Origin of the sequence: Streptosporangium sp. NPDC002544, from assembly GCF_040295965.1 — a bacterium.
GTDB lineage: Bacteria > Actinomycetota > Actinomycetes > Streptosporangiales > Streptosporangiaceae > Streptosporangium.
This window is the reverse complement of the sequence record NZ_JBEOWJ010000021.1, coordinates 63,293-120,963: the sequence shown is the minus strand read 5'-3', so window position 1 is coordinate 120,963 and position 57,671 is coordinate 63,293. Positions and strand designations below refer to the sequence as shown.

Sequence of the window (57,671 nt, the reverse complement as noted above, 5' to 3'; positions counted from 1 at the left end):
TGAGGCGGGCGCGCTCGGTGGCGGGGCGCAGCCGGCGGAGCACCTGCCATCCCCCGGTGCGGGTGCGGATCACTTGCCTTACTCCAGCTCGGCCGGGGATCGCTCGTCGTCCTTCGGCGCGGCCGGGGTGAGAGCGATGCGGTAACCGGCGCCGGGGACGGTCTCCACGACCGGCGGGTCGCCGAGTTTGGCCCGCAGCCGGCTGAGTGCGACCCGTACCGGATTGGTGTTGTAGCCCGCATGCTCCTCCCACACCTGCTCGATGAGGTCCTCGCCGCTGACCACCGCGCCATCGGCCCGCATCAGGGTCTCCAGGACGGCGAACTCGAGGTGCCGTTAACCAACGTGTCATAGGCCGCCAAACCTCGAAGATCCCTAGCCTGACCTTCTGTAATGCCGAAGGGCCCGGCGCGGATCTATGGGCATGGAACGTCCGCCCCTTGGCATGGATGAGCTCATCGAGCACTGGACGGCGCTGAGCGATGAGGTCGGCCTGGTCAGTGCTAAGCAGGAAGGCACTCGTCTGGCCTTTGCGTTGTTGCTGAAGTACTTCACGCAGCACGGGCGCTTCCCGCGCGGGCGGGCGGAGTTTCCTAACGAGGTGGTCGACTACGTCGCGAAGCAGACCAAGACGTCGGCCAGCAGCTTGGGCCTGTACGGCTGGACAGGCCGGACGATCGAGCGTCATCGCGGCGAGATTCGCGACCATCTCGGCTTCTGAGATTGCTCGGTTGCCGACGCCGACAAGCTGACCGACTGGCTGGCTGTGAACGTCGCGCACGCCGAACGGGTTCCCGAGCGGGTGCGGGAGGAGCTGCTGAAGCAGTGCCGCCAGGAGCGGATCGAGCCGCCCTCGCCGGGGCGGATCACTCGGATCGTCCGGTCGGCACTGCATAACGCGGAGCAAACCTGGTTTCACCGGATCGCGGCGCGGCTGGATGCGGTGACGGTGGCCCGGGTGCTCGCCCTGGTGACCGCCGACAACACCGTGGTGGAGACAGAGGAGAGCGATGGCGACCTGGATGAGGATGAGGGCTCGGTCCTGTCGCTGATCAAGGCGATGCCGGGCAACGTGAGCCTGGATTCGATGCTGACGGAGATCCGCAAGCTGAACGCGATCCGGGCTATCGAACTGCCGGCCGGCTTGTTCGCCGACGTGGCGCCGAAGGTGCTGGGCGGGTGGCGCTTCCGCGCCGCGGTGGAATCTCCCTCGCACCTGCGCCGGCGGGCCGGTAATGCGCCGGAGGCGACGGTCACCTTGCTGGCCGCGTTGCTGGTGGAGCGGGAGGTCACTGACGCCCTGGTTGACCTGCTGATCGCCACGGTGCACCGGGTGGGCGCTCGCGCCGAACGCAAGGTCACCGAGGAACTCATCAACGCCTTCAAGCGGGTCTCGGGCAAGAAGAACCTCCTGTTCACCATCGCCGACGCCTCGCTGGGCACGCCGGACGGCACGGTGCGCGAGGTGGTCTTCCCTGCGGTGCGGGGCGGCGAGCAGACGCTGCGCGAGCTGGTGCACGAGTTCAAGACCAAAGGGCCGGTCTACCGGCGCACCGTGCAGACCACGTTGAAGGCCTCCTACACCAACCACTACCGGCGCGGCTTGATCGAGCTGCTGGAGGTGTTGGAGTTCCGTTCCAACAACACCGCGCACCGGCCCGTCATCGACGCGCTCACCCTGGTCAAGCGCTACGCCAAGGCGGGCAACACCACCTACTACCCGCTCGGCGAGACCACGCCCGAGCACAAGGGCACGCTCAAGGACTGGGCCGACCTGGTCTACCGCACCGACACCCGCGGACGGCGCCGCGTGGCGCGCATGGTGTACGAGGTGGCCACCTTCCAGACGCTGCGTGAGCAGCTGCGCTGCAAGGAGATCTGGGTGGTCGGCGCCGACCGGTGGCGCAACCCGGACGAGGACCTGCCGGCCGATTTCGAGTCACGGCGTGCCGAGCACTACCGCGAGCTGCGCAAGCCCTTGGACCCGACAGAGTTCTGCGACAGCCTGCGCGAGGAGATGACCAGCGCCCTGGCGAAGCTGAACGACGCTCTGCCGGACCTGGACTGGGTGGAGATCAGCGACCGCAAGGCCGGGGCGATCAAGCTGACGCCGATCGAGGCCGCCCCCGAGCCGCGCAACCTGCGCCGGATCAAGAACGAGGTGGCCCGCCGCTGGAGCGCCGTCCCGCTGATCGACATCCTCAAGGAAGCGATCCTGCGCACCGGCTGCCTGGCCAAGGTGACCGCGGCTACCGGCACCGGCCACATGAGCCCCGAGGTGCTCGCCGAACGGCTCATGCTGGTCATCTACGCCTACGGCACTAATTGCGGCATCCGGCAGATGATCTCCGGCGCGCACGCCCACAGCGAGGAAGACCTGCGCTACGTCCGCCGCCGCTACCTGACCCCGGAGGTGGCCCGTACCATCGCGGTCGAAATCGCCAACGCCACCTTCGCCGCCCGCGACACCGGGCTGTGGGGGCAAGGTTCCACCGCTGTCGCCTCCGACTCCACCCACTTCCGGGCGTGGGATCAGAACCTGTTCACCGAGTGGCACTCCCGCTACGGCGGCCGCGGCGTGCTGGTGTACTGGCATGTCGAACGCGGGTCGGTGGTCGTGCACTCCCAGGCGCTGAAGGCCTCAGCTTCCGAGGTGGCCGCCATGGTGGAGGGCGCCATCCGGCACGGCACCACCATGAAGGTCGAAGGTAACTACGTGGACTCCCACGGGGAGTCGGAACCTGGCTTCGGCATCACCCGGTTGCTGAACGTGGACCTGCTGCCGAGCATCAAGCAGATCAACCGGGTCAAGCTCCACCAGGCCGATCACGGAGACCTGGCCCGGTACGCGAACCTGGCGCCGGCGATGACCCGGCCGATCCGCTGGGACATCATCGCCGCCAACTACGACCAGGTCGTCAAGTACGCCACCGCGATCCGCACCCGCACCGCCTCCACCGAGGCCATTCTGTCGCGCTTCACCCGCACCGCCTCGCACCCGGCCTACCAGGCGATGCTGGAGATCGGCCATGCGGCGCGCACCACGTTCGCCGCCCGCTACCTATATGACCGCGACCTGCAGCGGGAGATCGAGGAAGGGCTGAACGTGGTCGAGGCGTGGAACCGCGCCAACGCGGTGATCTGCTACGGCCGCGGGGGCGAGATCTCCACCAACCGGCGCGATGAGGTGGAGATGACCGCCCTGTGTCTTCGGATCTTGCAGGCCTCGCTCGTCATGGTGAACGTCCTGATGCTTCAAGACGTCCTTGCCGATCCCGAGTGGTCCGCCCTGCTCACCCCGGTCGACCGGCGCGGCCTGACCCCGCTGTTCTGGCTGCACGTCCGCCCCTACGGCGAGGTGCGCCTTGATCTGAGCGCCCGGTTGAGCATCGGTGCTCTCGGCTCGCTCAGCGGCGCATGAGCATCGCCGCCGGGGCGGCTGATCCCCGCAGAAAGAGCCCTCCAGAGGTGCGGCCTGCGGCCCGCACCGGCGATCCTGGGGCCACCGCCCGTGCCGGCGATCAGTGCAGGCAGTGGCGGACCCAGATGTTGGGTTCGGTGTAGGTGGCGTGGTCGTGGGCCAGGGAGCAGTGCACGGGCACCAGCGCGCCGGGCACGGTCACCGGGCCGTCGGTGTCGAAGGGCAGCCCGGTCCAGGTGCGCCATTGGGCCAGCGAGCCGGTGACGGTCATGGAGGCGGGGGCGATGCCGGTGATGCGGCCGCCGGCGCGGACGTGGGTGCGTAGCCACGGGTCGGCGGGTAGTCCGTCGGCGCGGATGCGGCGGGCGTAGGCGGCCATCGGGGTGGCCGGTTCGTGGTGTTTGCGGGTGGGCCGGACCGGGGCGGCCACCTGGTCCAGGCCGGCGGTGCGTGCGGTGCTCTTCATGGCGGCCAGCAGCCGGTCGGCCAGCCCTGTGCCCCGCTGACCGGGGGCGACCCAGATGCCCAGAGCAGCGAGAGCGTCCGGCGGGGTGCCCACCTGGAGGTCGGCGTAGGCCCAGGTGAGCAGTTCATCCCAGCCGCTGTCGGGCAGGTGGCCGCGTTCGGGGGTGTGCAGGGCGAAGGGGACGGCCTGGCCGCTGCCCACGACGGCTCCGTCGGGGTCGGTGGCGATGAGGGTGAACTGGGGGAAGCGTTGCTGCAGGCCGGTCAGGGCGGCCCAGCGGCCGGCCATGTTTCCCTTGAGGAAGGGCAGTTCCGGCTCCTGCTTGGGTGGGCGGAGCCCGGCCAGGTCCGGGCGTTCGGCGTGGGTGGCCACCGTCGCTTGCGGCGGCACGGTGTGGGACGCCACGGTGGGCTGGGGTGGGCTGACCGGCGCGATTGTGGGCGGGTGTGCCTGAAGCCGTGCCCTGGGCTGGAGTTGGGGCGGCTGGGGTGCGGGCTCATGTCGGAGGGGCGGTAGGCCGGGGAAGAGGTGAGCGGTGGCGGCGGGCAGGTCGAGGTAGCCGTTCAGGCAGCGTTCGATCCGGCCGTGTGCCTGGGCCGGGGTGCAGGGGCGGGCGGTGGTCAGCAGCGCGTCGCGGATCGCCGGCGGGTTAGGGGGGTGGCCGAGCCGGCGCTGCAGGGCCAGCAGCAGGGCGGCGGCGCCGGTGATGAGGGCGACGGCCACGCACGTGCCCTTCTGGGCGTTGATGCCTCCTTCGGGGTGGGCGCCATAGACGGCTTCGCCGAGCGTGCTCAGGCCGTGCCCGGCGTAGGCGGGGCCGTGGTTGCTGAAAGAGAACATATGCCCGTCGGCGCGGTGCGCGCCCACGGCGAGCACGCCAGGCAGGTTGGCCACGGCGATGCTGCATGTGCCGTAGTCGTTGCCGGCCGGTGCGGTGATGACGATGCCGGCCTCGATGGCCCGGGCGACGGAGCGTTTGAGGAAGTCGTCGGCGTCGTCGGAGGCGGTGTGGAAGGCAGGGGTGACCTGGATGAGGTCGGCTCCGGCCTCGGCCAGCTCATCGATGGCGCGGGCGATGGAGATCGGGTCGTTGGAATGCTCTGCGTCGGCATGCGTGCCCACCACCAGGGTGCGGCAGCGAGGAGCCAGTCCGGGCAGGATGCTGCCGGGCCGGCCGGCCAGCACACTGGCGGTCCAGGTGCCGTGCTCGACCCCACCCGCGTCCGGTTCGGCCGACGCCTGCCACCAGGCGGGCAGCAGACGCAGATCGGCGCCGACCAGGCTGGGATGAGACAGCCGGGGCAGGCCGTCGATGACGCCGATGGTGATACCCGGATCCCCTCCCTGGGTGCAGCCCCACAGCTCGGCCAGCCCGGCCACGGCCTGGGCCGGGTAGCGCGGCGGCGGCACGGGCTTGGCCGCAGCCCGCTCCAGCCCTGACTCCGGCTGGGGTAGCCGGCCGGTCGCGGGCTGGTCCGGCGGCGGGAACCGGTCGGGCCGCGCCGCCGGCGGCGCGGTAGCGGCCCCGGACGACGGCCCGGACGAGGGCAGGGGTGCCGGTTCGGGGATGGTGCGGGCATCAGCCATCGGCGGCGTCTCCAACGCTTCGATCAGGGACGGACTCAGGTGGCCGACAGCTTGGCCTGCTCATAGGAGGGCAGCAGGTAGGCGGCCGGGTCACCGGTGTTGGCCGAGAACAGCAGGTGGGCACGGATGCGTTCACGCTGGGCGGCAGTCGCGGCGGCCAGATCGACGGTGGAGTACGGGTCGTATGGCTCGGCGCGGCACACCGGAGGCACCTGCGGGAGTCGGGTTGGAGGGCTCACCGGGACATCACCGTGTCACTGCCTTTCCAGATGGTCGGGTCCGCGGAGGACGGTCAGGCTTCGGGCCAGGAGCGGACGGAGCCGATGGTGACCGGCAGCACGTCCTTGACGTCGATGGTGAAGCGGTAGACCCGCTTGGCCCGCTTGCCGTTCTCAGGATCGAAGAAGCGCAGCTTGACATCCCAGCAGTCGCTGTCGGAGCGGCCGTAGGGGCTCTTTTCCACGTCGATGTTCTGCAGCGCCATCCCTCTGCCGAGGGCCTCGGCGAGCGTCTGGCGGGCTTGGACGGCGTTGGTGGCGGCGTAGTTGAGCGCCCGGTCGCGGCTGGTGCCTCTCCCTCGACGTCGCCGATCTCGACCTGGAGTACCGGCGCGCCCGGGTCGTGTCCAAAGGCGGCGCCGTGGAGTACGTGCACTGGGCCACCGGCACCGCGCGCCTGCTGCCCCGCCTGCTCAAAGGCCGCCAGGCCGGCCCGGTGTTCCTGGCCGACCGGCGCGCCCCCACCTCCGGCCGCCGCGCGCCCGCAGCCACCGACGTCTGCCCGACCACCGGCCGTGGCCGCCTGTCCTACCCGCGCGCCGAGTATCTGTTCAAGACCGCCTCCGCCGAGCTCGACCCGCACAGTGACGGCTGGACCCTGCACCAGCTGCGCCACAGCGCGCTGACCCATCTGGCCGCCGCCGGCCGTAGCGCCCCCGAACTGCAGGCCAAGTCCCGCCACCAACACCTGTCCAGCCTCGGCCACTACGTCCGCCTCGGCGAGGAGACCTCCGCCCGGATCACCGCCGAGCACGACCCAGCGGCGCGCCGACGCAAGCGCTGACGGCGACGCGCAGCACCGCCGCGCGGTCTGGCGTACTGCCAGTGCGCCAGACCCGGCGAACAGCCAAACGGCGTGAGCCGAGCTGGAGACCGGAAGCTAATTCCCCAGTTCAGCGCCTACTTGGCGGCCCATGGCACGTTGGTTAACGGCACCCCAACTCCTTGCGGGTGAGCGTGAGCCTGCGGCCGTGCCGTTCGGCCTGGCGGCGTGCGCTGGCCGAGTTCGAGCGCGAGCTTATCGCCGAGCGGGCGGCGGTCGGGCGACAGGCCGCACGGGTGCGCGGTCGCGTGGGCGGCAGGCCCGCCAAGCTGTCAGCCGAGCAGGTCCGCCTGGCCCGGGCCCAGTACGCGACCCAGGGCGTCACCGTGGCTGAGATCGCCCGGGCGCTGGGAGTCGGCCGCGACACCATTTACCGGGCGCTGCAGCAGAGCTCTTCCTGACCGGGGGTGTGGCTCTACCAAGAATCGAGTCGGGTAGCCCAGGGGTGAAATCCCCCTGGGCTACCCGACTGAACCTCACTACCGCTTCAAGATCGGCTCATGGTCGGTTTTGCCGGCATCTCAGCTGGACGCTGACACCGTCGCGGGCCGCCGCGGCCGTCCCAGCGCCGTGGCCGCCGCCAGCAGAGGCGGGACCGCTGCGATGACGAAACACAAAGCCAGAGGCAAGCTGCCCACCAGCAGCCCGATGGTCGCCGTCCCGCTGGAAGCGCCGGTGTTGAAGGCGGTGTTGACCCACGCGCCGGCCCGGGTCCGGTTGTGCGGCGCGGCGGACTCGTCGGCGAGCAGGTAGGCGGTGGTCAGCGCGGGGGCGACGAACAGGCCCGCGACACCCACCACCGCGACCAGGACGTACAGGTTGGGCGACAGTCCGGCCGCGGCGAGTGTGAGACCCAGCGCGGCGGCCAGCACCGGCAGCCGCACTTGTCCGGGGACGCGCCAGGAGAAGGCACCATAGGCCAGACCGCCGACCGCGCTGCCGGCCGACAGCGCAGCCTCGACCCAGGCCACCGCGGCGGCCTGGTGATACCGCTCGGCGAAGACCACCATGAGCAGGCTCAGTGCTCCCAGGCACAGGCCCACTGCGGCCGACACCGCGACCGGACGGCCCAGCCCGGCCGTGCCGCGCATCCACCCCCATCGGGACGTGGACGGGGCCGGGTCGGTGCGGGGCCCATCGTGCGGCGTGTCGGCATGGAGGGCCTGCGCGGTACGCACCGCCGGGGACGACACGAGCGCAAAGGTTCCAGTTAGCACCAGCGCGGCGCTGAGGGCCACGCCGACGGCGGGTGTGGCGAATGCGGCCAGCAGGCCGGCCAGCAGGGGCCCGGTGACGAAGAGCAGCTCCTCGGCGACGGTGTCCAGGCTGTAGGCGCGCTGCAGCAGTTGCCGATCGGGCAGCAGATCGCTCCACAGGGCGCGCATCACCGCGCCGAGCGGAGGTGTGCAAGCGCCGGCCGCAACGGCCAGAGCCGCCAGCAGCGCCCCGGAGGTTCCCGGCTGCCAGGTGGCGGCGGCCAGGCAGGTCAGCAGCAGCGCGTAGAGGACGACCATGGGAGGCAGGGCTCGGCGCGACCCGTAGCGGTCGATCAGCCCGGCCCGCAGCGGCGACAGCAGGGAGCTGGTGAGCCCGAACAGGGCCATGACCCCACCGGCCACGGCGTAGGAGCCGGTGGCGGCGGTCAGCGCCAGCACCAGGGACAGAAAGACCGTCCCGTAGGACAACCGGCCCAGCAGCGCGGCGCCGAAGGCGCGGCAGGCCTGGGGGGTGCGAAGGACAGCGAGGTACGCCGGAGGCCGCGAAGGCAAAGACATGGAGGTGTTCCTTGGGAAGGCAGCGCGCATCTGGGGCGCTGTGAACGTGCGGGGACGCCGAAGTGCCGCATCCGATGGATGCGGTCAGTGCGAGGTCCTAGGCACGGGGGAGGAACATGCCCGCCACCCTAACAGGGGTCGTCCTCGTCGAAGTCTTCGGCGTCGTCATCGCGGGCGTCGGGGTCGCGCAACTGCCGGGTGGCGGTGGCGCCTCCAGCGGGATCGGCCGGCTCCGGGACCGCGAACGAATATTTCCCGTGGACGTTGACGTGCTTGCGCATGAAGGGGCTGAGGCGGGCGATCCTCGTCCCTAACGCCATAGCCTTGGGCGTGAAGCCGGTTCAGCGCCGCATCGATATAGACCGTGTTCCACAGAACGACGCAGTTCAAAACGATGCCCAGGGCGCCGAGCTGGTCCTCCATTCCTTCTCGGTACCGCTGGAACACCTCGCGGCGGCGGCCGTGGAATATCTTCTCGGCGAGCGCGTGGCGTCCTTCCTGAAGGTTACGCATTCCCTTGATGCCGCGCCGGTAGGGTTCGCTGTCGACGACCGACAGGATGTGGAGTGTTTTGAAGATGCGGCCGTAGGTGGCGATCGCCTCGCCCAGGGCGGTGGGACGACCGCCCCGCTGCAACGCCACGACCACGTCGGATGCGCTGACCTTGCTGGTGTAGATGGTGGCGATCAGCCGCAGGATCTCTCCCCAGTGCCGCCGGACCTTGCCCAGGTCGAGTTTTCCCCGGGCGAAGGTGTTCAAAGAACCGTAGTCGGCTCCGTTGTCCGTCCTCCACCCTTTCTGGTCGGGCAGATCGGCCAGCGCCGGCCGATATTCCACGCCCAGCAAACTCGCGAGCCCGAACGCCAGGTCCGAATAGGACCCGGTGTCGGTAACGAGGACCTCGGGCAGGTTCGCCGTGCCGGAGCTGAAGAACAGGTCGATCGCGTGCAGGCAGTCCCGGTCGGTTCCCGCGACGATTTTATGCCCGGTCCCGAACGCCTGGTCGCTGATCTGATTGAGCCAGGTGATCCCACGTTTGGGGCCGAAGTATTTCCGATTGGGTTTAGCCATCAAGGACGGGACGGGAACGACGAAGCGCATGCCGTCGATCGCGGCGACCATCCCGCCGCCCAGCGCCTGGGCGAAGGCGATGCCGGTCTGCTGGGCGATCAGGTGTGGGTTGGCGGCGGTGTAGCCGGCGGCGCGCAGATAGGTGCGGCCCGCATGCCCGATGCGGCGGCGGTCCAGCGCGGGAACGCCTGGGCTGGAGACCGGCCCGTACCCGACGTTGAGTGCCTGAAACCCCGAGCCGATGATCTCCGCAACTCGGTTCAGCGCCTTGACCATCTGCGGGCCCGACGCCCGCGCCGGCCCCATCCGCCACCGCTCCAGCTCCGAGACCCGGCTGCCCGGCGGCACCACCAGCAACGCGTCCAGCGCGAGGCGCTGCTGGCCGCTCAGCGCCCCATACAGCGTCTGCCACAGCCGCTGCGTCGCCGCCTCCCGTTCCCGCACCACCAGCCTGGCCAGCCGCGAGGCCCCCGGCAACAGCACATCGTGTTCACGCAACCAGTGCAGCGCGTCAACAAAGATCGCCTTCGGCCCGTCTCCCGTGACCCACGCCCGCCTGCCCACAGACACCGCCAGCTCCGCCTCGACCTCGGCGAAATCCTTCAGCCCCAGCGCCTTCTGAATCTTCCCGGCGTGCTCACGATGCGTCGGCTCGCGCTGGGAGTACCGCTTCACACACGACGGATCAGCGATTCCCAGCTGTCCGGCCAGGAAATCGATAACCTCGGTCGGCACTCCTCCAGCGGATCCGTCAGGAATCTGCCGACATAGCGCACGGTGGCGAGCTGGACGCTGAACCCGAGACGGTTGTGGTCCCCGCGTTGGTCGGCCACCAACTCGCGGTCACGGTCGTCCAGATAGAAGCACAGCTCGAGATCCACCTGCGGCACCGAGTCGCCGTAACGGCCGTAGGCCGCCATTTCCCGATCACTGAGAAACTCCACCGGCACGGCCCACACCGTAGGAGCGAACCACCACAAGACAAGCGGTAAGCGATCGGATCGTTACATAGCGTTCACGGACTCGTACTGATGACCCACGATCAGACCTTGTCCGTTACTGAGGACTTCCGGACACGAAGATCGCTGTCACCAGGCGTCACCCACCAGCCGATCCACCCCGAAACCATGATCACAGCCGAGCTGCGCCGGAACGGGAACGTACGCTAACGACCCCATACAGGCCCCGTCCGGCACCCACCCTGGCCTGCGGGGAGGCGCTTACCGTACGAAACGGTTCCGTTGCAGGTCCACCCCCGAATGACGCGATCGTCTCGGCGCCATCCCCTGCCGCGATACGTCTGTGCCACCGCGTAACAGCCGGCCCGCTCATGGGCGGCTCCGATGACCCGTGAACCACACAGCGGGAGGGAGCTGAGCGTTGTTGGTGAGTTCACCGGCAACGGATCCGAATGCGGGCACGTGTCCGTGCCGTACAGCCGCCCTGCCGTGACGAACCGATCATGACGCTGCCTCTCGGTTCAGCGGGCGGCACGGCGGTAGACCCCCGGAGTGATGCCGTACCAGCGGACGAACCAGCGGGTCAAGTGGCTCTGGTCGGCGAAACCGGTCTCCGCGGCGACGGCCGCGATCGGCGTGCCCCGCGACAGCAGCCCGCGAGCCACGCGCAGGCGGACCTGCCGCTGGTACTCGCTCGGCGCCATCCCGTACACCGCCTGGAAGGCCCGGTAGACGGTGAACCTGCTGGATCCGGACACGGCGGCCAGGGAGTCGGCGGTGTGGTCGGTCCGGTAGTCGTCCTCGAGCAGTTCCGCCACGCGCTCGGCGACGCCCGCCGCGCCCCGGCTCCCCGCCCGGAACCGCGGGCCCCTCGCGGCGGGGCCGCTGAGGGCCGCGCGGCGGACCAGGGCGGGGATGACCGCGTCCAGCAGCTCGTCGGCGACCAGGGCGGGGGCTCCGCCGAGGAGTGCTGCGTGCAGGCGGCCCAGCCCTCCGGCGAGCACCGGGTCGTGGACGATCGGCTCGGCGAACAGCGGCAGCCCGGCCGCGCGGCCCGCGAACCCGGCCAGCGCACCGGAGACGAGCTCGGGGCCGATGTGCACGATCCGGTAGGTGAAACCGAGCTCGTCGGCCGCCCGGCCGTCGTGCGGGTCGTCCGGGTTGAACGCCAGCACCATCCCCGCCGTGCTCGTGTGGCCCGATCCCCGGCAGGTGAACGCCTGCCGGCCGTCGTCGGTGATCCCGAAGGAGTAGGTCTCGTGGCTGTGCCGGTGGTAGGTGTGCCGCTCGAAGTGGGCGTGCATCGCCTCCAGCCCCGGCAGGGGCGAGCGCCAGTAGCGCGACCAGTCACCCGACATGAATCCATTCTGGTGCCGCACGAGCGTTCAAGACCCGGCGAGGCGGGTCCGACGATGCTGCGGGACATGCGTTTCGACACGAAGATCGGCATTGTGGTGCGCGCGGACCTCGCCGTCTGGCAGAAGCTCAACGTCACCGCGTTCCTGGCGAGCGGCGTGGCCGGTGGCGGGCCCGAGGTGATGGGCGAGCCGTACGCCGACGGGTCCGGCAACCACTACCTGGCGATGTTCCGCCAGCCCGTCCTGGTCTACGCCGCGGACGGCCCCGGCCTCGCCGCGGCACACGCCCGCGCGCTGGCACGCGGGCTGGAGGTGGCCCTGTACACGGAGGAGCTGTTCAAGACCGACAACGACGAGGACAACCGGGCCGCGGTGCGCGCCGTGCCCTCCGATGAGCTCCGCCTGGTCGGGCTCGCGGTGCACGGGCCGCGCAACGGGGTCGACAAGGTGCTCAAGGGGCTCGCCCTCCACTCCTGAACCGGACGTTCCCATCGCCCGAGTGAGGGCGGGACCGCTCGACGGCGCGCTCTGGCGCCGTGACCGGAAGGCTTCGCCGGGCCGGCGGCCGTCCAGGCCGCCGGGCGAGTCCGGTGAGCCCTCGCGGTCCCAGTACCAGGGGCGTGTTTCGTGAGCGGTCCTTGGTACGCCAGGATCTGTAGGTGTCCGATGCTCGCCGGTTTTCGAAGGGGGCACGCGTGTCGGCGCCGTCAGCCATGAGCGGCCCGGGCTCTTCCGGCCGAGCACGTCAAGGATGTCGGGGGGGTGGCTGCGCCATGCCCCCGGCTGTTCCTGTACGCGGTCACCATTACCACACCGCGGGGTGAGTACGGCTAGCGCGGCCAGTTGGCGACGGTCTCGGCGCGGATGACGTCGACGTGGCAGTGCGAGGTTCTGCGCTTCCCACGGTCCAGCACGCAGACCCTGACGTCCACCCGGGTGATCTGCCCGTCCGAGGACAGCCTGAACAGGTCGTTCGCGTGGCAGGTCGAGCGCGGCCGGGCCCAGCCCGTACCACCTCCGGTGTAGTGGAACCTGGCGCGGATGTAGGCGCAGTGGCCGCGGTGTCCGTCGCGGTCGTGGAGCGTCCCGGACACGGTGAACGTCTCGGCGCCGAAGTCCGTGATCCACACGTTGGCCCTGGCGTACCCGCCGTGCCCGCCCGCCGACCGGACCGGCCCCCAGTGGAGCAGGTCCCCGCTCGCCGCTCCCGCGGTCGCCTTCCCCGTCGCGGCCTCCGCCGCCACGGCCGGCCCCCCGGCGAGCAGCGCCGTCGACATCACACCGATCATCAATCCCTTACGCATGGCTAAAGGGATATCCCCGTCGACTTGGAAGCCTCTTGCGTCCGGCTTGTCCTGGAGCGAGCCCCGGGACGAGAAGAGCTCAGCCCGGCCCCGTCGACGGTGGAGGCCGGCCGCGGCTACCCGGACGGCCGCGCCGGGTGGCCGCCCGGCGCACCGCGGGAACCCCCGCGGTGCGCTTTTCCCAGTGTGGACGGCACGACCGCGCGCACCCGGTCCACGGTGTCACGGCTCCGCCGGTCAGGGCTTGGTGATCTGGGCGGGAGGTGTCCCCTCGGGCTTGGGAACCCGGATGGTGTCGGAGGGCTTCTCTCCCTTGCTGCGCGCGGTCAGGGTCGGATAGCAGTCGTAGTAGCAGTAGTAACGGTCGCAGTACCGCAGGTAGCAGATCCAGCCGGCCGCGGTCGTGTGCGAGCAGACGACCGCCGGTGCGGCCTGGGACGACGCGGCGTGGGCGCCGGTCGCGGGAAGCACGCCGAGCAGGCCGGCACCGGCCAGAACCGCCCCTGCCAGGCCGATGCGGGCACTGCGGATGAAGGTGTTCATGATCCTCCTCGGGTTACCTACGGAACACGACAACACCAAAGGTAATCATGTGAACACATGGAGTCACGTAGCCGATCGCTCCGTGTCGGGACGTTCGGCGCCACCCTCCGGAATGCCGGTTACGGCTCGGCCCCCTGGGGGACCCCCGCCGAGCGCCGGGCGATGGAGCGCACGATCTCTCCGGTGCGGACAGCCGTCATGGACAGCAGCGAGGAGGCGATCCCGTGGGTGTCCTCGGTGGCCCCCTGGAGGTAGACGCCCCAGGTCCGGCCGGGGGCGGTGGCGACCCGGTAGTCGCGCTCCACCAGCAGCTCGCCCGTCTCACCCGTGAGGCAGTGCTCGCCCGCCTCGCCGAGCAGGTCTCGCGGGTCGCGCTCGCGGTAGCCGGTCGCGCAGACGACCGCGTCGGCCTCGATCGTGCTCACCTCGCCCGTGGGCAGGAAGCACATCCTGACCCGGGCGCTGTCGCCGTCGTCGTCCACGCCGAGCAGACGGGAGGCGTTCAGCATGCGCAGCCGCTCGACGCCGGCGACCTTCTCCGCGTAGGAACGCCGGTAGAGCTCGTCGATGAGGTCGAGGTCCACCACCGAGTAGTTGGTGTTTCTGGAGTAGGCGAGCAGCATGCGCTTCACCTCCTCGGGGGCGGAGAAGAAGTGGTCGACGGCTTGGGGGTCGAAGATGCGGTTGGCGAAGGGGCTGTCGTCGGCCGGCGAGTAACCGTACCTGGTGAAGACGGCGCAGACCTCCGCGGACGGGTAGGTGCGGTGCAGGTGCTCGGCGGCCTCGGCCGCGCTCTGCCCGGCGCCGACCACGACGAACCGTCCCGGGACGCGCTCGCCGAGGGATTCGAGCCGGGCCAGCAGTTCCTCGGTGTGCCAGATCCGCTCCCCCTGCCGCACGCCGTCGGGCAGCACGGGTTCCAGCCCGGCCGCGATCACGAGGTTGCGCGTCAGGCAGGTGTGCAGCTCGTCACCGCGCTCCACGACGACCTCGAGGGTGTCGTCGTCGTACGGGCGCACCGCGACGACCTCGGAGTCGTAGCGCACCAGACCGGCGAAGGAGGCGGCGACCCATTCCAGGTAGTCGTGGAACTCCAGCCGGGTGGGAAACATGGTCTTGTGGTTGATGAAGTCGATCAGCCTCCCCCTGTCCTGGAGGTAGGACAGAAAGGAGTAGGGGCTTGTGGGATTGCGCAGGGTGACCAGGTCCTTGAGGAAGTGCACCTGCATCGTGGCGCCCTCGATGAGCATGTTGCGGTGCCAGCCGAACCTGGGTTGCCTCTCGAAGAAGACCGCGTTCACGCCGGAGCCGTGCTCCTCTTCCAGTGCCACCGCGAGCGCGAGGTTGGAAGGACCGAAACCGATGCCCACGACGTCATAGACCGGGCTCGACATGTTCGCCTCTCACATATTGAGGAGATGGTCCCCCGCCACCGAGGCGGCGGGGGAAGGGGTGGGCGGGGTGTGTCAGGACGCGCCGACGGCCTTGGCCGCCTCGGCGACCCGTGGCACGACCTGGTCGATCACGTGGGGGACCGCCAGCGGCGTCGGCGTGCGCAGCGGCCAGAACGCGGTGAGGTCCAGTGGCACGTAGGAGCCCCGCCTGACCACGTCGAGGCCGGCGAAGAGCTTGTTGGCCTCGATCTTCTTCTGCGTGGCGGCGTCGTCGTTGTAGTGGCTGAGCAGCAGGTCGACGTCGAGGACCTTGACCTTCTCCATGCTCAGCTCGGCCGCGAAGCCGTCGCCGGGAAGCGTCCTGATCTCCTCGGGCAGTACCAGCCCGAACTGCTCGAAGAGCTGGACGCTGATGTCGGTGTCGGACTTCAGCACGCCGATGTTCCCCGAGGGGAAGACGCTGGTCAGCGCGAATTTCTTGCCGGCCAGCTCGGGATAGGTGGTCTTGACCGAGTCGATTCTCGCTTCGACGTCGGTGACGAGCTTCTCGCCCTCGTCGGCCTTGCCGACCGCCTTGGCGACCTGGCGGGCCACCGTCTGCCAGGAGTCCTCGGCGGGGCCGGTCTCGTAGGCGGTGGTCGGCGCGAGCTGGGAGAGGTTGGCGTACTCCTTGTCGATGTAGTAGTCGCCGCCCGCGAGGATCAGGTCGGGCTTGAGCGCGGCGATCTGCTCCAGCGAGAAACCCGACTCACCGGCCTTCAGCAGCGTCGGCTTGGCCCCGGAGATCCTGGGCGCGGTCCAGGGGGCGAGCCCGTCGGCCTGGATGCCGGTCAGTTCGGCCATGGCGATCGGCTGCACGCCCAGGGCGAGCAGGGTGTCCTGGTCGACCTCGCCGAGGGCGACGATGCGCTGGGGGGCGGATTCGATCGTGGTGGTGCCGAGCTTGTGCGTGATGGTGACCGGGAATCCGGAGGCGGCCTGGGTCGCGGGGGCGCTCGCGGCGGGCTGTTCGCCGCCGTCACCGGCGCACGCGCCCACCAGGCCGAGGCCCAGCAGCAGCGTTCCTGTCGCGGCCAGGCGGCGCATCGTGTCGCGCATGGGTATGGGTGTCCTTCCAGAGCCGGCAAGGGCTCTAAAGCTTAGGTAAGGCTAACCTAACTTAGCAATCTTTGAAGGCCGTGTGAAGCGCCTTATTCCAGCCGGTTCACGAGTTCGGCGACGGTCTGGGCGGTCATGAGCGTCGCGATCTTCATTCCGGCGCAGCCCGGCTCCCTGCGGATCCGGCGCACCAGTTCCATGGCGAGCAGCGAGTGACCGCCCAGTTCGAAGAAGTTGTCGTGCGGCCCGACCGCGTCCACCTCCAGGACCTCGGCGAACGCCCGGCACAGCAGCGCCTCGCGGTCGTCGTCGCGCCGGACGGCGTGCCCGGCGCCGGCCTGGGTGACCGTACGGGCCTCGAGTGCCACCGGCAGGTCGCTCAGCCGCGTCTCCGGGTCGTCCGCGACGGTCTCCAGCACGTCGAGGAGCGCGCGGAGCATCGTGTCGATCGTGGCCGGTTCGAACAGGTCGGCCGAGTAGTCGACGACGAGATGGAGCTCCTCGGCCCGCTCCCTGAAGATGAAGTCCAGGTCGAACTTGGCCGCGGGCGGGCTGAAGAGCGCCTCCCGCTGCCGCAGCCCGGGGAAGCGCACCTCGCCCATGGCCTGGTTCTCGTAGCCGACCATCACCTGGAAGAGCGGGTTGCGGCCGGGCACCCGGGGTGGCCGCAGTGCCTCGACGAGCGCCTCGAACGGCAGGTCCTGGTTGGCCAGACCGGCCAGGTCGGTGTCGCGGACGCGGGCGAGCAGTTCGGCGAAGGAGGGGTCGCCCGAGGCGTCGGCGCGGAGCACGAGCGTGTTGACGAAGAAGCCGACCAGGTCACCGGCCGCCTCGTCGGTGCGGCCCGCGACGGGACTGCCCAGCGGGATGTCATCCCCCGCGCCCGCGCGGTGCAGCAGCGCGGCGACCGCGCTCTGGCAGACCATGAACATGCTCCCCTGGGCCCCGCGCGCGAGCCCGCGGAGCCGCTCGACCAGCGCCTGGGGCAGTCGCCTGGTCACGGTCGCGCCGCGCTGGCCGACGGTGGCCGGCCTGGGCCGGTCCACCGGCAGCGGGATCTCCGCCGGCATGCCCGACAGCGCCTTCGCCCAGTAGGCGAGCTGGCGGGCGTGCGGGCTGCCCGGGTCGACCGGATCGCCGAGCAGCTCACGCTGCCAGAGCGTGTAGTCGGCGTACTGCACCGCGGGGGGCTCCCCCGCGGGCGCCGCTCCGTCCAGCCGCGCGGCGTAGGCCCACGCCACGTCCCTGGCGAACGGCCCGAAGGACCACTCGTCGAACGCGATGTGGTGGAAGACCGCGAGCAGTAGGTGCTCGTTCTCCCCCTCCGGGATGAGCGCGACCCGCAGCGGGATCTGGGTGGCCAGATCGAACGGGCGCGCGATCACCTCCTCCGGCGGGCGGGTCGTGATCTCCAGGGCGGGGCGTGCCGACTCCGGCGGCAGGACCCGCTGGTATGGCACGCCCTCGTGCTCGGCGAAGACGGTCCGCAGGCTCTCGTGCCTGGCCGTCACGTCGCCGAGCGCGGCCTCCAGCGCGACCACGTCGATCTCGCCGCTCAGCCGCACGGCCAGTGGCAGGTGGTACGCCTCGCGGGGCCCCTCGTCCTCGCGCAGGATCTGGTCGAGCAGCCAGAGCCGGCGCTGCGCGTACGACAGCGGGATGCGTTCGGGACGCCGCCGGGGAGTCAGCGGGGGCCTGAGCGCGACACCGGCCCTGTCGTGCAACCGGGTGGCGAGCTCGGCGACGTTCGGCGCCTCGAACAGGTCCCGGATCGCGAGCTCGGCGCGGAGCACCGCGCGGACCCTGCCGACCAGCCGGGTCGCCAGCAGCGAGTGCCCGCCCAGCTCGAAGAAGTTGTCGTCGATCCCGACGCCGGCGACGTCGAGCACCTCGCCGAAGAGCGTGCACAGCAGCTGTTCCACGGCGGTCCTGGCGGCGCGGCCACTGCCGCGCGGCCCCTGCCGGTCGGGGGCGGGCAGTGCCCGCCGGTCCAGTTTGCCGTTGACGGTCAGCGGGAGCGCGTCCAGCGTCATGACCGCGCTCGGCACCATGTAGCCGGGCAGCCGCCGCCTGAGCCCCTCGCGCACCCGGGCGGCGAGCGCCCCGTGGTCGCGGGCCGCCGCCGGGTTGTTCGCGTACGACGCGGGCCTGCGCTCCGGATCGGCCGGCAGGAAGGCGGCCCCGCCGCCGAAGACCGCGTCGTAGTGGCCGATCTCGGCCGAGGGGGTGGTCACCACGCCTGGGTCGAGCGCGTACAGCAGTTCGGGTTCGACGCCCCGCGGGGATGCCCGCAGCAGCTCGCGCGCCTCCCCCGCGAAGGCCCCGCCCTCGATCGCGCGTAGCGCGGCGAGCTCGGCGGAGAGCCTGGGATCGGGGATGGCACGCACCCTGAGCGGCCCGGGAAGACCGCCGGACAGCCGGTCGGCCAGGTCGTCGAGGCCCGCCCAGTCCACGACGGAGTCCTCGGCGGGGGGCACGGCGGGGGGCACAGCGGATGGCTCGGCGGGTGACTTCCAGAGTGTCACGTCGTAGCGGTGCCTGCTGAGTTCGTTGTGGTAGACGCCGCGCTTGGTACGGACCTCCACCCGCGCGGCCAGGTCGAGGGCGGCGAAGAACGCGGGATCGAGGAGGAGTTCCTTCTCCATCCGCACCGCCCGGTCGATCGCCGCCGCACCGATGTCGGCGCCGCCGGCGCCCTCCCTGCCGAGCTGGATCGCCGCGTGCAGGCAACGCACCGACCGCAGGTCACGCACGTCGCCGATGAACAGCGCACCACCGGGGGCGAGCAGGTCCATCGCGGCGGCGATCACGTCGGCGAGGTATCCGGCACCCGGGAAGTACTGGACCACGGAGTTGACGACCACCGTGTCGAAGTGACCGGCGGGCAACCCCGCGGTGTCGTGAGCGGGCCGGCAGCTCAGGCGTACCGGCGAGTCGGGGCCGAGGTCCGCCTGGAGCTTGGCGATGACGGGGGCCGCGAAGTCGGTACCCCAGTACTCCTCGCAACCGGGGGCGAGCCGCGACAGCAGCAGGCCGGTGCCGACGCCGATCTCCAGCACCCGCCGGGGGTTGAGGTCCTGGATGCGGGCCACCGTGGTGTCGCGCCACTCGCGCATGTGCGCAAGCGGGATGGGCAGCCCGTCGTAGCTGCTGTCCCAGCCCGCGAAGTCCTCGGTGTGGACCGCCGTGCCGATCTCGGTGTACTCGGCGTCGTAGATCTGCCGCCACTCCGCCAGGTGCTCGCGCTCGGCGTCGGGCCGCGCGGCGCCGTCGGGCACCACGTAGCCGATGAGGCGCTTCACACCGGGCACGTCGGTGCCGACCGCGATGACGGCCGCCTGCCCGACGCCGGGCTCGGCCGCCAGCGCGCTCTCGACCTCCTCAAGCTCGACCCGGTAGCCGCGGATCTTCACCTGCTCGTCGGTACGGCCCAGGAAGTCGATGTTGCCGTCCTGGCGCACCCGTACGAGGTCGCCGGTCCGGTACATCCGGCCGCCGCCGAAGGGATCGGCCACGAACCGTTCGGCGGTCAGGCCAGGCCGGTCGAGGTAGCCTCGGGCCAGGCCCGCGCCCGCGATGTAGAGCTCTCCCGGCGCGCCCGGCGGTACCGGCCGCAGCCAGCCGTCGAGCACGTAGCCGCGGGTGTTCCAGATCGGCCTGCCGACCGTGGGCGTGGCGCTGTCCTCGGTGCCGCCGCCCAGCGTGTTGATCGTGTACTCGGTCGGGCCATAGAGGTTGTAGCCGAGCACCCCCTCGGCCTGCGCGAGCCGGTCCCAGACCGCCACGGGGACGGCCTCGCCGCCCAGCAGCACGAGCGGCGGGCGGTGCTCCCCTTCCAGCAGTCCCTCCTCCAGGAGCTGCTGCGCGTAGGTCGGCGTCACATTGATCACGTCGATCCGGTGACGCCGCAGGTATTCGGTGAGCGCCTCGGCGTCGCGCCGCAGCTCCTCGTCGCAGACGTGCACCTCGTGGCCCTCGATGAGCCAGAGCAGTTCCTCCCACGACATGTCGAAGGAGAACGACACGGTGTGGGCGATCCGCAACCGGCGCCCGGCCGAGGCCACCACCGGGTCGAAGATGTTGGCCCGGTGGTTGAACTGCATGTTGGTCAGCCCCCGGTAGGGGGTGACCACCCCCTTGGGGCGCCCGGTGGAGCCGGAGGTGTAGATCACGTACGCCGGATGGTCCAGCCGGCCCGGCACGTCCCTGCCGAAATCAGGTAGTTCCTCCCCGGTCAGCCCGGTGCCGGGCAGCGTGGCCAGCCTCGCCCGTACGGCCGGGTCGTCGAGCAGGATCGAGTCACCCGGGCAGGTCAGTCCGGCGGCGATGTCGCGGTGCGAGACCAGGCAGACCGGGGCGGCGTCGGCCAGCATGAAGTCGAGCCGCTCGGCCGGGTAGTCCAGTTCCAGGGGCAGGTAGGCGGCGCCCGTCTTGAGCACCGCGAACAGCGCGACGACCATCTCCGCCGACCGGGGCAGTGCCAGGGCGACCACCCGCTCGGGGCCCGCTCCGTGCGCCCTGAGCAGCCTGGCCAGGCGGTTGACGGCGGCGTCCAGCTCGGCGTAGGTGAGCCGCACGTCGGGCTGGGAGACCAGGGCGAGCTCGTGCGGGGTGCGCTCGGCCTGCTCGGCGAGCAGCTCGGCGATGGTGAGGTCGGGCACCGGCCGTTCGGCCTCGGCCCAGTCCCGGCGCAGCCGGTCGTGCTCGTCGGGCAGGAGCAGGTCGAGCCGGTGGCAGGGGGTCTCGGGCGCGGCGGCGAGCGTCTCCAGGACCCGCACGTACCGGTCGGTGAGCCGTTCGGTCTCGGCCTCGGTGAAGGCGTCGCCCCGGTACATGACGCGCAGGCCCGCACCGGGCTCGACGACCATGGTGATCGGGTAGTGGGTCGCGTCGCGGACCTGGCGGCCGAGCACCCGCACGTCGCCTCCGGGGCCGAAGCCGCGGTCGATGGGCATGCCGGGGAAGTTCTGGAACACGAAGAGGGTGTCGAAGAGGGTCCCGAGGCCCGTCACCCGCTGCACGTCGGCGAGCGCGACGTAGGAGTGGTCGAACAGCTCCGACTGGAAGGTCTGCGTCCGTTCCAGCACGGCGCGCAGCGGGTCCGCCGCGCCGGCCCGCACCCGGACGGGGACCGTGTTGAACAGCAGCCCGACGACGGACTCGACGCCGTCGACGTCGGGGTGGCGGCCGGACACCGAGACGCCGAAGACCACGTCGTCACGGCCGGTGAGGCCCGCCAGCAGCAGTCCCCAGGCACTCTCGTACAGGGCGGCGAGGGTGAGCCCGGACTCTCGGGCGAGGGCACCGAGCCGAGCGGTGAGGCCCTCGGGCAGCGCGCGGTGGATCTCCCCGGCACCGGCGAGGTCGGCGGGGCGGTCGGCCGACTCGGGCCTGAGCAGAGTCGGCTCGTCGAGCCCGTCCAGAGCACGGCCCCAGGACTTGAGCGCGGCCTGCCGGTCCTGCCCGTTCACCCAGTCGAGGTAGGCGTGGAAACCGACCACGGGGCGGTCCCGCTCGGCGTCGGCGTCGGTGTAGAACTCCAGCAGCGAGGTGACCAGCAGGCCACCCGACCAGCCGTCCAGCAGGATCAGCTCGGAGGTGAGCACCAGCCGGAAGTCGTCCTCGCCCACCCTGGCCAGCGCGAAGCGGATCAGCGGCGGGGAGTCGGGGACGAACGGCCGGGCGCGCTGCGCCTCGACGAACGCCTCCAGCGCCTCCGCCTCGCCGGTCTCGGCATAGGTCCAGTCGACCTCGAACCGCTCCGGGACGAACTGCACGGCCCGGCCGCCGTCGGTGCGGAACCCGGCCCGCAGGTTGGGGAACTTCAGCAGCACCTGGCGCGCGGCCCCGGCGAGGCGGCCGGGGTCGACGGGCCCTGACAGGGTCACCACGGCCTGCTGGACGTAGACGTCGCGGTCCTCACCGGCCAGCATCAGGTGGAACAGCAGTCCTTCCTGCAGCGGCGAGAGCGGCAGCTCGACCCGCGACCCGGACGACCCGCCCGAGGGCGGCGTCACGGTCCCGCCGGGGGCGCCGAGCGGGGGTGCGGTGCCGGCCGTAACGCCCTCGGGGTGAGCCCGCGCGGCGTCGGCGGGCACATCACCGGGCACGTCACCGGGCGCATCACCGGGCAGGGCCACCGCGATCCGGGCCAGGGCCTCGACGGTACGCGACCGGAAGACGTCGCGGACCGTGAAGGAGAGACCCGCGCGGCGGGCGCGTCCCACGAGCAGGGCCGCGCTGATGCTGTCGCCGCCGGTGCGGAAGAAGTCGTCGTCGGCGTTGACGCCGTCCCGCCCGAGGGTCTCGGCGACGAGCCCGGCGAGGCCGCGCTCGGCGTCGGTCCGCGGCGCCCTGCCCTCGCGGGCCGCGGGCTCGGGCAGCGCCCGCCGATCCAGCTTGCCGTTGGGAGTGAGCGGTAGCCGGTCGAGGCCGACGAGCACGGCGGGGACCAGGTAGTCCGGCAGGATCTCGCCGAGCCCGGCGTGCAGCGCGTCGAGGTCGAGGCCGGTCTCACCCACGACGTAGCCGACCAGGCGCGGGCCCGAGCGGGCCGCCACGGCCGCCTGCCGCACGCCGGGCCGGGCGGCGAGCACCGCCTCGACCTCACCGGGTTCGACGCGGAAGCCACGGATCTTGATCTGGTCGTCGGCCCTGCCCAGGAAGTCCAGGGTGCCGTCGCGGCGGCGGCGCACCCGGTCGCCGGTGCGGTAGAGCCGCGAGCCCGGCGGGCCGAAGGGGTTGGCCACGAATCGCTCGGCGGTGCGGGCCGGGTCACCGAGATATCCGCGCGCCAGGCCGTCTCCGGCCAGGTAGAGCTCGCCGACCGGCATCTCGCGGAGCCCGGCGTCCAGCACGTACGCGACGGTGTTGGCGATCGGGGCCAGCCCGCCGCCGCCCTCGGCGATCAGGCTGTCCCCGGCCGCCTCCGAGCAGCCGTACAGGTTGACCAGCCGGTCGGGGACCCGCTCGGCCAGGGCGGCGGGCAGGGCCTCGCCGCTGCTCACCCACGTGGTCACGGAGCCGAGCTCCCCGGTCTCCAGGAGCGCGGCCAGCAGGCTCGGCACGACGGTCACCAGGTTCACCCCGTGGCCGCGGATCAGCTCGGCCAGGGCGAGCGCGTCGGTGGCGGTCTCGTCGTCCGCGACGACGACGGTGTCACCGGCGATGAGGCCGCCGAGCAGTTCGGTGCTGCCGTCGATGAAGGCCGGGGAGCTCTTGGCCACCCGCACACCGGCCGCGGCGAGATCGGCGCCCCAGGCGAGCCGGTTGGCCAGCGCCCGCTGGGTCCCGACGACGGCCTTGGGCGTCCCGGTGGACCCCGAGGTGAAGATCACGTACGCGGGGTGGTCGGGGTGGGGCCGGGGCCGGGCGCGGGGCGGCGCGTCCAGGGGCGGCTCGTCGGCGCCGACCACCAGCAGGGGCCGGGCGACTCCGAGCATCATCTCGATCCGGGAGCGGGGATAGGTCGTGTCGATGGGCAGGTAGGCCGCACCGGTCTTGAGCACGGCGAGCAGCGCCACGACGAACTCGGCCGAGCGGGGCAGCGCGATCGCGACGATCTTCTCGGGGCCCGCTCCCGCGGCGGCGAGCCGGTCGGCGAGGGCCTCGGCCCGCTCGTCCAGTTCGGCGTAGCCGAGCGCGGTTCCGCCGCAGACGACGGCCGTGGCGTGCGGGGTGCGCGCCACCTGTGCCTCGATCCGCTCGGCGACGGTGAGCGGGGGGAACTCGCGGACGGTGTCGGGCCTGGTGACCGGGGCGCCGAGCGACGACAGGCGCCGCGCCGGATCCTCGGTGACCCGATCGAGCAGTTCGCCGAGATCGGTGAGCAGGCCGGTGACGGTCCCGGCGTCGAAGAGGTCGGTGGCGTAGGCGACGAACCCCTCGATCCGCTCCTCGCCCTCGGCGAAGTAGATGTCCAGGTCGAACTTGACGCCACCGGTCTCGGGCAGGAACGGCTCGGCGCGCACGCCGGGCAGCCGCAGCCGCACGTCCTCCAGCCGCTGGTGGACGATCATCACCTGGAACAGCGGGCTGCGGGCGAGCGAGCGCTCCGGCGCGAGCCGCTCCACGACCTGCTCGAACGGCGCGTCGGAGTTGGAGAACGCGGCCAGGTCGGTGTGCCGGACCCGCTCAAGCAGTTCGGTGAAGGTCGGGTCCCCCGACAGGTCGGTGCGGAGCACGACGAGGTTGACGAACACCCCGACCAGGTCCGCGAGGTCCGCGTCCGCCCGGCCCGCGATGGGCGAGCCGAGCGCCACGTCGTCGCCCGCGCCCGCCCGGTGCAGGAGCGCGGCCACGGCGGCGTGCAGGACCATGAACACGCTGGTTCCGGTCTCCAGGGCCAGCCTGCGCGCACCGGCCAGCGGCAGCTCGAACGAGGCCAGCCCGCCCCGGTGGCTCGCCTCGGCGGGCCGGGGCCGGTCGGCCGGCGGCGTGCTCTCCTCGGGCAGGTCGTGGAGCGTCCGCTCCCAGAAGGCGAGCTGGTCGGCGAACTCGGCGGTCCGGCTCTGCCAGACGGCGTAGTCGGCGTACTGCACGGGCAGCGGGGCCCAGTCCGGCGCGGTGCCCGCGCCGCGGGCGGTGTAGGCACGAGACAGGTCGGCGAGCAGCGGCGTGAACGACCACTCGTCGGCGGCGGCGTGGTGCTGGAGCACGACCAGGACGGACTCCTCGGCGGAGACACGCAGCAGGGTCGCCCGGATCGGCAGGTCGGCACCGAGGTCGAAGACGTGCGAGGCGGCCCGCGTCTCGGCGGCGCGCAGCCGCTCCTCGGTCCAGCCGCGTGCGTCCACCACGTCGAACGCGACCCCGCCGGCCTTCAGGACACGCTGGACCGGCAACCCGTCGGGGCCCTCCACCAGCAGGGTGCGCAGCGCCTCGTGCCGTGCCACGACGTCGCCGAACGCGGCGCGCAGCGCGTCGACGTCGACCGGGCCGCGCAGGCGCAGGCCGAGCGGGAGCGCGTCGGCGGCCGAGGGGCCGCGCAGCCGCTCCTCGAACCAGAAGCCGCGCTGGGCCGCCGAGGCGGGGACGACCTCGGGTCTGGTCACGTCGCGCACCCTCGGCCGGGTGCCCCGTACCAGCCTGGGCGCCAGCGTGGCGACAGTGGGCGCCTCGAAGACGTCGGCGATGGTGAGCTCGGCGTCGAGCGTGGCGCGCACCCGGCCGGCGAGGCGGGTGGCCAGCAGGGAGTGGCCGCCCAGCGCGAAGAAGTCGTCGTCGATGCCGACCGTCTCCAGGCCGAGCGTCTCGGCGAAGACCGCGCAGAGCGCCGCCTCGCGGTCGTCGCGCGGCCCCCGGCTCGACACCTGGACCTCGGGTGCGGGCAGTGCGGCCCGGTCGAGCTTGCCGTTGACGGTCCGCGGCAGTTCCTCAAGGGTGACCATCGCACCGGGCAGCATGTATTCGGGCAGCACTCTGGCCGCGGCGGCCCGCAGGTCCGCCTCCCGGAAGCCGGGGCGCGGCACGACGTAGGCGACGAGTCTCCGCTCGCCCGGGCTGTCCTCGCGGACCACGACGGCGACCCGCGCGACACCGGGGTGGGCGGCGAGCACGGCCTGCACCTCGTCGGGCTCGATCCGGAATCCGCGGATCTTCACCTGGTCGTCGCCGCGCCCCAGGTACTCCAGCGACCCGTCGCGGCTCCAGCGGGCCAGGTCCCCGGTTCGGTACATGCGCTCGCCCGGCGGGCCGAAGGGGTCGGCGACGAAGCGTTCCGCGGTCAGATGCGGGCGGCCTGCGTAGCCGCGGGCCAGCTGCTCGCCCGCGAGGTAGAGCTCCCCGGGGACGCCGGCCGGCGCGGGGCGCAGCGCGGGATCCAGGACGTACGCGCGGGTGTTGGGGAACGGGCGGCCGATCCCCGTCGCCGGCAGGTCGGCGGAGGTCGCCCAGATGGTCGCCTCGGTCGGTCCGTACACGTTGACCGCCGACGCCGCCACCGAGTGGAGGGTCCCGGCGAGCGCGGCCGGCAGGGCCTCGCCGCCGACGAGCACCCGCAGCCCGGCGAGGGCGGCCGGCTCCAGCGAGCCCAGCAGCGACGGGGTGCCCTGGACGATGGTCGCCCCGGCGAGCAGGCCGCCCAGCGCTGCGGGGTCGCGCACGGTCGCGCGTCCGGCCAGCACGACGGTCGCGCCGCTGATCAGCGGTATGTACAGCTCCAGCGCCGCGATGTCGAAGGCGATCGTGGTCACCGCGACGAGCCGGTCGGCGGCGCCCAGGGCCAGGCGCTCCCGCATCGTGAGCAGGAATGCGGTGAGCGCGGAGTGCGGGATGGCCACGCCCTTGGGGCGGCCGGTCGAGCCCGAGGTGTAGATGACGTACGCCAGGTCGCCGCCTCGGGCCGGGTGTGACGGCTCCGGCTCGGGCAGCGCCCCGGACGGTGTCAGCACGGCGGTTCCCTCCGGGAGGAGGGCGGCGGTCTCCGGAGTCGCGATCACGCAGAGCGGGTCCGCGTCCTGGATCATGTAGGCCAGCCGGTCGGCCGGGTGGTCGGTGTCCAGCGGCAGGTAGGCGGCGCCGGACTTCAGCACGGCCAGCAGCGCGACCACCAGGTCCGGGGTACGGGGCAGGGCCAGCGCGACGACCCGGTCAGGTCCCGCGCCACGCTCGCGCAGCAGCCGGGCGAGGCCCGAGGCCCGCCGGTCCAGCTCCGCGTAGGTGAGCGTGCCCGGCTCACCGTCGGCCCCGCCGTCGACCCCACCTTCGACGGCGACCGCGTCCGGGGTGCGCGCGACCTGCTCCTCGAACAGGGAGGTCACCGTCGTGTCCTGGACGGGACACGCGGTGTCGTTCCACTCCGCCAGCAGGGCCAGCTCGTCCGCGCCGAGCAGCTCCAGGTCGGCGATCCGCAGGTCCGGGCGGCTCAGCGCGCTCTCAAGCAGCGTCTCCAGGTGGACCAGGAGCGCGTCGACGCGCTCGTCGTCGAACAGCTCGCGCCGGAAGGTGGCCTCGACGGTCATGCCCTGTGGCCTGACGAATGCCTCAAGCGACAGGTCGAAGTGGGTGGTGCCGTTGTGGATGTGCGTCCAGCTCGTGGTGACGCCCGGCAGGTCCAGGTCGCCGATCTCCTGAGTGAGGAAGAGCAGCATGGTGTCGAAGAACGGCGACCTGCCGCGCTGCCGGGCGGGCCGCAACTCCTGGACGATCGTGTCGTACGGCAGCGTCCGGTGGGCGAACCCCTCGGTGCAGGTGTCACGGACCCGGTGCAGGAGCTCGCGGAAGGTGGGCGCGCCGGACAGGTCGGTGCGGAGCACGAGGGTGTTGCCGAAGTTGCCGGCCAGCCGCTCGATCTCGGTGTGCTCGCGGTTCATGACCGCCGAGCCGATCGCGATGTCGGTGGCGCCGGTGTAGCGGTGCAGCAGCACCGCGTGGGCGGCGAGCATCACCATGTACGGGGTGACGTTCTCAGCGGCGGCCAGCTTCCGCATCCCCTCGGTGACCGTGTCGTCGAAACGGCGGGCCCGGCGTCCGCCCCGCTCGGAGACGGTCGCGCCCCGCGGGCGGTCGGCGGGCAGGTCGAGGGGCGCGGGCGGCGGGTCGAGGCGCCGCCGCCAGTAGTCCATCTCCTCTGGAGAGTGCGGGCGGCCCTGTTCCCAGGCGGCGAAGTCCGGATACTGGACGGTCAGCGTGGGAAGACCGTCGGGCTCCCCCAGGACGGCGGCCCGGTACATCGCCGACAGGTCGCGCGAGAGCGAACCCCAGGTCATGCCGTCCCAGGCGATGTGGTGCACGACCAGGACGAGGGCGTACCTTCGCGCGTCGAGCCGGAGCAGTTCCAGCCGGATCGGCCTCTCGACGCGCAGGTCGAAGGGGAGCGCCGCGAGTCGCCCGGCGCGCGCCTCGGCGTCGGCGCAGTCGCGCACCGGAAGGTCGAGGGAGTCGTCGGCGAGGACGTGCTGCACCGGCCCGTTCTCGTCATGGTCGTCGTAGACGGTGCGCAGCACCGCGTGGCGGCGGATGAGGGCGCGCAGCGCCTCGCGCAGCGCCTCCGGGTCGAGCTCACCCGACATGTGCACCAGCAGGCAGACGTTGTAGGCCGGGCTGCTGGGAAACGTCCGGTGGTGCAGCCACATGCTCTGCTGCGCGTAGGACAGCGGTGCGGGATCGCCGGACCCGCGTGGGACGATCCGGTCCCTGCCGGGGCTGAGCCCCGCCTCGGCCATCATCCGCCGCATCAGTTCGCGCCGCCGTGCGACGTCCTGCTGTTCCCGCACGCTCAACTCTTTCTTTGTGGGTCCGGGGGCCGGACAGCCGCCCCGCCTGAAGGTTAGGTTAGCCTTGCCTATTAAATCGACACAAGGTTAGCCTTACCTAAATTGATCGGATTTTCCGGTCCCTCAGAGGGGTGGGTCTTGTGTCCTTTGGCATCAGTACAGATGAGATGCGCACGGAGGTGGTCGTCGACAGCCCGGTCGATCCGCTGCACCTGGTCGCCCGTCTGGCCGGCTCAGGGCTGTTCGACGACTACACCGTGTACGAAAGACCGGGCCTGTGGACCTTCGCGGGCGGGGTGTCGGGCGAGGTGATCCTCGAACCCGGAGTCGTGCGCAGCCGCTGGCTGGACGGGCCTGCCGTGGACGAGGCCTGGTCGGGCCGGCCGGCCGCGGCGCTGGAGGCGGTGTTCGGCGCGGCCCCCTGGCCGGCCTGGAACGCCTACGGCTGGATCGCGTTCGAGTTCGCCGCGAGCGACCCGGCGGGCCGGCTCGCCCATCTGATCGTGCCTCGCACCGAGGTGCGCATCGAGGCGGGACGCGCGCTGGTGGTGAGCGCCGACGCCGGCGAGGCCGAGCGGGTCGCCAAGCTGCTGTCCGCCCCCGGCGCGTCCCGGGTCGCGGCACCGTCGCCGGTCGACGTGCGCTCCGACGGAGACCACTACCGGTCGCGGGTCGCCCAGGCGATCTCCGAGATCGCCGCCGGGCTCTACCAGAAGGTCATCGTCTCCCGCCGGCTGCCGATCCCGTTCCCCGTCGACGTCGTCGCGACGTACGTGTGCGGCCGTGCCGCCAACACCCCGGCCCGCTCGTTCCTCCTCGATCTGGACGGCTTCCAGGCCACCGGGTTCAGCCCCGAGGTGCTGGCGAGTGTCGACGGGCACGGCACGGTCACGACCCAGCCACTGGCCGGTACGCGAGCCTTCGGCCGGGGGGAGAGCACGGACTCACTGACCCGCCACGAGCTGGAGAGCGACCCCAAGGAGATCTTCGAGCACGCGGTCTCGGTGCGCACCTCGCAGCAGGAGCTGTACCGGGTGTGCGCGCCCGACACGGTCCGGGTCACCGGCTTCATGGCGGTGAAGGAGCGCGGCAGCGTGCAGCATCTGGGCTCCAGTGTCAGCGGCGAACTGGCCCCCGGCCGCACCTGCTGGGACGCGCTCGACGCGCTGTTTCCCGGCGTGACCGCCTCCGGCATCCCCAAGCCGGAGGCGATCGACGCGATCACCCGGCTGGAGGAGCGCCGCGAGCTCTACTCCGGTGCCGTCCTGACCGTCTCGCGGGACGGGTCGATGGACGCCGCCCTGGTGCTGCGTGCCCTCTACGCCGAGAACGGCCGGGCATGGCTGCGGGCCGGCGCCGGCATCGTGTCCGCTTCGACGCCCGAGCGCGAGTACGAGGAGACCTGCGAGAAGCTCTCCAGCATCGCCCCGTACGTGGTCGCGCGCGGGTGAGGGTGCTTTCCTCAGGTCGTGAAAACAGGAGCGCCGCACGCACGAGCCGCCCGGGGACCGGACGGCTCGTGTGTGCGGCGCTCAGCGCAGGCCGGCGGCGAGCTCCTTCTTGCTGACCTTGCCGACCGGGGTGCGGGGGAAGGCGTCGACCAGCTCGACACGGTCGGGCCACTTGTATCCCGCCACGCCGCGTTCCTTCAGGAACCGCTTGATCTCCCGCAGCGTCGGCGCCTGGTCCCGCACGATCAGGAAGGCGCAGGTGCGCTCCCCCATCACCGGATCCGGCGCACCGACCACGGCGGCGTCGTGCACCGCGGGATGGGCCAGCAGGTGGTTCTCCAGTTCCTCGGCCGAGATCTTGTCACCGCCCCGGTTGATCTGGTCCTTGACCCTGCCCTCCACGACGAGATGGCCGGAGGGGAGCATCCGCACCAGGTCTCCGCTCCGGTAGAAACCGTCGGGGGTGAAGGAGCGCGCGTTGTGCTCGGGCGCGCGGTAGTAGCCGCGCAGGGTGTAGGGACCGCGGGTGAGCAGCTCGCCGACCTCGCCGGGGGCGACCTCCACGTCGTCGGAGTCGACCACCAGGATCTCGTCGGCCGGCGACAGCGGCCTGCCCTGCGTGGTGTCGACCAGCTCCCGGGGATCGTCCAGGCGGGTGAAGTTGAGCAGTCCCTCGGCCATCCCCAGCACCTGCTGCACCGCACAGCCCAGCACGCCGGGGACCTGCGCGGCCCGCTCGGCCGCGAACTTGGCGCCGCCCACCTGTAGCAGTTCCAGCGACGACAGGTCCTCCTTCGACCAGGACGCCGCCTCCAGCCAGAGCAGCGCGATGGGCGGCACCACCGCGCACACCGTCGCCCTCTCGCGCTCGATGAGGGGGAACGCCTCGTCGGGCGCCCCGGAGGGCGCCAGCACGACCGTGCCGCCCTTGGCGAACACCCCGAGGATGCCCGGGCAGGCGAGCGCGAAGTTGTGCGCGACCGGGAGCACCACGAGGTAGACGGTCTCGGAGGTGAAGCCGCAGACCTCGGCGCTGGCCTCCAGGTTGTAGACGTAGTCGCGGTGAGTGCGCGGGATGAGCTTCGGAAGCCCGGTGGTGCCACCGGAGAGCAGGAACACCCCCACGTCCGCGGGGTCGGGCCGCTCGTAGGACACCTCCGCCCCCGCGCCGGCGCCGAGGTCGGCCAGCGCGCGGAACTCCTGGGCGTCCCCGTCCACCACGACATGTTCCACCGCCAGCGAGCGGGCCAGGTCGCGGTAGTCGAACCCGCCGTGAGTGTCGGGGATGACGTACGCCCTGGCCTCGCTCAGCTCGCACAGGTAGCCGATCTCGCTCCCCCGGTGCGCGGGCAGGGCCAGCACCGGGACGGCGCCGATCCTGACCAGGGCGAGGAAGACGACGACGAAGGAGGCGGTGTTGGGCAGCTGCACCACGACACGGTCACCCTGCCGGATGCCCAGCCGCGCGAAGCCGGCGGCGGTACGTTCGGCGCGGCGATCCAGCTCCGCGTAGGTCAGCCGCTCCTCCCCGGCCACGAGCGCGGTCCGCTCCTTCTCGCCCCCGCCGAGCACGTCCCCGAGCACGTCACCGAGCAGCCGGTCGCCCCAGTAGCCCTCGGCCTGGTAGCGCGCCGCGAACTCCTCGGGCCACGGGGTGAACCCCTCCACCGGTCACCGCCCCGCGATCTGGGCCGCCGCGCCGGCGACCGGTTCGGCCGGATCGGAGCCGAGCGCGACGACGCGGTTGGCGCCGTCCACGTGGACGACCTTGGGCCGGTGCGCCTTCGCCTCCGCGGCGTCGAACGTCCCGTACGAGATGATGATGACCAGGTGCCCCGGGTGGACCAGGTGGGCGGCCGCGCCGTTGACACCGATGATCCCGGTGCCGGCCTCACCGGTGATCGCGTAGGTGACGAGACGGGCACCGTTGTCGATGTCGACGACGTGGACCTGCTCGCCCTCGACGATGTCGGCGGCGGCCATCAGCTCGGCGTCGATCGTCAGGGAACCCACGTAGTGCAGGTCCGCCTGGGTCACGGTGGCACGGTGGATCTTTCCATTCATAAGGACCCGCTGCACTGCTCTGTCCTCTTTCCTTAAGGTCAACTAAGGTTAGCCTCACCTTACTAATTCTGCCTGCTGAGGAGAACCCCGAAGATGTTGCGCCGTCTGGCCATGGACATCAGCCCACTGAGAACCAGCAGGGCCTTCCGCGACGTGTTCGTCGCACGTACCGTGTCGGTCTTCGGCATCGGCATGCTCCTGGTCGCGGTGCCCGTACAGGTCTATGCGATGACCGGATCGACGGTACACGTCGGCGCCGTCTCCTCTGCCGAGGGGTTCGCCCTGCTTGCCGGGTTCCTGTGGGGCGGGGTGCTGGCCGACCGGCAGGACCGGCGCCGGTTGATGCTCCTGGCGCGCGGCGCGGCCGGTCTGGGCTTCGCGCTGCTGGCACTGAACGCCTTCCTGCCCTCCCCCTCGCTGGCCGCGATCTACCTGCTCGCGGCCTGGGACGGGCTGGCGACCGGTGTCAGTGTCACCGCGCTGCTGGCCGCGACCCCCGCCCTGGTCCCCCCGGACAAGCTCGTCGCGGCGGGCGCGCTCAACGCGCTGACCGTACGGCTCGGCTCGATGATCTCTCCCGCGCTCGGCGGCCTGACCATCTCGGCGTTCGGCGTCGGCTGGAACTACGCGGCCGCGGCCTTCGGCACCCTGGTCACCCTCGGCCTGCTGACGAGGCTCCCCGCCCTGAGACCGGCCGTCGTGGTCACCGAGAACCCGTTGAGGGCGATCGGCTCGGGGCTGAAGTTCGTGGCCTCGCACCGCGTCGTCGGCTCGCTCATGCTGCTCGGCCTGCTGTTCATGGTGGCGGGCGGCATCCCGGTGCTCATGCCCGCGTTCGCGACCCTGCAGCTGGGCGGTGGCCCGGCCACGATCGGCCTGCTCTACACCGCGCCGGCCTGCGGCGCGGTGCTCGGCTCGCTCACCAGCGGGTGGGTCGTGCACTCGCGCGCACCGGGCAGGGCACTGCTCGTCGCGTCGGTCTGCGGCTTCGTGCTCCTGGCCTGCCTCGGACTGGCCGGGCATCCCGCGCTCGCCGTCGCGATCCTCTTCGGGTACGGCTTCGTCGCGTCCATCGAGGAGATCCTCCGCTACGGCCTCATCCAGGCGCACACCCCCGACGGCTACCTCGGCCGGGTGAACGCCCTGTGGGCCGCCCAGGAGACCGGCGGCGAGGCCGTCGGCGCGCTCGGCGCGGGCGCGCTCGGCCGTTACCTGGCCCCCGGTACCGCGATCGTCGTGTACGGAGCGGCCAGCGCCGCGCTGGCGCTGGCCCTGGCCCTCACGCTCACCGGCCTGCGCGGCGCGACCCTGGAGAGCGAACCTCAGGACGCCTAGCCGCGCCACCCCGCGGTGACGACCGGTCAGTCGCCCCCGCCGCCCGTGCCCAGGCGCTCGGCGAGCTCGTCCTCGGACATGCCCTCCACCATGAGCCAGATCTCCGCGACCGCCTCCAGCCTGCCGGAGGTCTCCTCCACCTCGGCGAACCGGCGGGCGACGCGCGAGACGGTCCGCTCGGTGAACAGCGCCCTCAGCGGCAGGGACGAGGCGTCGAGCGCCTCGCGCAGCCGCGCGATGATGGTGGTGGCCAGCACCGAGTCGCCACCGAGCGCGAAGATGTCGTCGTGCGCGCCGACCCGCGGCACGCCGAGCACCTGGCCGACCACCCGGGCGAGCACCCGCTCCAGCGCCGTGGCCGGGGCGATGTACGGCGTGCCCGTCTCCCCCGCAGCGGCGGCGACCAGGGCGGCGAGCGCCTTGCGGTCCACCTTGTTGTTGGCCGTGAGCGGCAGCGCGGCCAGGGGCACCAACAGGTCCGGGACCATGTGCGAGGGCAGCAGCTCCCGTACGTGGGCGAGCAGCTCCGGCGTTCCGGTCTCCATTTCGGGCTCCTCCGCGAGCACGACCGCGGCGGCCAGCCGTGAGCCGGCGAGCAGGCCGACGGCCCTGCGTACCCGGGGGTGGCTCTCCAGCGCGGTCTCGACCTCGCCGAGCTCGATCCGGAACCCGCGCACCTTCACCTGGTGGTCGCGCCGCCCGAGGAACTCCAGCGTGCCGTCCGGCCGGTATCTGGCCATGTCCCCGGTCCGGTACCAGCGGGTGCCCTCGTGCACGACGAAACGGTCGGCGGTGCGCTCGGCGTCACCGGTGTAGCCGTCCGCGACACCGGCGCCGCCGATCCACAACTCGCCCCGCACCCAGTCGGGGCGGTCGCGCCCGATCTCGTCCACGACCCGGCAGGCCACTCCCCGCAACGGCACGCCGTAGGGGACCGCCGTCCAGTCCGCGGGCACCTCGCCGTCGACCTCCAGCACCGTCGAGTGGATGGCCGTCTCCGTCGTACCGCCGAGCGCGACGAACCGGCACCTCGGCGAACGGTCACGCAACAGCGCGGGCAGGTGGGTACCGACCCAGTCGCCGCCGAGCAGGACCAGCCGCAGGCTCGGTACGGGGCCGATCCGCAGCAGCATCTCCAGCACCGAGGGCACGCAGTTCAGCACGGTCACCGACCACCGCTCGACCAGCTCGGCCCAGCGGGTGGCGTCGCGCCGCTCGTCCTCTTCCGGGATCACCACGGCGCCACCGCTGGACCAGGGCGCGAACAGGTCGAACACCGACAGGTCGAAGTCGAGGGCCGACACCGCGAGCGAGACGTCCGCCTCACCGAGCGAGAACCGCTCGACCAGGTCCCCGATCGTGTTCATCGCGGCCAGGTGCGAGACCTCCACCCCCTTGGGCTCCCCGGTGGAGCCCGAGGTGAACAGCACGTAGCCGACCTGCCCGGGAGGAACGGGAACCGGTCCTTCCAGCGGTGCGGGGTGCGTCACGGCCGAGGTGAGCGAGACCACGACCCCCGCCGCCTTCAGGATCCTCTCCCGGCGGGCGGCGGGCTGTCCGGACCCGACGGGTACGTACGCGGCACCGGCGGCCAGCGTGCCGAGCACCGCGACGGCCTGGTCGGGTCCCTTGGGCAGTTCGACCGAGACGCGGTCGCCGGGCCGCACCCCCAGCTCGGCGAGGTGGGCGGCGACGCGCAGCGCGCGGTCGGCCAGCTCGCCGTAGGTGAGCGTGCCGTCGGTGCCCCAGTGCAGCGCCGCCAGGTCCGGAGTACGCCGGGCCCGCGCGAAGAACCCCTCGTGCAGCGTCCGCGCGGGTGGCGGCGGCTGGGCGTTGAGCTCGTGCCGCCGGCGCAGCTGGTCCGGCGGGGCGCCGATCCCCAGCGGCTCGCTCCAGTCGGCGCCCGGCGCGCCCAGGCGGGTGATCGCGCCCGTGTAGGCGGCGAACATCGCGTCGGCGACGCCGTCGGGGAAAGCCGGATCGCGCACGTCCCAGTTCAGCAGCAGGCCATCGGAGACCTCGGTGACCTGGGCGTCCAGCAGCACCTGCGGCCCCTGGGAGATGATCCATTCCGGCTCGCCGAAGCTGCGCCGCGCCCGCTCCCCGAACAGCTCGCCGAGGTTGAGAGCGCTGGTGTAGACGATCGGGGCCAGCACCTGCTCACCCCGCGCCCGCGACAGGTCTCTCAGCACCTCCACCCCGGAGTAGTCGCTGTGCTCACCGGCCGTGTGCAGCAGCGCCTGCAGTTCGCGGGCGCGCTCGACGAACGGCAGTTCCCGCGACAGGTCCGCCTCCAGCAGGATGGAGCCGGTGAAATCGCCGACCAGGGCGTCCACGTCGGGGTGGATGGGCTCACGGTGGAAGAGCGGCAGGTTCAGCAGGAAGCGCGGGGTCGCCGACCAGGCCCCCATCACCTCGGCGAAGACCGCGGCGAGCGCCATCGCCGGTGTGACACCCTCGCGGTGCGCGCGGGCGATCAGCCGCTGCCTGCCCTCGGGGGGCAACCAGTGGTGTTTGCGCACGACCTTCTCCCCCGGGCGCGGCACGACCGGCAGCTCTGGCGGCCCGGACAGCTCGCCGAGCCGCTCGCCCCACCACCTGCGGTCCCGGTCGCGGGCCTTGGCGCGGGGGTCGGCGGCGAGATAGCGCGCGTAGCTGTAGTCGATCGGCGGCAGGTTCTCACCCTCGTAGAGCGCGGCGAGGTCGGCCAGCAGCGTGCGGTAGCTCATCGCGTCGGCGGCGACCATGTCGACGTCCAGGTGCAGCCGCGCGGCCCCGGAGGGCAGCAGGCTCAGCCGCGCGTCGAAGACCCGGCCCGTCTCGATGGGAAGCCGTTGGGTGGACATCTGGGCGCGCAGCCGTTCCAGCTCCTGTTCGGGATCCGGCGCGGCGCGCAGGTCGTGCACCGTGACCGCGGGTCCCGGCCGCTCCGGCAGGACGCGCTGGGTGCCGTCGTCGCGGACGGCGACCCGTAGCATCGGATGCCGCTCGACGAGTGCCAGGACCGCCCTCTCAAGGCGGCCGGGGTCGATCTCGCGGCCGTCGAGCTCCACGTAGAGGTGTGCGGCGACGGAGCCGAGTGACTGGCCTGAGTCGCGGCCGATCCAGTAGGCGTGCTGCATGAGCGCGAGAGGGAACGACTCGCCCGGCTCCGTGGCCTCCCGCTCGGGATCGGGAACGCGGTCCTGGCCTGAACTCGGAACCGGGGCGAGGGCACCGCGTTCGGCGAGTAGCTCCCACCACTCGGCCAGCGTGGGCCGCCGCGCGAGTTCGGCGAAGCCGATCTCGACGCCGAGGCGGCGCAGGCGGCCGGTCAATCCCATCAGCTGGATCGAATCCATGCCCAGTTCGATGAGATTGTCGTCCGCCTCCACCGGCTCTCCGAGCAGTTCTGTCAGCGAATCGTGCAGTTCTTCCCTGGTCAGCACAGAGCTCTCCCTAAGTTAGGTAAGGCTAACCTAATTTAAGGATGTTCGGGCGTCAACGCTCGTCTCCGGCCAACCGTGCGACCCGCTCACGCCCGCCCCCGCATCCCCTCGGTCGACAGCAGCCAGATCAGGTAGACGCCGCCCAGCACACCGGTGACCACACCGACCGGCGGCGTGACCGGCAGGTGCAGCGTCGCCAGGTCGCTGAGGACGAGCAGCGCCGCGCCCATCAGCGCGGCCGGCACGAGCTGCGTGCCGGGCCGGCGGGTGAGCCTCCGCACCAGCTGCGGTGCGGCCAGCGCGACGAACGGGACCGGTCCCACCGCCGCGGTCGCCACCGCCACCAGCCCCACGCCCGTCACCACCAGCGCGGCCCGCGTCCGCTGGACCGGCACACCGAGCGCCTGGGCCGCGTCGTCTCCGAGTTCCCCCATCCGCAGCCGGCGCCCGAACGCCATCGCGACCGGAACGAGCACGGCCATGGCCAGGGCCAGCGGCCACGCGTGCGGCCAGCCCCTGCCGGTCAGGCTGCCGGTGAGCCAGAACGCCGCCTCGTACGCCTCGCGCAGTTCGGCCCGGGTGACGAGGTAGGCGTTGAACGACTCCAGCATCGCGGCCGCGGCGACCCCGACCAGTACCAGCCGGTAGCCGTGCACCCCGCCGCGGTAGGCCACCAGGTAGACGGCGAGCGCGGTCAGCACCGCACCGAGGACGGAGCTGGCCGCGATGGCGGCGGTGCCGCCGCCGACGACCAGGATCTGCAGCAGCGCGCCGGTGGCCGAACCCGTGGTGAACCCGATGAGGTCGGGACTGCCCAGCGGGTTGCGCGTGATGCTCTGGAAGATCGCACCGCTCAGGCCCAGGGCCGCCCCGGCGAGCAGGCCGGTGACGGCCCTGGGCAGGCGCAACGTGAGCACGATGAACTCCGTCGCGCGCTCTCCCCGCCCGGCCAGCGCCTCCACCACCTCGGTGACGGAGACGGGGAAGTCTCCACTGCCGACCACGAGCACCGCCGCCCCCAGCGCGACGCCCGCCAGCACGGCACACACGGCGACGGCCCGCGGCCGCCACCGCACGGACATGCTCCCGACGCGCAGCACACGATTCATGCTCACAGCTGGGGAACCCTTCCGCGACGGACCATCAGTGCCAGCAGGGGGGCGCCCAGGAACGCGGTGACGATGCCCGTCTCCAGCTCGCCGGGCGGCGCGACCACGCGACCGACGATGTCCGCGCCGAGCAGCAGCACCGGCGCCAGCAGCAGCGAGTACGGCAGCACCCAGCGCTGGTCCGGGCCGACCAGCGCCCGGGCCACGAAGGGCACCGCCAGCCCGACGAAGGCGATCGGCCCCACCGCCGCCGTGGCGGCGCCGCACAGCACCACAACCGCCAGCGCCCCCAGCGCGCGGGTCCGGCCCGCGCGTACGCCCAGCGCCTGTCCCGTGTCCTCCCCCAGCGCCAGCGCGTTGAGCGGGCGCGCCAGGCAGAGCGCCAGCACCGTCCCCGCCAGCAGGAACGGGCCGATCTGCGCGAAGACGCCGAGGTCGCGTCCGGACAGCGAGCCCACCTGCCAGAACCGGAAGCCGTTGAAACCACGCGGGCTGAGCAGCATCACCCCCGCCGTCAGCGAGCTGAACACCGCGTTGATCCCGGCTCCCGCCAGGACCAGCCGCGCGGGGGTGGCGCCGGAACGGCCGCGCGACCCGATCACGTAGACCAGCAGCGCGGCCCCGGCGGCCCCGAGGAACGCCGCCCACACGTAGACGAGGACCTCGTCCACCCGGAACAGGCCGACCACCGTCACGACCGCCATCGCCGCGCCGCCGTTGACGCCGAGCAGACCGGGTTCGGCCAGGGGGTTACGGGTCAGCGCCTGCATCAGCGCGCCCGCCAGGCCGAGCGCCGCCCCCACGGCCACCCCCAGCAGCGTGCGCGGCAGCCGCAGCTCCTGGATGATCAGCGCGTTCTCCGAGCCGTCGGGAGCGAACACGCCCGAGAGGACCTGGTCCAGCGGGATCTGCTTGGCGCCGATCGCGATGCCTGCCAGCACGGTGAGCAGCAACAGGCCACCGAGCAGACACAGGCCGGCCAGCCGTCTCCGGATATACGCGCTCTTCGCGGGGGGAGCCACGAAGATTAAGTTAGCCTAACCTAATAAGAATGGCGACGTACGGCCCCGAGCCTGCTCTTCGACCTACGCCGCGAGCCGATTGCGGCGGCGTCCCCTTGCCACTTGCCCGGAGCTTGGCGGCGCCCCGAGAAGGCGGCCGAGGTCAGGAGACCTTTGTGAAGGTCATGTCCATCCAGTGCCGCCAATCCGAGCCATTGTCGACGCGTTCCCACCTGGCCGTCATGGTGTTGCGATCTTCAGCGATCACCAGTGTGGCCCGTTCTGTTTCGCCGGTGAACGTCCAGACGCCGTCGTCGTTCACGCTCGCCCGCATCGTGACGAAGTTGCCCTGGTTGTCGAAGGAGCGCATGGGATAGGTCTGGGTCGCCGGATCGTAGGGACCTATCATTTCGATGACTTCGACCCTGTCATCGTTGATGCGCACGTCCACACGGTGGATGAGGAAGAACCCACCCCCTAGCCACTCGTATGTGTCGAATCCGGCGATCTGGATCGAGGGTTCGACCGGAGTGGCGACCGCCTGCCCCTGTGAACGCCACCGGCCGACCAGCACGTTCAGGCGCTCGTTCTCTGAGGTCGAGACTCGATTCTTGTCAGTCATGATGCGTTTCCCCTGATCCGAAAAGTATGTAAGATATTACTTAAATACTTACAATAGCTCCGGCGGATGCCGCAAGCGGACCTGAGGGAAGGCGGTGGATGGTGGACGAGGCGTTGCGAGCGGTCGCCGACCCGACCCGTCGCACGATCCTCATGCTGGTACGCGACCGCGAAGTATCGGCGGGCGACATCGCCCGGCATTTTCCCGATATCAGCCGCCCGGCGGTCTCCCAGCACCTGCGGATCCTGGTCACAGCCGGGCTCCTCGACATCCGTCGCGCCGGCAACCGGCGTTTCTATCGGCTACGCCCCGAAGGGCTCGCCGAGGCGGCGACGTTCCTGGAGACGATGTGGTCGGCCCCGCTTGGCCGACTCAAGGACGCGGCCGAGCGAGAGGAACGCGTGCGCACCGGTGAGGACGACGTGAAGGGATCATGATGAGCGCCAGGGAGAGCAGGACGATCGAGCAGACGTTGCGCATCCAGGCCCGGCCCGAGACGATCTGGCCGTTCTTCACCGATCCGGCCCGCTTGGCCCAATGGTGGGGTGCGGCAGAACTGGACGCCCGCTCTGGTGGCGCCTTGCGCGTGTACATGCAGGAAGGCCCGCGCCCGGTGATGTGCGGTCAGTTCGTCGAACTCGTGCCCTATGAACGGATCGTCTTCACCTTCGGCTGGAAAGCCGCTCCCGGAGTGCCCGACATCCCGCCCGGCAGCTCCCGCGTCGAAATCACCCTCGTCCGGGATGGCGGCGGCACCGAGCTCACCCTACGACACAGCGGCCTGCCACCCCTGCTCGAACACGAGACCGGCCACGGCTGGACGCACCTACTCCACCGTCTCGGCGAAACGGCGGAACGGCAGTACTGCTAACCATCGCAATGCGCACCACCACGCCGAGGCTTGTCTTCGCGCGGCGAGGCTCACCGTCAACGGCGATGTGCCGCTCAGCCTCGGGTACGTCGCGCAGCACACCGACGAATACGAGGGCGCGTGGTGGTCGGTTGATACACCGCCGTCTCATCCACGGGAAGACGCTCCGCCGCCACAGCCGATCCTGGCCGGCCCGGTATGCCCTCCGCAGAGTCTTGTCGGCGCCTTCGTGTTCGCCACCCTGCTTGCCGGAGGTGCTCTGACAGCGACCCGGCCGCCCCACCCGGTGTGGCGAATCCCGACACCGAGGGCCGGAACGGGCCCGTCACGACCGGCTCCGTCCCCGCTCGACACGACGAGCGGGGAGAGATCCGGCCCCGCGGGCGATCAGCCGGCCGCCGCCCCGCGCGAAGCGCCGAGGTGCGCCGGAATCGCGGGAGTCACCACCTCACGCCACGTCGAGCCGGGTGGCGTCTCCATCCGCGAGCAGACCCCCACGGTTTCGAGCGCCCGGCGATAGGCGTTCGTCTGCCTCTCCGGCGATCCGGCCCGCCCCCAGAGGTCACCGATCTCGCGCCAGAGCCTGGCCGACTGCCTGTCGGTGAGGGAGGCCGACGTGGTGGCCGGATCGGCGAGTGCCTCCTGCGCCTCCGCCAGCGCCGGGCCGCCGTCTTTGGAGCGTGCCAAGGCGAGCTCGGCCAGGACCACGTACGCCATGGCCGGCACCGCCCCGCGCACACCGGCGAGCAGGCCGAGAGCCCGGTCCGACAGGTCGGCGGCGGCGTCCACGTCGCCGGCGCGCAGCCGCACGCGGGAGAGCACGATCAGGCTCCGGGCGTGTTCGACCGCCCCGGGTGACAGGCGCGTGAGGACCTCGGCCGCGGAGGCGGCGAACTCGCCCGCCCGGTCAAGCCCGGCGTCCTCGGGGCTCGCGGCGGTGATCCACGCCCAGCACATCGCGCTCCGGGCGTAGTCGAAGGCCATCTGGGTGGACCGGCCGGCGGCGATGGCGTCCTCCGCGAGCCGCAGGGCCAGCGCGGAGTCCTTCTCCGCCGCGGCCGCACTGGCCCGCCACAGGCCGAGGACCTCCGGACCGCGGTCGACGGCCTCGGGCATGCCGGACGCCGACAGCACGCGCTCGGCATATGCCAGGTCGATCTCCGTCTCGGCGAGCACCACGGCGAGGTCGAGAGCCAGGGTGCCCTGGTCGAGCCCGAGCCGAACGGCCTGTGCCAGGGCGTTCAGTCCGAGATCCCGGGCGCGTAGCGCGTCACCGGCTCGGTGGTAGCAGCGGCAGAGCGCCACGACGACCGGCAGGTCGGCAAGGCGCTCGGGGTGCGCCGCGGCCTCGCGGCGAAGCCCCTCGTAGGCCTCGACCGCCTGCGCCGTGTGCCCCTGGGCCTCCAGCGCACGAGCCTGGCCGAACCTCGCCTGCGCGGCGAGAGCGGCGTTGTCGTCGCCCGCGGCCCTGACCGTTTCCGCGAAACGGTCGGCCGCCACGGCCGGATCCCCGTGGCACAACTCCAGCTCGGCGTGGCGCAGGGCGAGCCCGGTGTCGACGCGCTGGTGCGGCTCGATCCCGTGGAGCAGGAACTCGATGCCGCAGCCGAGCCGCTCGGCGAGCAGGCGCGTGACGTTCGGAGTGGGATTCCGCTTCCCTGACTCGATGAGCGAAACATAACTGTCAGACAGGTCTGGCCCGGCCAGCTGCGCCTGGGACATGTGCTTGCTCAACCGCAATCTGCGGATGCGGTCACCGATGCTTGCTTGACTGGCCATCAGCACACCCGTTCCGCCGGCGGCACGATGAGATCCACGCCCCACTCCTTACGCACGGTTTATTGTCAATTACAGTAGATCGTACTGCCCTTTGTGGCCAGCATTGTCGCGGTCCAAATGAGATCACGAACAGCTCACGACCTCGCCCGACCTTGCCATGAGATCGCAGCCGTGCGCGCGACCACGACGGCCGCGGCCCGTCTCTGACCCCGCCGCGAGATCCCCGGTACAGGTGAGCGGTCATGGCCGTTCCCGTCCGCTTTCCGGTGCCACCTCGGTGAGGGCGGCCGGCCGGGACGACGGGAACTCCCGCTCCGCCTCGTTGCCGGCGAGACCGAGGGCGGCCCGGTCCGCCCCGGTGTCACGGTCATGACCGGGTGACCGGCCTGGGACCTCAGGCAGGTGTGAGGATCACCACCGGGATGTCGCGGTCGGTCTTGCGCTGGTAGCCGGCGTACTCGGCGTGGATGCCGACCATCTGCCGCCACAGCGCGGGCTTCTCCTCGGCGGTCGCGGTCCGCGCGAGGGCCGTGAACGTCTCGGCTTCCACCTGCACCTCGACCTGGGGCAGGACCAGCAGGTTGTGGTACCACAGCGGGTGGCCGGTGGCCCCTCCGTTGGAGGCGACGACCACGTAGGCGTCACCGTCACGGCCGTAGATCAGCGGGGTGCGCCGGCGCACCCCGGACCTGCGGCCGACCGTCGTCAGCAGCAGCGTCGGCCGGCCGTGATAGAGGTGGCCCTCCGCGCCGTTCGACTCGACGTACCTGCGGGCGTGCTTGGCGACCCAACCGGTGGGGGAGTCGGTGATCTCATCGCTCATGCCGCGCACGCTATCGGCCGTCGGCGACATTTCTTGATCCGGTCCTTCCTGCCCGCACCCGCGAGGGCGGTCGCCCGGGGGCGGCCGAACGCCGGGAAGCGCCACGCGGGTGTCATCCGGCCCGCTCTCCGGGAGCACATCGGGCGCGGCCGTCGTGCCAGGACGCCCGGACCAGTGCCCGTTCCGTGGCCGTGAGATGGACGGCGGCGGCGAGCCACGTCCAGGCGTACCGGTCGCCGCCGGAGTCGGCCAGGCGGCCGAACACGTCGCGGGTGCGGCGGTCGGCCTCCGCGGTGAGCGCGTCGACGAGGTCGGCGGCGGTCGCAAAGCCCGCGCGGCGGAGCGCGGCCCGCTGGGCGAGGGAATCACCCCGCGCGGACTCCGCGACCGCCCGCCGTCCGCCGGAGACGGCCAGCTCCACCAGGCGGCGCGCCCGCCACAGGGGTGCGGCCGCCACCGGGTCCGTACCGGCCTCGGCCGCCTCCTCCCAGGGCCGGCAGTCCTCGCCAGACGGGAGGTGGGAACCTCGCAGGCGGTCGTATCCGAGATCGGCGCGGTCCATCCACTCGGCGGGCAGGCGCAACGTCGGACCGGCTCCGGGAACCGGCCCGATCGCGAGCGGGCGCAGGGTGGCGGCCCTGTCGGGGTCCAACCTGCCGATCACCCGTACCCTCAGCCCCGGCCTGGAGGCGAGCTGCCGCAGGTTGGCGACATGGGCCAGATCGGGATGGGAGTCAGCCGGCGCGAGCCGGACCAGCGGTCCCCGGAGGGAGCCGTCGGCGCCGGAACGTCCGGCGGACGCGGGGAACGCATCCGCTCCGCCCTCCGGCTCCGCACGGGGCGGCAGCTCGCGGGCGAGCACCCGGTCTCCCTCGGCGCCGACGATCACCAGGTCGCATCCGACCGGCTGCCCCGCTCCCCCGCCGTCCTGCGGATCGCCCCAGGGGTCCCCGGAGAATGTCACGCCGGCGGTCTCGGCAAGTGGCTTGGCGAACAGGGCCGCCAGCGGCGAGGCCGACCAGGACAGGCCCGCGACGGGGTTGGCCCGCACGCCGCGACCCGCACCGAGACGGCCCTCGGGCGAGATCGTCGCGCCGGAGATCAGCAGTCCCCCTCTGGCCAGCCGTGCGTGGTCGAGAGCCGCGGCGCCGAGCGCGACCGTGGCGGTGCCGGCACCGCGGGCACGCGCCGATCCTCCGGGCCTGACGTCGGCGACGGAGAACCAGCGGCCGTCCTCGGCGACGAGGTGGGTGACCACCCCTCCGTAGCCGGTGACGCTGATCACCGGTTCCCGGCAGACCCCGTACACCTTCAGTGCCTCGCCCTGCCGGTAGGCGCGGCGCGCGGTTCCCACCAGGGCTGGATCGGGGTCGGCCGCGGCGAGCCTGCCCGCGGTCAGCAGGAGTTCCCTGAACGCGGAGACCAGGTCGGCCAGGCGGTGGCCGTCATGGCGTGCGCGAGCGGCACGCAGGCCGCGCACGACGCGCAGGGCAGCGGCCTCGGCCCTGTGCAGGCCCGCCAGCCTGGCGGTGTGGGCAGCGCGGAGCAGCTCCGCCTGGGGTACCGCCCCGGCACCGGGCACCCCGCCTACGAGCACCGCGGCGGCGGCATCCCACAACCCGGCCGCGGCGGCCACCTGCCTGGACCCGGGACCGGCCTCCGTGGTGGCTCTCCCGGTCGTGTTCTGTGCAGTTTCCTGGGTCGTTTGCTGTGCAGTCTTCTGGCCGGTAGCCGGGGCGGGGGTCGCGCCCGGGTCCGCGTCCGAACCGGGTGATGCGTCGGCGACCGGCTCGGAGGTCTCGGGCAGGCCGGCCTCCGCGACCGGGCAGGCGCTCAGTACGGCGGCGCGGTGCAGGCAGCGGGGCGCGAGCAGGCAGCCGCACCGGGCCGCACCGGGGTCGGCGATCGTCCCCGAAGGGCCCGGAGTGAGGGTGACCACCGCGTCCTCGCCCCAGCTGATGGAGACGACCTGCCCTGAGGCGGTGGCGGCGAGCCCGGCGCAGCGCTCGATCGCCGCGTCGAGCTTCTTCCGCAGCCTGGGCGTGAGGTCCTCTACCGCCGAGGCGACCACATGCGGCTCCACCGGTGGCAGTTGCCCGGCCGGGGAGGCGGAGGCTGGCAGGTTCAACGAGTCTCTCCTCGAAGGCGGTCGCCCACCCAGCGGGCGAGGGCGAGCGGGCTGAGTGCGGCGACGGGCATCCCGGCCGCGACGAGCTGACGCGCGACGGGCACCGAGTAGCGCGGGGCCCCGGTGTCGTCCAGGGCGGCACAGCCCAGCAGGTGCACGCCGGAGGAGACGAGGGAGCGAACCTCGCCGAGAAGCCCTCCGAGCGGATAGCCCTCCTCGAAGTCGCTGACCACCACGACGAGCGTGCGACTCGGCACGGTGACCAGGGAGCGCGCGTGGGCGAGCCCGGCGGCGATGTGGGTACCGCCGCCGACCCGCACGTCGAGCAGCAGGGACAGCGGATCGGCGACCCGGTCGGTCAGGTCGATCACCTGGGTGGAGAAGGCCAGGAAATGGGTGGAGAGGGTGGGAACGCCTCCCAGGACGGCCGCGGTCAGCGCGGACCAGACCACCGAGGCCTCCATCGAGCCCGAGACGTCGACCACGAAGACCAGCCGCCAGTCGGCCTCGTTGCGGACCCGCGTGCTGAAGACCGGCCGTTCCGGGACGACGAGAACCCTGCCGTCGCCGGTCCTGCGGGTGTGCGCCAGGTTGGCCCGGAGGGTGGCGGGCAGGTTGAGCCGGCCGCCGGGACGGCGGGTGGGACGTGGCGTCGCCAGGCCGGTGAGCGCCGGGCGCATCCGGGTGGCCAGTTCCCTGGCCAGCTCGGCGACCAGGCGGCGGACCAGCGGACGGAGCCGGGCCAGCCGCTGCTCGGGCAGCCCGCCCGCCAGGGACAGGACAGAGGTCAGCAGCTCGATCGACGGGCGTACCGTGTCGGGGTCGAGCTCGGACAGTACGTCGGTCCGCCCGCCGTCGGCCGCACGGGCCAGCACCTCCTCCCGCACCTCGGTTCCGAACAGGGCGTCGAGTTCCGCTGCCCACTCGCGCGCGGAGGGGAAGGACACGCCCTGCCCGCCACCGTCGCCGCCGGGCCCGAAGTCGGCCGCGCCCTCTCCCCTCCCCATCCCGTACAGCTCGTCCAGGGCGTCCGCGTAACGCCTGGCGTCGGCGGGCAGTCGCCCGGTCTCCCTGCCGAGGAGCAGCCGCCACCGGTCGGCCGGAGCGAGTCGCCGCGAGGCGGCCTCCCCACCCACCGGGGGCACCGGCTCCGTCCTTCCCGCGGGCACGGCCGGGGAGGCCGGCTCCCCGGCGACCGTGATCGCCTCGGCCGGTGGCGGGGAGATGCCGGGCACGCGGAGCCGCAGGGCGTTCAGCGCGGCCAGCCCGGCGGCGTCCGCGGCGGTCCAAAGGGCCAGGATCTCGGGCGGGGCGCTCAGTGCCAGGTCGAGCCGGTCGCCGAGCCGGTCGGTCACGGCTCGCAGCAACCGGTCCCGTGCCGCCGGGGTGAGCGTGTCGAAACCACCGCGCAGTGCGGGAAGGCGATCCAGGAAACCCTGGTCGCCGAGGCCGTCGACACGGTCGAGCAGCGGGTCGAGGGCCTCGGCGGCCGACTGCAGGAGCGGGCCCGCGGCGACCAGCAGGCCGGCGAGCGCGCGGGACAGGCGATGGCGCCCCTCCGGGCCCGTGGCGCCGTCGACCCATCCCGCGATTCGGGCCCCGAGGGTGCCGGGCGCGTCCAGGTCGAGCAGGACCCGGGCGGCGAGCGCGGCCCCCTGGACGAGCGGTGAGCCGGTGCGCGCGAGCGTGCCCAGCGCGTCGTCGAGACGCAGGCCGAGCCGGTGCTCGGCGGAGCGGGTGGCGAGCGCCGTCAGGGCGATCGCGTCCTCGGGCCGGTCACTGCCGGCCAGACCTGGCAGGGACCGTACGGCGGCCTCCAGCAGGGTGCCGAACAGCCCCGCGGCCCGCTCCCGGCTCTCCGGCGTGGTTCCTGGAAGGTGCTCGCGGCGCAGCGCCTCCAGCAGGTCGAGGGCCTCGAGCAGGTCGGGCAGCCCCGCGGTGGCGGGGAGCACGGCGGCGGCGTCCTCGATGCGGTCCGCGACCAGGTCCCGCAGATCGCAGGCGGCCGCGGCCCGCAGTCCGGTGAGAATCGCCGCGCAGGTGGGGCCGCCCTCGGCGGACTCCCCGCGGAAGGTCTCGCGCAGCGTCCCCGCGGCGGCCAGAGCCGCGGTGACACCCCGGATGCCCGCCAGGTCCAGCAGCGCGGCGACCGAGGGGGTCCAGGAGAGCGACCAGCGGGTGGTGAGTGCCGTCGCGTCACCGGTGCCCGCCACCTCGGTCGGCCGGCCGTATCCGGTTCCGCACACCAGCAGGCGTTGCAGCAGGATCTCACGGCGGCGATCCAGGTCGGAGCGGAGCGGGTCGAGGCGGACCTCGCGGGGACCTGGATCGCCGGGATGGGGCAGCCGCAGCTCCGCCAGTTCGGCCTCGACCGCGGGGCCGAGCCCGGACCGGGGCGTGCCCGGCGCGATCCTGCCGCGCTCGGTGCCGACCAGGACCGTCTCGAGGGCGCGGGCGAGTGCCCGGCCGCGCCCGAGGGGTTCGCCCTGGCCGAGCACCGTCGTCACCGCCTCCAGCAGCTCGCCGCGCCCCGGCGCGGGCAGGCCGCGCAACCGGGCCAGGTCGCAGGCCAGCCGGAGCGTCTCCACGGCCTCGCCGGTGCCCGCCGTGTGCCCGGCGGCACGCAGCTCGCGGCAGAGCTCGGTGATCGTACGGGCGGCGGCGTCCCTGATCTTCCCGGGATCGCCGCACGCGGCAAGGACCGCCTGCTGCCAGCGCGGGTCACGGATGCCCGCCGGGTAGCCGGATCTGAAGTCGAGCAGGTCGAAGGCGTACGGGACGAGTGATGTGGCGGGCGAGGGGTCCTTGGCCGCCGGAGTGCCGGGGGCGCCGATGTCGCCCCCATGGACCACCTGATCGGGAGCGATCAGGGCGGGGGCGTGGAAAGCGCCGATCACGGCGGCGACCCGCCGGCCGCCGGCGACGGCCCCCGCGAGCACTCCGCGCATGTGCGCCTCACGGACCAGGTCACCGGCCGGCACCCCGCCCGAGGCCTCCGCGTCCTGCCGCAGCGCCCAGCCGACGCCCAGCGCCGCTCGGCGTACCGCCTCGGGCGGGCACCCGGGGGCGAGCACCTCGACGGCGCGGTCCCACATGTCGTCCCCCTCCCTGCCCGTGGCCGAGGCGGTGAGGGCATCGGCGAAGGCCTTGGCCGGCGGCACCTCCGCCGGGCTCGGCCGGGCGTCCGGCCGAGCCCGGTCGCTCTCCGACCAGCCGGGGTCGGAGAGCGGAAGGTCGCAGCAGAGCACCTCGGCCCCGTGTTCGCGCGCCCAGCGGATGGCGGCCAGCTCCGGCGAGAAGTCGGCGAACGGGTAGAACCCGAGCCGCCCGTCGCCGCCCGTCCCGGCGAGGGCGACCGGTGCGAGGGTGGCCGGATCCGCCAGGTGGACCAGCCACGGCTGGAAGTCGGCGGGCAACTCGACGCAGACCACCTCCGCTCCGGCGGCGTCGAGCAGCGCCGGAACCGCCGTCGCCAGCGCGGGGCTGTGGTGGCGCACGCCGAGCAGGTAGGGCCGCGCGGCCCCGGCCAGCGCGTCGACCGCCTCCCGGGGGTGGGGACCGGCCGGCCCCCCGGTGCCGCCCTTCCGTGGGGCCAGGTCCGAGACCTCGGAGCCCTGACCTGTCGTTCCCCGGGCATGCGCGTCCCCCGCGCCCGTGCCCTGCGCGCTCGTCTGCCGATCGCCGGTCAACGCAGGTGCTCCCGCAGGTCCCAGAGGCGGCGCCACATCGCGGAACCGTCCTCGGCGCGGCGTCGCACCGGGCCGTCCCAGTAGCCGAGCAGCCGCGCGTGGTCGGCCGGGTCGTCCTTGCGGACAACGCCGAGCAGGTGACCGGGCACCAGGTCGAGGACGTCCCCGCCGGGGAGGTAGGCCGCCGCCACCCCGAGGGAGGCCGCCACCTGCACCGCCTCGGCGGTGGACATCACGGTTCCCGGCCGTTCCACGTCCCAGCCCTCGGCCGAGCGGCCGGAGCGCAGGTCCCGGAAGACGGTGACCAGGGCGTCCAGCACGGCGTCGTCGACGCCGAAGGCCGCGCCGGCCCGTCGCACCACGGCGGTGGCCTGTCCGCGCACCAGGGCGGCCTCGGCGGCGGGATCGGCGATGGGGGCGACCGTCTCGAAGTTGAACCGGCGCTTGAGCGCCGCCGACATCTCCGAGACCCCCCGGTCGCGCAGGTTGGCCGTGGCGATCACGGTGAAGCCCGGGGCCGCCGGCGTCAGCGCGTCGGGCGTGCCGGCGAGTTCGGGCACGCTGAGGCGACGGTCGGACAGGATCGACACCAGGGCGTCCTGCACCTCCGGCAGGCAGCGGGTGATCTCCTCGATCCGGGCGACCCGCCCGGATCGCATGGCGGACAGCACCGGGGAGTCGACCAGCGCCTGGCGGCTCGGCCCCTGGGCCAGGAGCAGGGCGTAGTTCCAGCCGTAGCGGAAGGCGTCCTCGGTGGTGCCCGCGGTGCCCTGCACGGTGAGCGCGCTCGTGCCGCAGACGGCGGCCGCGAGAAGCTCGGAGAGCATCGACTTGGCGGTGCCGGGCTCGCCGACCAGCAGCAGGCCGCGCTCACCGGCGAGGGTCACCACGCAGCGTTCCACCAGGGAGCGCTCGCCGACGAACTTGGGAGCGATGACGAGCCGGGTGGGCGAATCGGGGCCTTCGCCCACGCTCGCCGGCCGGGATCCGGGCAGTTCGAGGGTCTGTCCCTCGCTGCCGCAGACGAACGTGACGACCGCGCGCGGGGTCAGCGACCAGCCGGGGGGCCGGGGGCCGTCGTCGTGGGCGGCGAGGAAGGCGAGTTCGGCGGCGTGCCGTTCCTCGGCCGGCAGCGTCTGCCGGCCGGAAGGCGCCGGGGGGACCGTCTGTTCGGTCATGGTCATCGAGAGAGATCCTTCTGTCTGTCGTACTGCCCGGCCGGCCGGAACACGCGGGGCGAGCCCGTGCGCGGTCCGGCCGATCGGGCCGTTGAGAACCGGTGGTTCCTGGTGAGCGGGTCGCGGGGGGCGGAGCCCGCCCCTCCTCAGCGGCGCCTGCCGCGCCGCACGCGAAGCTCCTCGAATCGGGGGATGTCGCCGTCGCGGACCCGCTGCCATGCCCTGGCGTAGAGATCGGCGGCGGGTTCGATGGGAACGGCCACGCCGAGCGGCGCGCCCTCCGCGCCGAGCAGGTCGAACATGGGGAGCTTCCACTGTTCGAGCGGGAGGTTCGGAACCTTGAGGTCCGTCCAGGCTCCCGGCAGGAAGAGTGAGCGACCGGCTCGGGCGCGGCCGGCCTCGACCACCAGGTCGGTGGCGGCCAGCTCGGCGCGGGCCGCCTTGAACCGCGCGGGCTTCCATCCGGTCCACCGGGTGACGTTCTTGTCCGTGGGGTCCGGCATCGCGAGCAGCGCCAGGTAGAGCGTGGCGGCGTCCTGGCCCAGCCCGTACCGCTCCGCGGCCTCGGAGAGCAGCGCGGGCACCGAACGGGAGGGATCCTGCGGCCACCAGGTGCCGTCGGCCGCGCGCTCCCCCGCCACGGGGTCTCCGGGGTCGGCGAGGAGCGCTTCGAAACGCGGGTCGCGGGCGGTGCGCAGTGCCGTCTCGACCGGGAACGGCTGCCCCTGGTCACCGGTCAGGGCCCGCAGGGCGGGCAGGTAGGGATCGCTCCCCGACGCGTCGAGCAGGGCGATGCGCAGGCCTGGTGCGGGCTGGTCGTCATGGGTGGCCATGATCACCGCGCCGTAGCGTTCCCAGCCCTCGGCGACCTCGGTGGGGGCTCCGGCGACCTTCCTGAATCCGGGGAGGTCGACGTAGCGGCCCAGGTCGAGCAGGAGCTCGGGGTTCGCCAGCCGGTCGGAGACCGCGGCCAGCGCCGCGGGCAGTGCGGCCCGCACGGCATCGCCCGAGGGCAGCCGGTGGGCCAGCCACGCGGCCAGCGCGACCGTGGAGACCAGCGTGGACTCGGTGAACCCGGTGCCGGCGCCGTCGACCGGGGAGACACGGTCGCCCTTCACCCGCCAGCGCAGGTCGGTGCTGAGCTCCGGTGCCGAGGCCGGGTCGAGCAGGGCGGGCAGTGCCCGGCCGGGCTCCCATCCGGTGCGCACCGCGCGGATCGCCTCCCCGAGGAGCCACTCCGGGACGGCGGCGCGCCGTCCCACCCTGCCGTTCCACACCCGTGCGGCGGCGGCCACGTCCGGGCCGTCGGTCCACAGTGCGGCCGGGTTCGCGGGCAGCAGCGCGGCGACGACCTCGCGCCGGACGTCGTCGTCCAGCCGGTGCAGTTCGTCCTTGGCGACGGCGGCCTCAGCCGCCTTCAGGCCGAGCGCGGTCCGCACGTCGGAGGGCAGGAAGTTGCGCTGGTAGGTGTCCACGTACGGCAGCCCGGCGACGACCAGCCTGGCCGTCGTCGCGGTGACCCCGGTGAGCCGTGCGAACTCCTCGGCACCCTCCGGCCGCCAGGGCGCGGGACCGCGTCCGGCGAGTTCCCCGAGGAACTCCCCGAGCCAGCCCGCGTGCCTGACCTCGCCGACCGGGCCCAGGGAGCGCACGGTGTAGGGGTGGGGGACGTCGAAGCGACCGGCAGGGTCGTGGAAGAGTGCCGTGAAACTACAGCCGTCGTCCTCCGGGACGGCCTCCAGGAAGGCGATGAAGGCGCCTTTCTCCAGCGGGAGCACCCCGCGCCAGTAGCTGTCGGACCACTTGTCCCGGGCACCGTCGAGCCAGCCGTGCTCCAGGTGCGCCACGAGGCGGCGCCACGAGGCGGGCTCGGCCGCGGAGGCCAGTCCGAGCTCGTCGAGCTCGAAGAGCAGCCTCCGCAGCGCCTCCGCCTGCTCGGGTTCGAACGCCGACGCCGCCCGGTAGGCGATCGCGGCCGAACGGTCGAGCAGCGGCTCCCAGCTCAGCAGGGACTGCGCGAGCGCCGGGCCGTCCAGATGGAGGCGGACGATCGGGCCTGAGGGGTCCTGCTTCTCCTGGCCGATCGTCCGGAGCTGCCGGAGGACCCCGCGAGACAGCACGCGCCGCGACCAGAAGTTGCCCGATACACCGAGGCCGTTGAGCGCCTCGATGAGCGATTGGTCATCGGGGCCGTCCGGCTCCTGCTCCGCCTGTTCGCCCGCGAGGGCACCGGCGAGCCTGGCCGACGCCGCGTCCAGGGTCGCCTGCTGGGCGGCGGCGAACGCCACCACTCCGGCGACCCCGGAGACCAGTGCGTCGTGGGTGAGCCGCGGCAGCAGTGTGCGGACCAGCTCGCGCAGTTCCTCCCGCGCGGAGCGCACGGGCGGCGGCGCCTGCCCCGGCTGGGCGGGGTTCGCGAGCCGCGCGGAGTCGCGCGCGGAGTCGAGGGAAGTCGCGGCCTTCAGCAGGGCCGCCGCCGTCTCCCTGTCGATCCCGCGCAGGGCCAGTGAGCCCTCCAGGTCACGGGCCCGCATGAGGTGCCAGTAACGCGGGGGCGGCAGCAGCACGGTGCCCTCCGCGAAGGGTCCGGGCTCCCTCTCCGTGAAGGCCGTCGTGACGACGGCGCCCTCAGGGTCGACCAGCTTGATCTCGCGGTAGTCCTCGACGAGGGCACGCGGCCGGTCGTCGCCGGGGAAGGTCACCGCGCGCGACGGTCGCCCGGGGCCGTCCTGGCCGCCGCGCAGGGTGACGGCACGACCGGCCAGGTCCTCACCGCGTAGCGACCCGTCGGGCAGCCGGACCATCCGCCAGCCGAGCAGGCCGCCCACCGGGACGCCGGCCGGGGTCGCCTCTCCTTCGAAGGGCAGCACCCAGCCTCCGTGGAAGGTGCTGCCCGCCGGTGCCGAGCGCAGCGCGTCGGCGAGGAACCCGGGCATGCTCAGCCTGCCGTCCACCATGCCGGACGGGTCGTGCTCGCGCCAGTGCTCGACGTCGCCGTCCCATGTCCAGAACGAGGTCCCGTCCCCGATCAGCCGGCGCCTGCGGGGCACCGCGGTGTCACCCGGGTACAGCACACCGGCGCCCGTGGCCCTCCCGCCGCCGGGCAGCGGCAGGGTGATCGTGTCGGCGCCCAGCATCCACCTGTTGTCCGTCCCCTCCAGCGTCAGGATCGTGCCCGCCGAGGAGTGCCAGTATCCGCGCAGCTCGTCGCCCGCGCCGTAGGTGTGCCAGTAGACGAGGAGCTCGCCGTCGACGTGGTGGAAGCCGGGATCTCCCCAGGTGCCGTCCGGGGCGGGGCGCAGGTCGTGGGTGAGCACGGTCCCTTCCGGGCCGATCACCCTGGCCTGGGAGGGACCCGAGACGATCAGGTTCGGCCAGGCGTCGGCGACCTCGATCCGGTTCAGGTTGTTCGGATCGACGAGGGCGGCGACCGCCTCGTCCCAGGCGGGCCAGCCCAGCTCGTCGAGGAGCCCGCCGCGCAGCGTCCTGGCGAGCTCGGCGGCGAGGTCGGCGCGGGCCGCCTCGGCGACCTCCTCCGCCGCGAGGGCCAGCGCCTCACCGGGCAGCCAGGTCAGCCGCCTGAACGCTTCGGGCAGCTGCGGCAGGCCGGCGGCGACCGAGCGCCGGGCGACCCCGCCCACCCAGTCGGCCAGCATCGTCCGGCCGCCGGGCGATGCCGTCAGGCGGCGCACCGCCCGCTGTCCGTCGGTGTCGTCGTAGAACCTGTCGGCCGCGCGGTGGAACGCGGGCCTGAACCGGGGGTCCGCGGCCAGCGCGAGCAGGTCGCGTCCCTCCTCCTCGCGGGCCCAGGACTCCAGCGACAGGAGCGCGTCGTCACCGGGATCGGCGGCCGGGACCTCCAGCGACAGCAGCAGGTCGAGCAGGTCGGGGTCGGGTTTGAACCGGACGGCCCCGCCCGTCGCGGCGAGTTCGGCGCGCAGCCGTACCGCCATACGCTCGACCAGCGCGTAAAGGCCCGGCAGCCGCGTCCCGGACCGCCAGCCGGGATTCCAGACCCCCAGGAAACGATCGAGCCAGCCCGCTGTGCCGTCGGCGGGACGCTCGGGCTCGGGTACCTCCTCGCCTCCCACCAGGCCCTCGGCGGCGCCCGACGCCTCCAGCACCTCCAGCCAGAGGGCGGGCATCTCGTCGTCGCCGTTGGCGGGCATCATGTTCAGCAGCGTCCCGCGGATCGCGGGCTCCCTCCGGGCGAGGGCCACCAGGGCGGGGCGATGCGTCTTCCACCAGCCCGTCGGCGCCCCGGAGGTGGCGGACAGGCCGAGCAGATCCGCCAGGTACGCCTGCTCCTCGGTGTCCGCGTCGCGCCCGGCGGCCCTGGCCAGGCGGCGTAGCTCGGTGGCCATCTGCGCGGACGGCGACAGTCCGGCCGCCGTGCGGCGCACGCACAACCGGTGGACCCTGCGCAGCGCCTCGTCGGCCGGCACCCGGCCCGCCAGCTCCTTCGCGTACGCCGACAGGGCCTTGACCGGCAGGGCTCCCGCGAGCGCGAACTCCAGGAACACCGCGTCGAGGCGATCCTCGTCGACGGGCAGGCCGTGCTCGGTCTCGGCCCTGCGCGCCTGGGTGAACAGCTGCGCCGCATAGGCGGTGTTCTCCACCGAGAGGAACACCCGGCCCGCCTGTTCGAGGAACGTCGGCAGGAAGTGCGGGACGGCCCCGGCCAGCTGCGTGGCGAGCCGCTGGTAGGCGTCGAGGGCGGCCTTCGGCTTGGACTTCGCCTGCCTGCCCGCGCGGTCCAGCTCCGGCACCAGGGCGAGCGCGTGGTGGCCGTCCCGTGGGTGATGCACGAGCACCCACTCGGGGAATCCGAGCGAGCGCCGCAGGCCCACCCCGACGACGACCGGCTCGCCGTCCGGCTCCAGCCCGAGGAAGCGGGCCGCGGCATCCTCCGCGGCGCCCAGTTCCTCGGCGACCAGGCGCACCACCACCCGGTCCGCCAGCCCGGGGTGCCGGTAGGCGCGCGCGGTCAGCGGCACCGCCCGCTCGCCGCCCCCGCTCGTACCGGACGGCAGGACAGCCCCGGCCTCCAGCAACTCCCCGGCCATGGCCGCGCCCGTGACCTCGGCCCGCTCCGGCTCCCCGGACGGCTGAATCGCCGGGGTGCCCGGCGACGACGTGGTACGGCTCACGCGTTCGTTCCCTTCTCGACGTCGCGGCCGGCGTACAGCGCCGCGGCCATGCGCATTCCCTCCGACCAGGCCACCGGGCCGACCTCCCGCGACGACAGCCGCCTGCCCTCCCGGTCGTGCCAGGTCAGGTTGCCCGTCTCGGTCGCGCCGTCCCAGTAGGGTTCCCCGATCCAGACGGCGGCCTCGGCGCTCCGCCCCGCGTCGCGCACCACACAGGTGGCGTAGCCGCCGGAAACGCGGTAGCCGAGCGAGGTCGCGCGGGCGGCGAGGCCGAACCGGGAGGCGAACCTTCCCCCGGCGAACTCCTTCACCTCCGCGGCCTTCTCCCCGGGCTTTCCCGGCTCCGCGGGATCGACCGGCCTGTCCCAGGTCGCCCGGTGGATCTGCTCGACGCGCTGGGTCACGCCCAGCTCCGCGGCGAACTCCCTCAGCTCCTCCAGATCCGGCAGCAGCACCGGATGCGGCAGAGTCACCGTCTCCGGGGACAACCGGACGGTCTCGCCGTCCAGGTTCACGATCCGCAGCTCGCCGGAGTCCGTGACGTCCCGCAGGAAACCCACCTCGTCGTCGCCGACCACCACCAGGTCGCGCAGCACCGACCGCCACGCCTCGTCCGGCCACACCCGGGCCACCAGCTCGGTGGGAACGGGCAGGGATGACACCATCCAGGCGTCCACCCGCGCCACGCAGGCGGCCTCGTGCCGGTCGAGCCACTCGGCCAGGCGGCGCAGCCGCTCGACCTCGGGATGCTCGCGCACCTGTTTGGGCAGCGACTTCAGCCGCCGTCCCGCCGCACGGCCGGAGGTGGCCCTCGCCGCCACCCGGCCCTCCACAAGAGCGACCTCATACCCGTCGCCCGCCGCCAGCCAGCCCAAGGGATCCCGCCTCTCACCACGCACGGATTGCCGACGTTCGCGGGGATCTCCGCACCCGCGACCGTGATGCGCGGAACGCTAACGCCCCTGACCGACAAACCCGTAACCCGGCGGGCATGGTCCGGGCCAGAACGGCTCCGGCGTCGGACGGCCCATGCCGAAGACGGCCGGGCGGGGTCCGGGCCGGGTGCCGCTCATTCGCCCCGGAGGCGAGGGGCCGCGCCACGACCACGGTCTGCGCGCCACCAGGGGGTTCACCCGCTAGAGCGGCCGGAAGTTCCGCCCCCACCAGGCGTTCCAGCGAGACTCCAGATCGGCGAACGCCGCGTCGTCGAGGCCGTAGGCGGTGAGCACCATCGTCGCGGCGCCGCCCGGGTTGACGTGCGAGGGCGGGCTCTGGGCCGCGACCAGCAGGCCGTCGCCCCAGCCCTCGACGGTGAGACCGACCTGGTTGGCCGAGCGGAACCGGACCTCACCGTGCAGCGTCTCGCCGGTGGGCCCCGGCAGCTCGTACGGGCTCGCGGGGGGCAGCTCGGCCACGGCTGCGAGACCGGCGGCCTCAAGCACCGGTGTGGCCGCCGCGCCGGAGAGGAAGACGGTGCGCCGGTCGGCGCCCGGGTGCCGCTCCAGGGCGAAGGCGAGCTGGTGGACGAAGGTGATCCAGCCCTCGGTGACGTCGTCGTAGTAGGCGTCCCAGTCCGGGTCGCCACCGCGCGGGGCCCGGGTGATCCGCAGGCGCGTCCGGCCGCCGAGGTCGGTCAGCTCGAACAGGTCACCGCCCTGGACCTCCAGCCGGTGTTCGGCCGCCGACTCGACGACATCCTGGTGGTAGATGACCTCGATCTCCTTGTCGAGGCCGTCGAAGTGCCAGCCATGCCAGCGCCGGATCCGCTCGGGATCGCGCAGCGCGCCCCAAACGTCCTCGACCGGAGCGGCGATGGTGACCTCGACGAAGAACGGCTTCTCTGTCATCGAATACCTCCAGCGGGGGGAACGAACCTTGGTCACGGCGAGAGGATCAGCCACCCGTTCCTCTCGGGCCGGGGGCCGGGTGCCCGCCGACGACGAGACGGTAGGGCCGCCCTCCGGGGGCGTCGAAGCGGGCGGCGACCTGGGAGACGGCCTCGGCGAGCATGTCGGTGAAGTCGTGCACGTCGCCGGGCTCGGCGAAGCGCACCCGCGCCTCGACGGTGAACGTCAGCAGCCGGACGCCCTGCCGGTCGGCGGCGGCCGCCATGCGGGTGACCTCGCGCACGGTGCCTGCGGCCACCTCGACGAGGTGCTCGGCGGCGTACCTGTCGGCGACGCGACGGAACCCCTCGTCGAACTCGGCGGTCTCGGCGACCTCGGTGGCCGGAGCGAGCACGCCGGGGTCGACGAGGAAGGCGTTGGCGGTGACGCGCATGACGCGCTCGACGAAGCCGCGCCGCGGACGCTCCTCCACCAGCTCGACCAGCCCGGCTTCCTCCAGCACCTTGATGTGATAGCCGACCCGCTGGCGCGGCAGGTCGAACTCGGCCGCGAGCTGGACCGCCGAGGCGGGCTCGCGCAGGCGGTCGAGGAGCCGGCGGCGGATCGGGGTGAGCGCCACGCGCAGGCGGTCGGGCTCGTCCATGAGCGTCATCTCGGTCGCGGACATACCCCGATGGAACCATTAGACAAATTAATCTGTCAATTTCGGCACGGCCGACCGGCCTCGCGAAAGGACCATCCGGGCACTCGCCCGCGAGCGGCCGGGGCGACTCCCGCGAGCCCTCTCACCCGAGTCACCCGAGCCGGGACGGGAGCCCGTTCAGCCCTCCCGTACGGGACCTGCCAGCCTCAGCGTCCAGCGACGCGAGGGGTGGGCGTCGCAGTCGTACTGCAACGCCGACGT

At 72.6% G+C, this 57,671-nt stretch carries 35 protein-coding genes and 3 pseudogenes (1 of these 38 cut by a window edge); 9 read left to right on the top strand and 29 right to left on the bottom strand.

From position 1 onward, the window contains the following. Positions 1–73 carry the beginning of a sensor histidine kinase gene (locus ABT061_RS29090; RefSeq protein ID WP_350923871.1) on the bottom strand. The gene continues 1,127 nt to the left of window position 1, outside the view, so 73 of the gene's 1,200 nt are visible here — the first part of the coding sequence; the start codon lies at positions 71–73; the stop codon falls past the left edge of the window. 5 nt (positions 74–78) lie between these two features. Beyond that, positions 79–327, bottom strand: a pseudogene (locus tag ABT061_RS29085) (helix-turn-helix domain-containing protein); the annotation flags it as partial. 118 nt (positions 328–445) lie between these two features. Between ABT061_RS29085 and ABT061_RS29080 the strand changes: the two are divergent. Both ABT061_RS29080 and ABT061_RS29075 read left to right on the top strand, forming a co-directional pair. After that, the gene (locus tag ABT061_RS29080; protein WP_350923869.1) at positions 446–721 is read left to right on the top strand and encodes a DUF4158 domain-containing protein; all 276 of its coding nucleotides are present in this window, start codon (positions 446–448) and stop codon (positions 719–721) included. Between the two features lie 21 nt (positions 722–742). After that, a pseudogene (locus tag ABT061_RS29075) lies at positions 743–3,421 on the top strand (Tn3 family transposase); the annotation flags it as partial. A 100-nt stretch (positions 3,422–3,521) separates the two neighbouring features. On the opposite strand, the gene ABT061_RS29070 reads toward ABT061_RS29075, so the two are convergent. From ABT061_RS29070 to ABT061_RS29060, 3 genes and pseudogenes are all read right to left on the bottom strand, one after another. Then, a complete protein-coding gene (locus ABT061_RS29070; protein ID WP_350923867.1) occupies positions 3,522–5,474 on the bottom strand; it encodes a S8 family serine peptidase in 1,953 nt (650 codons plus the stop codon). Between the two features lie 35 nt (positions 5,475–5,509). Further along, positions 5,510–5,713, bottom strand: a complete 204-nt coding sequence (locus tag ABT061_RS29065; RefSeq protein WP_350923865.1) for a hypothetical protein — start codon at positions 5,711–5,713, stop codon at positions 5,510–5,512. Between the two features lie 53 nt (positions 5,714–5,766). Further along, positions 5,767–6,030: pseudogene (locus ABT061_RS29060) on the bottom strand (cyanobactin maturation protease PatG family protein); the annotation flags it as partial. Positions 6,031–6,095: 65 nt separating this feature from the next. On the opposite strand from ABT061_RS29060, the gene ABT061_RS29055 reads away from it, so the two are divergent. Both ABT061_RS29055 and ABT061_RS29050 read left to right on the top strand, forming a co-directional pair. After that, positions 6,096–6,536, top strand: a complete 441-nt coding sequence (locus ABT061_RS29055) for a tyrosine-type recombinase/integrase (protein WP_350923863.1) — start codon at positions 6,096–6,098, stop codon at positions 6,534–6,536. Positions 6,537–6,709: 173 nt separating this feature from the next. After that, positions 6,710–6,976, top strand: coding sequence for a helix-turn-helix domain-containing protein (locus tag ABT061_RS29050; RefSeq protein ID WP_350923861.1), 267 nt, complete (start codon positions 6,710–6,712; stop codon positions 6,974–6,976). A 120-nt stretch (positions 6,977–7,096) separates the two neighbouring features. Here the strand turns inward: ABT061_RS29050 and ABT061_RS29045 are convergent, their stop codons facing one another. The 4 genes from ABT061_RS29045 to ABT061_RS29030 all read right to left on the bottom strand — a co-directional run bounded on the left by ABT061_RS29045 (position 7,097) and on the right by ABT061_RS29030 (position 11,738). Further along, positions 7,097–8,350, bottom strand: a complete 1,254-nt coding sequence (locus ABT061_RS29045) for an MFS transporter (protein ID WP_350923859.1) — start codon at positions 8,348–8,350, stop codon at positions 7,097–7,099. A gap of 165 nt (positions 8,351–8,515) precedes the next feature. Further along, on the bottom strand, positions 8,516–10,156 hold the full coding sequence (locus tag ABT061_RS29040) for a Tn3 family transposase (protein WP_350923857.1): 1,641 nt from the start codon (positions 10,154–10,156) through the stop codon (positions 8,516–8,518). Continuing rightward, complete coding sequence (locus ABT061_RS29035) at positions 10,093–10,371, bottom strand: DUF4158 domain-containing protein (RefSeq protein ID WP_350923855.1); 279 nt, start codon at positions 10,369–10,371, stop codon at positions 10,093–10,095. The genes ABT061_RS29040 and ABT061_RS29035 overlap by 64 nt, the downstream gene beginning before the upstream one ends. Before the next feature lie 530 nt (positions 10,372–10,901). Further along, complete coding sequence (locus ABT061_RS29030; protein ID WP_350923853.1) at positions 10,902–11,738, bottom strand: helix-turn-helix transcriptional regulator; 837 nt, start codon at positions 11,736–11,738, stop codon at positions 10,902–10,904. A gap of 66 nt (positions 11,739–11,804) precedes the next feature. Here ABT061_RS29030 and ABT061_RS29025 point away from each other — a divergent pair, with 66 nt between their 5' ends. Then, a complete protein-coding gene (locus ABT061_RS29025) occupies positions 11,805–12,215 on the top strand; it encodes a DUF2000 family protein (RefSeq protein ID WP_350923851.1) in 411 nt (136 codons plus the stop codon). A gap of 353 nt (positions 12,216–12,568) precedes the next feature. Here the strand turns inward: ABT061_RS29025 and ABT061_RS29020 are convergent, their stop codons facing one another. The 5 genes from ABT061_RS29020 to ABT061_RS29000 form a co-directional block, all read right to left on the bottom strand. Next, on the bottom strand, positions 12,569–13,042 hold the full coding sequence (locus tag ABT061_RS29020; protein ID WP_350923849.1) for a hypothetical protein: 474 nt from the start codon (positions 13,040–13,042) through the stop codon (positions 12,569–12,571). A 237-nt stretch (positions 13,043–13,279) separates the two neighbouring features. Further along, positions 13,280–13,585, bottom strand: coding sequence for a hypothetical protein (locus ABT061_RS29015; protein WP_350923848.1), 306 nt, complete (start codon positions 13,583–13,585; stop codon positions 13,280–13,282). A 119-nt stretch (positions 13,586–13,704) separates the two neighbouring features. Next, the gene (locus ABT061_RS29010; RefSeq protein ID WP_350923846.1) at positions 13,705–14,979 is read right to left on the bottom strand and encodes a lysine N(6)-hydroxylase/L-ornithine N(5)-oxygenase family protein; all 1,275 of its coding nucleotides are present in this window, start codon (positions 14,977–14,979) and stop codon (positions 13,705–13,707) included. Positions 14,980–15,051: 72 nt separating this feature from the next. Then, positions 15,052–16,077 carry an iron-siderophore ABC transporter substrate-binding protein gene (locus ABT061_RS29005; protein ID WP_350923844.1) on the bottom strand — a complete coding sequence of 342 codons (1,026 nt, stop codon included), beginning with the start codon at positions 16,075–16,077 and terminating at the stop codon, positions 15,052–15,054. 92 nt (positions 16,078–16,169) lie between these two features. Continuing rightward, on the bottom strand, positions 16,170–28,292 hold the full coding sequence (locus tag ABT061_RS29000; protein ID WP_350923842.1) for a non-ribosomal peptide synthetase: 12,123 nt from the start codon (positions 28,290–28,292) through the stop codon (positions 16,170–16,172). Positions 28,293–28,459: 167 nt separating this feature from the next. Here ABT061_RS29000 and ABT061_RS28995 point away from each other — a divergent pair, with 167 nt between their 5' ends. Further along, positions 28,460–29,743: a salicylate synthase gene (locus ABT061_RS28995; protein ID WP_350923840.1), complete on the top strand. Its 1,284-nt coding sequence runs from the start codon at positions 28,460–28,462 to the stop codon at positions 29,741–29,743. An 81-nt stretch (positions 29,744–29,824) separates the two neighbouring features. On the opposite strand, the gene ABT061_RS28990 is transcribed toward ABT061_RS28995, so the two are convergent. Together ABT061_RS28990 and panD are read right to left on the bottom strand one after the other, a co-directional pair. Then, on the bottom strand, positions 29,825–31,411 hold the full coding sequence (locus tag ABT061_RS28990; RefSeq protein ID WP_350923838.1) for a (2,3-dihydroxybenzoyl)adenylate synthase: 1,587 nt from the start codon (positions 31,409–31,411) through the stop codon (positions 29,825–29,827). Positions 31,412–31,414: 3 nt separating this feature from the next. After that, on the bottom strand, positions 31,415–31,822 hold the full coding sequence (gene panD, locus ABT061_RS28985) for an aspartate 1-decarboxylase (RefSeq protein WP_350923836.1): 408 nt from the start codon (positions 31,820–31,822) through the stop codon (positions 31,415–31,417). Between the two features lie 78 nt (positions 31,823–31,900). Between panD and entS the strand changes: the two genes are divergently transcribed. Continuing rightward, complete coding sequence (entS, locus tag ABT061_RS28980; protein ID WP_350923834.1) at positions 31,901–33,142, top strand: enterobactin transporter EntS; 1,242 nt, start codon at positions 31,901–31,903, stop codon at positions 33,140–33,142. A 26-nt stretch (positions 33,143–33,168) separates the two neighbouring features. Here the strand turns inward: entS and ABT061_RS28975 are convergent, their stop codons facing one another. From ABT061_RS28975 to ABT061_RS28960, 4 genes are all read right to left on the bottom strand, one after another. Then, on the bottom strand, positions 33,169–36,570 hold the full coding sequence (locus ABT061_RS28975) for a non-ribosomal peptide synthetase (RefSeq protein ID WP_350923831.1): 3,402 nt from the start codon (positions 36,568–36,570) through the stop codon (positions 33,169–33,171). A gap of 86 nt (positions 36,571–36,656) precedes the next feature. Further along, on the bottom strand, positions 36,657–37,679 hold the full coding sequence (locus ABT061_RS28970; RefSeq protein ID WP_350923972.1) for a FecCD family ABC transporter permease: 1,023 nt from the start codon (positions 37,677–37,679) through the stop codon (positions 36,657–36,659). Between the two features lie 2 nt (positions 37,680–37,681). After that, complete coding sequence (locus ABT061_RS28965; protein ID WP_350923829.1) at positions 37,682–38,701, bottom strand: FecCD family ABC transporter permease; 1,020 nt, start codon at positions 38,699–38,701, stop codon at positions 37,682–37,684. A gap of 142 nt (positions 38,702–38,843) precedes the next feature. Further along, positions 38,844–39,302: a DUF1579 family protein gene (locus tag ABT061_RS28960; RefSeq protein ID WP_350923827.1), complete on the bottom strand. Its 459-nt coding sequence runs from the start codon at positions 39,300–39,302 to the stop codon at positions 38,844–38,846. A gap of 98 nt (positions 39,303–39,400) precedes the next feature. Between ABT061_RS28960 and ABT061_RS28955 the strand changes: the two genes are divergently transcribed. Further along, positions 39,401–39,739, top strand: coding sequence for an ArsR/SmtB family transcription factor (locus tag ABT061_RS28955; protein ID WP_350923825.1), 339 nt, complete (start codon positions 39,401–39,403; stop codon positions 39,737–39,739). Next, a complete protein-coding gene (locus ABT061_RS28950; RefSeq protein ID WP_350923823.1) occupies positions 39,736–40,173 on the top strand; it encodes an SRPBCC family protein in 438 nt (145 codons plus the stop codon). Before ABT061_RS28955 ends, ABT061_RS28950 begins: the two co-directional genes overlap by 4 nt. A 387-nt stretch (positions 40,174–40,560) precedes the next feature. Here the strand turns inward: ABT061_RS28950 and ABT061_RS28945 are convergent, their stop codons facing one another. The 9 genes from ABT061_RS28945 to ABT061_RS28905 all read right to left on the bottom strand — a co-directional run bounded on the left by ABT061_RS28945 (position 40,561) and on the right by ABT061_RS28905 (position 57,434). Next, a complete protein-coding gene (locus tag ABT061_RS28945; RefSeq protein ID WP_350923821.1) occupies positions 40,561–41,952 on the bottom strand; it encodes a helix-turn-helix domain-containing protein in 1,392 nt (463 codons plus the stop codon). A gap of 394 nt (positions 41,953–42,346) precedes the next feature. Next, positions 42,347–42,775, bottom strand: coding sequence for a nitroreductase family deazaflavin-dependent oxidoreductase (locus ABT061_RS28940; RefSeq protein ID WP_350923819.1), 429 nt, complete (start codon positions 42,773–42,775; stop codon positions 42,347–42,349). A gap of 112 nt (positions 42,776–42,887) precedes the next feature. After that, entirely contained in the window at positions 42,888–44,903 is a 2,016-nt protein-coding gene (locus ABT061_RS28935; protein ID WP_350923817.1) for a hypothetical protein, read from the bottom strand. Beyond that, the gene (locus tag ABT061_RS28930) at positions 44,900–48,592 is read right to left on the bottom strand and encodes a vWA domain-containing protein (RefSeq protein ID WP_350923815.1); all 3,693 of its coding nucleotides are present in this window, start codon (positions 48,590–48,592) and stop codon (positions 44,900–44,902) included. The genes ABT061_RS28935 and ABT061_RS28930 overlap by 4 nt, the downstream gene beginning before the upstream one ends. After that, positions 48,589–49,776 (bottom strand): ATP-binding protein, encoded by a 1,188-nt coding sequence (locus ABT061_RS28925; protein WP_350923813.1) that lies wholly within the window; start codon positions 49,774–49,776, stop codon positions 48,589–48,591. The genes ABT061_RS28930 and ABT061_RS28925 overlap by 4 nt, the downstream gene beginning before the upstream one ends. Positions 49,777–49,916: 140 nt before the next feature. Further along, positions 49,917–54,920, bottom strand: a complete 5,004-nt coding sequence (locus ABT061_RS28920; RefSeq protein WP_350923811.1) for a DNA-binding protein — start codon at positions 54,918–54,920, stop codon at positions 49,917–49,919. Next, on the bottom strand, positions 54,917–55,795 hold the full coding sequence (locus tag ABT061_RS28915) for a DUF4132 domain-containing protein (protein WP_350923809.1): 879 nt from the start codon (positions 55,793–55,795) through the stop codon (positions 54,917–54,919). Before ABT061_RS28915 ends, ABT061_RS28920 begins: the two co-directional genes overlap by 4 nt. 261 nt (positions 55,796–56,056) lie before the next feature. Continuing rightward, positions 56,057–56,767: an SRPBCC family protein gene (locus ABT061_RS28910; RefSeq protein ID WP_350923807.1), complete on the bottom strand. Its 711-nt coding sequence runs from the start codon at positions 56,765–56,767 to the stop codon at positions 56,057–56,059. Positions 56,768–56,813: 46 nt separating this feature from the next. Then, a complete protein-coding gene (locus tag ABT061_RS28905) occupies positions 56,814–57,434 on the bottom strand; it encodes a helix-turn-helix domain-containing protein (RefSeq protein ID WP_350923805.1) in 621 nt (206 codons plus the stop codon). Between the last annotated feature and the right edge of the window lie 237 nt (positions 57,435–57,671).

Bases quoted from the DNA above. Each gene is read 5' to 3' on its own strand.
- ABT061_RS29080 (WP_350923869.1), top strand. From the start codon at position 446: ATGGATGAGCTCATCGAGCACTGGACGGCGCTGAGCGATGAGGTCGGC.
- ABT061_RS29070 (WP_350923867.1), bottom strand. From the start codon at position 5,474: ATGGCTGATGCCCGCACCATCCCCGAACCGGCACCCCTGCCCTCGTCC.
- ABT061_RS29045 (WP_350923859.1), bottom strand. From the start codon at position 8,350: ATGTCTTTGCCTTCGCGGCCTCCGGCGTACCTCGCTGTCCTTCGCACC.
- ABT061_RS29030 (WP_350923853.1), bottom strand. From the start codon at position 11,738: ATGTCGGGTGACTGGTCGCGCTACTGGCGCTCGCCCCTGCCGGGGCTG.
- ABT061_RS29025 (WP_350923851.1), top strand. From the start codon at position 11,805: ATGCGTTTCGACACGAAGATCGGCATTGTGGTGCGCGCGGACCTCGCC.
- ABT061_RS29020 (WP_350923849.1), bottom strand. From the start codon at position 13,042: ATGCGTAAGGGATTGATGATCGGTGTGATGTCGACGGCGCTGCTCGCC.
- ABT061_RS29015 (WP_350923848.1), bottom strand. From the start codon at position 13,585: ATGAACACCTTCATCCGCAGTGCCCGCATCGGCCTGGCAGGGGCGGTT.
- ABT061_RS29010 (WP_350923846.1), bottom strand. From the start codon at position 14,979: ATGTCGAGCCCGGTCTATGACGTCGTGGGCATCGGTTTCGGTCCTTCC.
- ABT061_RS29005 (WP_350923844.1), bottom strand. From the start codon at position 16,077: ATGCGCGACACGATGCGCCGCCTGGCCGCGACAGGAACGCTGCTGCTG.
- ABT061_RS28995 (WP_350923840.1), top strand. From the start codon at position 28,460: ATGCGCACGGAGGTGGTCGTCGACAGCCCGGTCGATCCGCTGCACCTG.
- entS (WP_350923834.1), top strand. From the start codon at position 31,901: ATGTTGCGCCGTCTGGCCATGGACATCAGCCCACTGAGAACCAGCAGG.
- ABT061_RS28970 (WP_350923972.1), bottom strand. From the start codon at position 37,679: ATGAATCGTGTGCTGCGCGTCGGGAGCATGTCCGTGCGGTGGCGGCCG.
- ABT061_RS28960 (WP_350923827.1), bottom strand. From the start codon at position 39,302: ATGACTGACAAGAATCGAGTCTCGACCTCAGAGAACGAGCGCCTGAAC.
- ABT061_RS28955 (WP_350923825.1), top strand. From the start codon at position 39,401: ATGGTGGACGAGGCGTTGCGAGCGGTCGCCGACCCGACCCGTCGCACG.
- ABT061_RS28950 (WP_350923823.1), top strand. From the start codon at position 39,736: ATGATGAGCGCCAGGGAGAGCAGGACGATCGAGCAGACGTTGCGCATC.
- ABT061_RS28945 (WP_350923821.1), bottom strand. From the start codon at position 41,952: ATGGCCAGTCAAGCAAGCATCGGTGACCGCATCCGCAGATTGCGGTTG.
- ABT061_RS28940 (WP_350923819.1), bottom strand. From the start codon at position 42,775: ATGAGCGATGAGATCACCGACTCCCCCACCGGTTGGGTCGCCAAGCAC.
- ABT061_RS28925 (WP_350923813.1), bottom strand. From the start codon at position 49,776: ATGACCATGACCGAACAGACGGTCCCCCCGGCGCCTTCCGGCCGGCAG.
- ABT061_RS28910 (WP_350923807.1), bottom strand. From the start codon at position 56,767: ATGACAGAGAAGCCGTTCTTCGTCGAGGTCACCATCGCCGCTCCGGTC.
- ABT061_RS28905 (WP_350923805.1), bottom strand. From the start codon at position 57,434: ATGTCCGCGACCGAGATGACGCTCATGGACGAGCCCGACCGCCTGCGC.